Origin of the sequence: Amycolatopsis sp. NPDC051106, assembly GCF_040682775.1 — a bacterium.
GTDB lineage: Bacteria > Actinomycetota > Actinomycetes > Mycobacteriales > Pseudonocardiaceae > Amycolatopsis.
Genome location: NZ_JBFBBQ010000009.1, coordinates 111,433 through 169,103 on the forward strand (window position 1 = coordinate 111,433; position 57,671 = coordinate 169,103).

The 57,671-nt window shown below is 73.1% G+C and carries 26 protein-coding genes (2 of these 26 only partly in view); 8 read left to right on the forward strand and 18 right to left on the reverse strand.

Translation table 11 applies throughout. From position 1 onward, the window contains the following. A protein-coding gene (locus tag AB0M83_RS10345; protein WP_364515340.1) for a ScbA/BarX family gamma-butyrolactone biosynthesis protein crosses the window boundary here: on the reverse strand, positions 1 to 174 show its 5' portion. 735 nt of this gene lie to the left of the window's left edge; 174 of the gene's 909 nt are visible here — the first part of the coding sequence; its start codon is at positions 172 to 174; its stop codon lies off the left edge, out of view. 268 nt (positions 175 to 442) lie between these two features. Here AB0M83_RS10345 and AB0M83_RS10350 point away from each other — a divergent pair, with 268 nt between their 5' ends. Continuing rightward, positions 443 to 1,072, forward strand: a complete 630-nt coding sequence (locus tag AB0M83_RS10350; protein WP_364515343.1) for a ScbR family autoregulator-binding transcription factor — start codon at positions 443 to 445, stop codon at positions 1,070 to 1,072. 60 nt (positions 1,073 to 1,132) lie between these two features. Here AB0M83_RS10350 and AB0M83_RS10355 read toward each other — a convergent pair whose 3' ends face one another. Beyond that, the gene (locus AB0M83_RS10355; protein WP_364515346.1) at positions 1,133 to 1,750 is read right to left on the reverse strand and encodes a ScbR family autoregulator-binding transcription factor; all 618 of its coding nucleotides are present in this window, start codon (positions 1,748 to 1,750) and stop codon (positions 1,133 to 1,135) included. Positions 1,751 to 2,043: 293 nt separating this feature from the next. Between AB0M83_RS10355 and AB0M83_RS10360 the strand changes: the two genes are divergently transcribed. Further along, complete coding sequence (locus AB0M83_RS10360) at positions 2,044 to 2,808, forward strand: AfsR/SARP family transcriptional regulator (protein ID WP_364515349.1); 765 nt, start codon at positions 2,044 to 2,046, stop codon at positions 2,806 to 2,808. An 80-nt stretch (positions 2,809 to 2,888) separates the two neighbouring features. Here AB0M83_RS10360 and AB0M83_RS10365 read toward each other — a convergent pair whose 3' ends face one another. From AB0M83_RS10365 to AB0M83_RS10415, 11 genes are all read right to left on the reverse strand, one after another. Continuing rightward, complete coding sequence (locus tag AB0M83_RS10365; protein ID WP_364515352.1) at positions 2,889 to 3,467, reverse strand: hypothetical protein; 579 nt, start codon at positions 3,465 to 3,467, stop codon at positions 2,889 to 2,891. 128 nt (positions 3,468 to 3,595) lie between these two features. Next, entirely contained in the window at positions 3,596 to 4,423 is an 828-nt protein-coding gene (locus tag AB0M83_RS10370; protein ID WP_364515355.1) for an ABC transporter permease, read from the reverse strand. Next, on the reverse strand, positions 4,420 to 5,346 hold the full coding sequence (locus tag AB0M83_RS10375; RefSeq protein ID WP_364515358.1) for an ATP-binding cassette domain-containing protein: 927 nt from the start codon (positions 5,344 to 5,346) through the stop codon (positions 4,420 to 4,422). Before AB0M83_RS10375 ends, AB0M83_RS10370 begins: the two co-directional genes overlap by 4 nt. A 127-nt stretch (positions 5,347 to 5,473) precedes the next feature. Then, complete coding sequence (locus AB0M83_RS10380) at positions 5,474 to 15,739, reverse strand: type I polyketide synthase (protein ID WP_364515360.1); 10,266 nt, start codon at positions 15,737 to 15,739, stop codon at positions 5,474 to 5,476. Positions 15,740 to 15,753: 14 nt separating this feature from the next. Beyond that, on the reverse strand, positions 15,754 to 20,466 hold the full coding sequence (locus tag AB0M83_RS10385) for a type I polyketide synthase (RefSeq protein WP_364515362.1): 4,713 nt from the start codon (positions 20,464 to 20,466) through the stop codon (positions 15,754 to 15,756). After that, positions 20,463 to 25,598, reverse strand: coding sequence for an SDR family NAD(P)-dependent oxidoreductase (locus AB0M83_RS10390; protein WP_364515364.1), 5,136 nt, complete (start codon positions 25,596 to 25,598; stop codon positions 20,463 to 20,465). The genes AB0M83_RS10385 and AB0M83_RS10390 overlap by 4 nt, the downstream gene beginning before the upstream one ends. A gap of 136 nt (positions 25,599 to 25,734) precedes the next feature. Beyond that, positions 25,735 to 26,580: a nucleotide disphospho-sugar-binding domain-containing protein gene (locus AB0M83_RS10395; protein ID WP_364515367.1), complete on the reverse strand. Its 846-nt coding sequence runs from the start codon at positions 26,578 to 26,580 to the stop codon at positions 25,735 to 25,737. A gap of 111 nt (positions 26,581 to 26,691) precedes the next feature. After that, on the reverse strand, positions 26,692 to 29,247 hold the full coding sequence (locus AB0M83_RS10400; RefSeq protein WP_364515370.1) for an ABC transporter permease: 2,556 nt from the start codon (positions 29,245 to 29,247) through the stop codon (positions 26,692 to 26,694). Next, positions 29,244 to 30,002 (reverse strand): ABC transporter ATP-binding protein, encoded by a 759-nt coding sequence (locus AB0M83_RS10405; RefSeq protein WP_364515373.1) that lies wholly within the window; start codon positions 30,000 to 30,002, stop codon positions 29,244 to 29,246. Before AB0M83_RS10405 ends, AB0M83_RS10400 begins: the two co-directional genes overlap by 4 nt. 5 nt (positions 30,003 to 30,007) lie before the next feature. Continuing rightward, a complete protein-coding gene (locus AB0M83_RS10410; RefSeq protein ID WP_364515377.1) occupies positions 30,008 to 30,244 on the reverse strand; it encodes a hypothetical protein in 237 nt (78 codons plus the stop codon). An 85-nt stretch (positions 30,245 to 30,329) separates the two neighbouring features. Next, positions 30,330 to 30,788, reverse strand: a complete 459-nt coding sequence (locus AB0M83_RS10415; RefSeq protein ID WP_364515380.1) for a hypothetical protein — start codon at positions 30,786 to 30,788, stop codon at positions 30,330 to 30,332. A 76-nt stretch (positions 30,789 to 30,864) separates the two neighbouring features. Here AB0M83_RS10415 and AB0M83_RS10420 point away from each other — a divergent pair, with 76 nt between their 5' ends. After that, positions 30,865 to 31,590, forward strand: coding sequence for a TetR/AcrR family transcriptional regulator (locus tag AB0M83_RS10420; RefSeq protein WP_364515382.1), 726 nt, complete (start codon positions 30,865 to 30,867; stop codon positions 31,588 to 31,590). A gap of 6 nt (positions 31,591 to 31,596) precedes the next feature. On the opposite strand, the gene AB0M83_RS10425 is transcribed toward AB0M83_RS10420, so the two are convergent. Then, complete coding sequence (locus AB0M83_RS10425; protein WP_364515385.1) at positions 31,597 to 42,456, reverse strand: type I polyketide synthase; 10,860 nt, start codon at positions 42,454 to 42,456, stop codon at positions 31,597 to 31,599. Positions 42,457 to 42,747: 291 nt separating this feature from the next. On the opposite strand from AB0M83_RS10425, the gene AB0M83_RS10430 reads away from it, so the two are divergent. The 3 genes from AB0M83_RS10430 to AB0M83_RS10440 are packed head-to-tail and all read left to right on the forward strand — an operon-like array spanning position 42,748 to position 45,733. Then, the gene (locus tag AB0M83_RS10430; RefSeq protein ID WP_364515388.1) at positions 42,748 to 43,431 is read left to right on the forward strand and encodes a PIG-L family deacetylase; all 684 of its coding nucleotides are present in this window, start codon (positions 42,748 to 42,750) and stop codon (positions 43,429 to 43,431) included. A 33-nt stretch (positions 43,432 to 43,464) separates the two neighbouring features. Next, positions 43,465 to 44,757 carry a nucleotide sugar dehydrogenase gene (locus tag AB0M83_RS10435; protein ID WP_364515391.1) on the forward strand — a complete coding sequence of 431 codons (1,293 nt, stop codon included), beginning with the start codon at positions 43,465 to 43,467 and terminating at the stop codon, positions 44,755 to 44,757. 13 nt (positions 44,758 to 44,770) lie between these two features. After that, on the forward strand, positions 44,771 to 45,733 hold the full coding sequence (locus AB0M83_RS10440) for an NAD-dependent epimerase/dehydratase family protein (RefSeq protein WP_364515393.1): 963 nt from the start codon (positions 44,771 to 44,773) through the stop codon (positions 45,731 to 45,733). Between the two features lie 189 nt (positions 45,734 to 45,922). Here AB0M83_RS10440 and AB0M83_RS10445 read toward each other — a convergent pair whose 3' ends face one another. Further along, the gene (locus AB0M83_RS10445) at positions 45,923 to 46,084 is read right to left on the reverse strand and encodes a hypothetical protein (protein WP_364515396.1); all 162 of its coding nucleotides are present in this window, start codon (positions 46,082 to 46,084) and stop codon (positions 45,923 to 45,925) included. Beyond that, positions 46,081 to 48,666, reverse strand: a complete 2,586-nt coding sequence (locus tag AB0M83_RS10450) for a LuxR C-terminal-related transcriptional regulator (RefSeq protein WP_364515399.1) — start codon at positions 48,664 to 48,666, stop codon at positions 46,081 to 46,083. Before AB0M83_RS10450 ends, AB0M83_RS10445 begins: the two co-directional genes overlap by 4 nt. A 163-nt stretch (positions 48,667 to 48,829) precedes the next feature. Between AB0M83_RS10450 and AB0M83_RS10455 the strand changes: the two genes are divergently transcribed. Both AB0M83_RS10455 and AB0M83_RS10460 read left to right on the forward strand, forming a co-directional pair. Next, positions 48,830 to 49,597 (forward strand): alpha/beta fold hydrolase, encoded by a 768-nt coding sequence (locus AB0M83_RS10455; RefSeq protein WP_364515402.1) that lies wholly within the window; start codon positions 48,830 to 48,832, stop codon positions 49,595 to 49,597. 117 nt (positions 49,598 to 49,714) lie between these two features. After that, the gene (locus AB0M83_RS10460) at positions 49,715 to 49,981 is read left to right on the forward strand and encodes a hypothetical protein (protein ID WP_364515405.1); all 267 of its coding nucleotides are present in this window, start codon (positions 49,715 to 49,717) and stop codon (positions 49,979 to 49,981) included. Between the two features lie 273 nt (positions 49,982 to 50,254). On the opposite strand, the gene AB0M83_RS10465 is transcribed toward AB0M83_RS10460, so the two are convergent. Both AB0M83_RS10465 and AB0M83_RS10470 read right to left on the reverse strand, forming a co-directional pair. Next, complete coding sequence (locus AB0M83_RS10465) at positions 50,255 to 55,552, reverse strand: type I polyketide synthase (protein WP_364515407.1); 5,298 nt, start codon at positions 55,550 to 55,552, stop codon at positions 50,255 to 50,257. Continuing rightward, on the reverse strand, positions 55,549 to 57,671 hold the 3' portion of the coding sequence (locus AB0M83_RS10470) for a type I polyketide synthase (protein ID WP_364515409.1). Its footprint extends 13,672 nt past the window's final position; the window shows 2,123 of its 15,795 coding nt (coding positions 13,673-15,795); its start codon lies off the right edge, out of view; the stop codon is at positions 55,549 to 55,551. The genes AB0M83_RS10465 and AB0M83_RS10470 overlap by 4 nt, the downstream gene beginning before the upstream one ends.

Consider the following 57,671-nt stretch of genomic DNA (forward strand, 5'->3'; position numbering starts at 1 on the left):
CACCGGCGTCCGCGGCCCGAAAAAGCTGTGCCGGCGCGGCCACTGCGCGCCGACCTCGAACCGGCCTTCGCCGAGGATGTTCAGATCGGTGACGAAGACCTCCGAGACGGCCGCGCGGTGCACGAGGCTCCGCGGGATCGTCTGCTGGAAGTCCACCGCCCGCGGCGCGGACATGTCGATGATCTTGGTTTCCGGAATTTCGCGCGCAGATTCCTGAAGGATGGTGCCGACCATGACGGTCCTCCTAGAATGTTCTACCCCAGTACCCCAGTACTCCCCCGCTCTCATTTGTAGCCGAACCGGACACCTAAAACCATACCAACCGAGCGGTTTTTTTTAGTGGCTTTCCCGTGCAACGGGCCGTAGACTGGCGTACTGACGCACGAGGTACCGCCGAATGGTCTACTGTGGACCGACCGGCCACAAGGGAGAGGGGCTGGACGTGGCTCGCCAAGAACGTGCGGAGCAGACACGGAACGCGATCCTCGAGGCGGCGGCCTCCCGGTTCGACGCGGTCGGCTTCCTCGGCGCGAGCCTGTCGGACATCCTGACCGAAGCGGGTGTCACGAAGGGTGCGCTGTATTTCCACTTCAAGTCGAAGGAAGACCTCGCCGACGCGCTGATCGACGAGCAGTTCACGGTCTCGGACCCCCTCGCGGAGATCGAGAACCCGGGGCTGCAGACGGTCATCGACCTCACCCAGGGCATGGCGGCCAGCCTGCAGTCCGACGTCCGGGTCCGCGCCAGCATCCGGCTCGTCATCGAGCAGGGCTCGTTCATCGCGCCGGCGGCCAACGCCTACAAGCGGTGGATCGACACGATCCACGGCTGCCTGCTCGCCGCGAAGGCGGCGGGCGACCTGCGCAAGGAGATCAACCCGCACGACCTCGCGCAGTTCGTGCAGGCGTCGTTCACCGGCATCCAGCTGAGCTCCCAGGTGCTCACCGGGCGGACGGACCTGCTGGAGCGGATCACGTTCATGTGGAACACGATCCTGATCTCCGTGGTGCCACCGCGCCGGCTGCACCGGTTCGTCGCGGAGGGCACGATCCACCAGCCCGCTTCGGCCTGAGCACGCGGGAACGGGCGGTCGGGCAGCTGCCGGACCGCCTTTTTTCGGGCTTTCCCGAGGTCAGGCTCCCGCGCCCGCCGTCGGCCGCGGCGACCGCTCGGCCAGCTCGATGAGCCGCCACAGCTTCCCCAGCGTCACGGCGAGGTCGCTGTCCGGCACGACGATCCGGCTGGAAACCACGGATTCGAGGCCGACGCAGGTGACCACCACCAGCAGTTCCGCGGTTTCGAGCGGCACGTCGGCGCCGAGCTCGCCGCCGTCGATCGCGTCGGCGACGTACTCGTGGACCTGGGCCAGCCAGGTGCGGGAGAACACGACGAACCGCTCGTCCACGGAGCCCATCTCGCGGGCCATGCGGAAGCTCGCGCCGACCTTCGGGTCGGTGTCGAGCCAGTGCATGAGGGCGCGGCTGAGCTCGGCGAGGCGCCGCAAAGCGGGCCGCGGCACCGCGAGCTGGCGGGCCACGTGCGCGCGCAGCACGTCCGTCGCGGCGATCTGCACCTCGTCGCAGATCTCGTCCTTGGAGGAGAAGTGGAAGTACAGGCCACCCTTGGTGACGCCGGCCGCCTGCGCGATGCCCACCATGCTGGTGGCGGCGTAGCCGTCCTGGTGCAGCAGCTCGGCCGCGGCCTCCAGCAGCAGGCGCCGCGTCTGTTCCGAGCGTGCCTGCTTGGTCACCTTCGGTCCCCTCAGCTCGAGCCATCCGGCGCAGGGACCCTGCGCGTCCCGATCATGATTACATACCAACCGCCCGGTTTACAACTAGGGGAACCCCAAAAACCCCTGTCTGCCAAGGTACTTCGCGACCGCTCACAGAACAAACCGACCGACCTCCCGGTTTTGTCTTGAAAACCGACCCCCCGGTTTAGTACGCTGCGGATGTGGGACCGGGCACATGGGCGCTGGAGGACACACTGGGGGCGCCAGGCCGGGCAGATCCGATCGACACGCGGACTCCGGAGGCACTGGAAATGGACTACGAGATACTGGGGCAGCTGAAAGTCGGCGGGCGGCCCGGCGTCAGCGCCCCGCGGGCACGCAAGATCGAGACGCTGCTCGCCGTGCTGCTGGTCAAGCGCAACCAGGTGGCGACCACCGAGCACCTGATCGGCGAGCTCTGGGGAGAGCACCCGCCGGCCCGGGCGAGCGCCGCGCTGTACGTCTACGTGTCACAGCTGCGGAAGCTGTTGCGCGGCACGGGTGACGACGCGGACGACAGCCCGGTCGTGACCAGCCCGCGCGGCTATTCACTGCACGTCACCGACGGCGAGCTCGACGCCGACCGCTTCACCCGCCTCTACGAGCGCGGCCGGGCCCTGTACTGGGACCGCAACTACAAGGAAGCCGCGGCCGTTCTGCGTGAAGCGGCGAAGCTGTGGCGCGGCGAAGCTTTCGGCGGTTTCACCGACTCCCCCGACGTCCAGGCCTACGCCGCTCTGCTGGAGGAGACCCGGCTGGAGTGCCTGGAGCTGCTGATGGAGACGGAGCTGCTGATCGGCCGGCACCGCGAGGTCGTCGGGCAGCTTTCCGCGCTGGCGAAGGAGCACACGCTGCGCGAAACGTTCTACGAGTACCTGATGACGGCCCTGCTGCGGTCGAACCGCCGTGCCGAGGCGCTGGAGACGTTCGCCTCCGCCCGGCACCACCTTGTCCAGCAGCTGGGCATCGAACCCGGCAGCTCGCTGCGGAAGCTGCACCACAGCATCCTCGTCGGCGAGATGTCGGACGCGGTCTGATTCCCCTCCGCGTCCGGCCCAGCGGCCCGGTCTCCGCCACCAGCGGGGGACCGGGCCGTCGCTCTTTTCACAGCAGCGCGTCAGCTTCGGTAGAGGGAAACGACCGGCTCACCGCACGCGGCGGGCTCGCCGTACCAACCGCCCCAGCGACTGTCGAGCGCGAGGTCGGCCAGCTCGGCCATCAGGTCCAGCTCCGCGGGCCACACGTAGCGCAGCGGCACCCGGGCGTCGGCCAGGAACAGCATCTGGCGGGCGCAGTCGTGCCCGGTGACGAGCGGGTGCGCCGCCCAGCGGGCCGGGTCGGGGTGGAACCCCTGGACGACCAGGCCGCCGCCGGGGCGCAGCAGCGTCGCGAGCCGGCGGACCAGGCGCACCTGCTCCCGCTGCACGAGCAGCCGGGAGAGGACGTCCGAACCCGCGTAGACGACGTCGAAGCGCTGGCCGGGCAGGTTGCCGAAGCCGGTGTCGGTGACGGCGTACCCGTCGGCCGCGAGCGCGTCGGCCACCGGGCCACCGCCCGGGACGAGCACGCGCGGGCGCCGGGCGACCCGGTCGGCCACCTCGGCGAGGAACGCCGCCGCACCGGCCGGATCCGCGGCCAGCGGGGCGGACCAGGCGTCGAGGGTCACGGCCGGCTTCTCGGCGATGCGGGTCGGCATCGGGACCACCTCTTTTCACGGTCTGGTCGGATCTTCTCTACGCAGAGTGCCGGACCGACCTAAAGTCGACCTTGCGCACGCGAAAGCGGCCCGTGCTCGGAGCACGGGCCGCTCGGCGTCGCGGGAGGTCAGCCGCGGGCGCGCTGGTGAAACTTCCGGATCGCGAGGTACGCGGCGCCGGCGGTGATGACGACCCACCAGGCCAGCGCCAGCCAGCCGGTCGAGCCCAGCTCGGTGCCGTTCACCAGGCCGCGGATGGCGTCGATGAGCACGGTCACCGGCTGGTTGTCGACGACCACCCGCAGCACCGACGGCATCGACGCCGTGGGCACCAGCGCGCTGCTGGCGTAGGGGATGAAGACGAGGATCATGCCGAGGCCGCCCGCGCCTTCGACGGTCTTGGCGATCGACCCCAGGAGCGTGGCCAGCCAGAAGACGCCGGTCGCGAACAGCGTCAGCAGGCCGATCGCGCCGAGCCAGCCGAGCACGCCCCCGGCGGGGCGGAACCCGACGGCCAAGCCGACCGCGACCATGACCACGAACGAGAGCAGGCTGCGCAGCACGCCGGAGACGACGTGGCCGACGAGCACGGCCGGACCCGCCATGGGCATCGACCGGAACCGCTCCACGAGACCCTGGGTGAGGTCGGCGGCCACACCCACCACGGTGGACGTGGAGTTGAAGGCGATGCTGATGGCCAGCAAGCCGGGCAGCAGGTAGTCGATGTAGGCCATGCCCGGGACGTTGATCGCGCCACCGAACATGAAGCGGAACAGCAGCAGGAGCACGATCGGCAGCGAGACCGCCTGGATCAGCATCTCCGCGTTGCGCGCGATGTGCTTGACGTTGCGCCCGATCAGCACCCGGCAGTCGGACAGCGCGAGCGCGAAGGAGGATCGGCTCGGGGTTTCGGGGAGCTGCGTCCCCTCGACCTCCCTGGACAAGGTCTGGGTCATCGCTTCTCTCCCGCGGTTCCGGTAAGGGTGTGGAAAACGTCGTCCAGGGTCGGCTCGGAAAGCTCGAGCCCGGTGGTCTCGAGGCCCGCGTCGGCGACCTGGTTGAGCACCCGCCGGACCTGGCCGGGCTGGTCGATGGGGACGCTGACCGTGGCGTCGATCAGCACGCCGCCGGCGACGCCGTGCGCGCGCTCGGCCTCGGCGGCGGTGGCGAAGGTGAGCTTGAGGCGCTCGGTGCCGACCTTGCGCTTCAGCTCCGCGGCGGTGCCCTCGGCGACCACGCGGCCCTTGTCGATCACCGCGATGCGGTCGGCCAGCTGGTCGGCCTCCTCGAGGTACTGCGTGGTGAGCAGGATCGTGGTGCCGCCGTCGAGGAGCTCGCGGATCGCGTCCCACATCGCCGAGCGGCTGCGCGGGTCGAGGCCGGTGGTGGGCTCGTCGAGGAACAGCACCGGCGGCGAGGTGATCAGGCTGATCGCCAGGTCGAGCCGGCGGCGCATGCCGCCGGAGTAGGTCTTGACCTGGCGGTCGGCGGCGTCGGTCAGGTCGAACTGCGTGAGCAGCTCGGTGGCGCGGGTCTTCGCCTCGGCCGCCCCCAGGTGGAACAGGCGGGCCATCATCCGCAGGTTTTCGCGGCCGGTGAGCAGCTCGTCGACCGCGGTGTCCTGCCCGGTGAGGCCGATCTGCTCCCGCACCTTCCGCTTGGGCCCGCCGAGGTCGTGACCGTTGACCGTCACGGTGCCGCCGTCGGCGTCCAGCAGGGTGCTCAGGATCCGGACCGTCGTGGTCTTCCCGGCGCCGTTCGGGCCCAGCAGCGCGAACATCGTGCCGCGCCGGACACTGAGGTCGACGCCTTCCAGGACGTTGACGTCGCCATAGGACTTGCGCAGCCCCCGTGCTTCGATTGCGTAGCCGGTGACCATCGGTTACCTCTCCTCGTTCGGGTCAAGATCGTTGTGAAGCAGGGGAACTGTCCGTACCAGTGGGCCACGCGCCGCTCGGCGGCGGCAATAATGGCCGGGTCGGGCCGGGATAGGGGTGGCGCCGGGGCTAGTCGTCGTCCCCACCGCCGATCGCCATGCTGATCAGGGCGTCGGTGTCGAGGTCGTCGATCGTCGCCTCCTCGACGGCTTCGGCCTCTTCCGCCTCGGGCAGGCGCACGCCGGCCAGCTCCAGCAGGCCGTCCAGGAGCCCGGCGGCGCGCAGCTTCTCCAGCGGGATGCCCGCCAGCGCGTCGCGAACCCCTTGCTCGGTCACGGTTCCCGAAGAGACCACCGCCACCTCGGCCTCGGCCGGGGCCAGTTCGCCGGCCAGGTGCTCGGCGAGGATCCGCGGGGTCGGGTAGTCGAAGATCAGGCTCACCGGCAGTTTCATCCCGGTGACCAGGCTGAGCTTGTTGCGGAACCCGGTGGCGGACAACGAGTCGAAGCCGACCTCGTTGAACGAGCGGTCCGGTTCCACCGCCTCCGGCCCGGCGTGGCCGAGCAGCGCGGCGGCGTGCGTGCGCACCAGGGTCAGCACGGTCGGGACGCGCTTGGCCACCGGCAGGCCCGCCAGTTTGCGAGCCAGCGTCTCGGTGTCCTCGGCCGCGTCCTGCGCCGCGCGGCGACCGGGCGTGCCCGCCAGCCCGCGCAGCACCGCGGGCAGGTCGTCGTCTCCCGACGCGGCCAGCACGCGGGTGTCCAGCGCGATCGGCACCAGCAGCGCGTCGGCGGCGCCGGCCGTCGAGTCCAGCAGTCCCAGACCGTCCTCAGTGGACAGTGCGGTGATGCCGGTCTCGCCGATGCGGTGCGCGTCCGCGTCGTCCAGCGCCTCGCCCATGCCGCCGGCCCACAGGCCCCACGCGAGCGAGGTGCCGGCGAGCCCTTCGGCCCGGCGCCGGACGGCGAGGGCGTCGAGGAACGCGTTGGCCGCGGCGTAGCTGCCCTGCCCCGGCGCGCCGAGGACGCCGGCGGCCGAGGAGAACAGCACGAACGCGGTGAGGTCCAGCTCGCGGGTGAGCTCGTGCAGCACCAGGGCCGCGTCGGCCTTCGGCCGCAGCACGGTGTCGAGCCGGTCCGGGGTCAGTGACGTCAGGATGCCGTCGTCGAGGACGCCGGCGGCGTGCACCACGGCCCGCAGCGGCGCTTCCGCCGGGATTCCGGCGAGCAGAGCCGACACCGCGTCGCGGTCGGCCACGTCGCAGGCGGCGATGGTGACGTCGGCGTCGAGCGTGGCCAGTTCGGCCGCGCCGGGAGCGTCGGCTCCCCGCCGGCTGACCAGGAGCAGGTTCCGCACGCCGTGCTCGGTGACCAAGTGCCGTGCCACGGCCGAGCCGAGCGCGCCGGTGGCCCCGGTGACGAGCACCGTGCCTCCCGCGTCCCACACCGGGGCCGCCACCGCGTCGGCCGCCCGGGCCAGCCGCGGCACCAGCACCGCGCCCGCCCGCAGCGCCACCTGCGGCTCGTCGGAGGCCGCCACCGCGGCGAGCGTCCGGCCCGCCGGGGTGCCCGCGCCGAGGTCGACGAGGGTGATCCGGTCCGGGTGCTCGGCCTGCGCCGAGCGGACCAGGCCCGCCACCGCGGCACCGACCGGGTCGGGGTTCTCCCCCGCCTCGGCCGCCACCGCGCCGCGGGTCACGACGATCAGCGACTCCCCGGACCCGGCCAGCCACGACTGCAGCAGACCGAGCACGCGGTGCAGTTCGGCGTGGAGGTCGTCCCCGCCCGCGGCGAGCACGGCCAGGCCGGTCGCCTCCGCCGCCGAGACCGCCTTTGCGCCCAGAGCTTCGGTGAGGCCGAAGGGGTCGGAGCCCAGCACGGACCAGTCGGTGACCTCGGCGACCGCGTCGAGCTCGGCGGGTTCCCACGCGAGCCGGAACAGCGTGTCGCCGCCACCGGCCGGAGCGGCCTGGGGGACGGCGGACATCGGGCGCAGCAGCAGGGATTCCACCGACGCGACCGGGGCTCCGGCACCGTCGGCGACGTCCAGCGCGACCGCGCCGGAGCCGACCGGGCGGACGTGGACCCGCAGGGTTGTCGCCCCGACGGCGTGCAGCCGCACGCCTTCCCACGCGAACGGCAGGGCAGGCTCGTCGCCCGCCGCGCCGGAGACGCCGATGGTGTGCAGCGCGGCGTCGAGCACGGCCGGGTGGACGCCGTAGCGGTCCACATCGGACACCGAAGCCGGGAGCCGGATCTCGGCGAAGGCCTCGCCGTCGCGCTTCCAGGCCGCGACGAGCCCGCGGAACGCCGGACCGTACGCGAGCCCGTCGGCGGCCAGCTCCTCGTAGGTGCCGTCCAGGTCGACCTGCTCGGCGCCGGCGGGCGGCCAGGCCGTCAGGTCGAAGTCCGCCTTCTGCGCGGCCTTGGCGAGTTTGCCGGTGGCGTGCCGCGTCCACGCGCCGGTCGCGCCCTCGGGCCGCGAGTGGACGCTGAACCCGCGGGTGCCGTCGGCGCCGGGCGCCTCGAGGGCGAACTGGACGCGGACGCCGGTCCGCTCCGGCACGACCAGCGGGTACTCCAGGGTCAGCTCGTCGAGCCGCGGGCAGCCGGCCTCGTCCCCCGCGCGGATCGCCATCTCGACGAACCCGGTGCCGGGGAACAGGATCGCGCCGCCGACGACGTGGTCGGCCAGCCACGGGTGCGTGCCCACGGACAGCCGCCCGGTGAACAGCAGCCCGTCGGCGCCGGCCAGTTCGAGAGCCGACCCGAGCAGCGGGTGGTCGTCCTGGCTCACCGCCCCGGTGGTGCTCTCCAGCCAGAAGCGCTGCCGCTGGAACGGGTAGGTCGGCAGCGAGACCGGCCGGGCGCCGGTGGGTTCGTAGATCGCGGCCCAGTCGACGTCGACGCCGCTGACGTGCAGCTGCGCGACACCGGTCAGGGCGGCCACGGCTTCGTCGTTCTCCTTGTGCAGCATGGACGCCAGCACCTCCGGCCGTTCGTCGAAGCACGCGGCCGTCATCGCGGCGAGCGTGGTGTCCGGACCGAGCTCCAGGAACCGGTTGACGCCCTCGGCCGCGGCGCGGGTGACCGCGTCGGCGAACCGGACGCCTTCGCGCACCTGCTGGACCCAGTACTCCGGCGAGGTCAGGTCGGCGCCCTCGGCGACCGTCGAGATGACCGGGATCCGCGGCGACGCGTAGGTCAGCTTCGCGGCGATCGCGCGGAACTCCTCGAGCATCGGCTCCATCAGGCGGGAGTGGAAAGCGTGCGACACCTTCAGCTGCTTGGTGCGCTCGAACTTCGCCGCCACCGCGGCCACGGCGTCGGCCGCTCCCGAGATCACGACCGAGTTCGGCCCGTTGACCGCAGCGATGTCGACGCTGTCGTCGCGAACTTCCTCCGGCGTCGCTTCGATCGCCACCATCGCGCCGCCGGTCGGCAGCGCCTGCATCAGCGCACCCCGGGCGACCACCAGTTCGGCCGCGTCCGCCAGGGAGAACACGCCCGCGCAGTGAGCCGCGGCGATCTCGCCGATCGAGTGGCCGAGCAGGGCGTCCGGCTTGACGCCCCATGACCGCACCAAGCGGAACAGCGCGACTTCCAGCGCGAACAGCGCGGGCTGGGTGTACCGGGTCTCGTCCAGCTCGTCGGTGACCGAGCGGATCGGGCGGTCCAGGTGCCGGTCGAGTTCCGCGCAGACCTCGTCGTACGCGGCCGCGAAGGCCGGGAATTGCTCGGCGAGCCGGGTCCCCATGCCGACGCGCTGCGCGCCCTGGCCGGCGAACAGGAACGCCGTGCGCCCGCTCGCGGTCGCGATGCCGCTGACGACCCCGCGCGCCTCCTCTTCGTCGACCAGCGCCGCGAGACCGCGGACGAACTGCGGCGACCGCTGCCCGATCACCACCGCCCGCCGGTCGAACGCGCTGCGCGTAGTGGCCAGCGAAAACCCGATGTCGGCGAGGCTGCCGTCCGGCTCTTCGTCCACATAGGACATCAGCTGCTCGGCCTGGGCCCGCATCGCGGCGGCACCGCGGCCGGACACCGGCCAGGCGACCGGGCCTTCGTGGTCGTGGCCGCCGGTGACTTCCCGGCGATCGCCTTCTTCGAGGATCACGTGGGCGTTGGTGCCGCTGACCCCGAACGACGAGACGCCGGCCCGGCGGATGTGCCCGTTGGGTAGCCACTTCACCGGCTCCACCAGCGCCCGGACCGCGCCGGACGACCAGTCGATCTCGGTCGACGGGCGGCCGACGTGCAGCGTCGCGGGCAGCTCACCCTGACGCATCGCCAGCACCATCTTGATCACCCCGGCCGCGCCGGCCGCGGCCTGCGTGTGGCCGAGGTTCGACTTGACCGAGCCGATCCACAGCGGGCGGTCGGCCGAGGTCTCCTTGCCGTAGGTGGCCAGCAGCGCCTGGACCTCGATCGGGTCGCCCAGCTTCGTGCCGGTGCCGTGCGCCTCGACGGCGTCGACGTCGGCCGCGGTGATGCCGGCGTCGGCCAGCGCCGCCCGGATCACGCGCTGCTGCGCGGGACCGTTGGGCGCGGTGAGGCCGTTGGACGTGCCGTCCTGGTTGACCGCGCTGCCCTTGAGCACCGCGAGCACCGGGTGGCCGAGGCGGCGGGCCTCGGACAGCCGCTCCAGCACGACCACGCCGACACCCTCGGACCAGGTGGTGCCGTCGGCGTCGTCGGAGAAGACCTTGCAGTGGCCGTCGGCGGCCAGGCCCTTCTGGCGGCTGAACTCGACGAACGTCTCCGGCGTCGCCATCACGGTCACCCCGCCGGCCAGGGCCAGGGTGCAGTCGCCGCCGCGCAGGGCCTGGGCGGCCATGTGCATCGCGACCAGCGAAGACGAGCACGCCGTGTCGACGCTGACCGCCGGGCCCTCCAGGCCGAGGGTGTAGGACACCCGGCCGGTGACGATCGAGCCGGCGCTGGTGGCGCCCACGTAGTCGTGGTACTGGACGCCCGCGTAGACGCCGGTCGGGCTGCCCTTGAGCGAGGACGGGTCGATGCCCGCGCGCTCCAGGGCCTCCCAGCACGCCTCCAGCAGCAGCCGCTGCTGCGGGTCGATGGCCGGGGCTTCCTTCGGCGAGACACCGAAGAACGTGGCGTCGAAGTCGCCGGCGTCGTGGACGAACCCGCCGCGGGCGACGTAGGTGGTGCCGGGACGGCGGCCGGTCGGGTCGAGCAGGCCGTCGACGTCCCAGCCGCGGTCGGCGGGGAAGTCGCCGATCGCGTCGCGGCCGTTGGCGACCAGTTCCCACAGCTGCTCCGGCGAGGTGACCCCGCCGGGCAGCCGGCAGGCCATGCCGACGATCGCGATGGGCTCGTCGTGAGCCACCGAAGACCCCACAGCCGTGGCGACGACCTGGTCCGGCCCGCCGGTCAGCTCGGTGAGCAGGTGCGTGGCCAGGGCCGACGGCGTCGGGTGGTCGAAGATCAGGGTCGCGGGCAGCCGCTGCCCGGTCGCCGCGGTGAGGCCGTTGCGCAGTTCGATCGCGGTGAGCGAGTCGAAGCCGAGCGACTGGAACTGCGCGGCCGGCTCGATCTCGTGCGCGCCGCCGTAGCCGAGCACGGTCGCGGCGTGGCCGCGGACCAGCTCGAGCACGGCATCGGCCCGGTCCGCTTCCGGCAGCGCACGGACGCGGGCCGCGAAGGAGTCTTCCGGTGCGGTCGCCGTGGCCGCCACCCGCCGGGTGGGCCGGCCGGTCAGCTCCTCCAGGGTCTTCGGGATCCGGTCCAGCTTCCGCAGCGCGGGCAGGTCGAGCTTCACCGGCGCGACGGCGGCTTGCCGGGACGCCAGAGCGCGGTCGAAGAGATCTAGTGCGTCCGAAGTGGACAGAGGCACGATGCCGCTCGTGCCCAAGCGGGCAACCTCGGCGTCGGTCAGGGTGCCGCCCATGCCGCCGACCTCGCCCCACAGGCCCCAGGCCAGCGACTGCGCGGGGAGACCCTGGGCGACGCGGTGGCTCGCGAGCGCGTCGAGGAACGCGTTGGCGGCGGCGTACCCGCCCTGGCCCGGTGCGCCGAGCACGCCGGAAACCGAGGAGAACAACACGAACGCCGAGAGCGCGGTGTCGCGGGTCAGCTCGTGCAGGTTCAGCGCGCCGTCGACCTTCGGCCGCAGCACCGTGTCGAGGCGCTCGGGCGTCAATGCGGTGATGACGCCGTCATCGAGGACGCCGGCGGCGTGCACCACGGACGTGAGCGGGTGCTCGGCGGGGATCGCGGCCAGCACCCGGGCCAGCGCGGCGCGGTCGGCGACGTCGCACTGCGCGAGGTCGACGTGGGCGTCCAGCTCGGCGGCCAGGCTCTCCAGCTCGGGCGTGCTCCGGCGGCTGACCAGCAGAAAGCGCCGGACGTCGTAGTGTCCGGCCAGGTGCCGGACGAGCTCGCCCCCGATCGCGCCGGACGCGCCGGTGACCAGCACGGTGCCGCCCGGGTGGAAGTACGCCGGTTCGGCCGCCGCCGCGGTGCGGACGAGCCGCGGGACGAGGACCGTGCCGAAGCGGACGGCGGCCTGGGGTTCCCCGGTGGCGAGGACCTGCGGCAGGACCGCGTCGACCTCGGCCTCGGCGTCGAGGTCCAGCAGCACCAACGAGTCGGGGTTCTCCTCCTGCGCCGAGCGCACGAGACCCCAGGCCGCGGCCGCGGCAAGGTCGGTGACGCCGCCGGCCGCCGCGACGGCACCCCGGGTGACGACGACCAGGCGCGCGTCCTCCGGGTGCTCCGCGGCGAGCCAGTTCTGCAGCGCCTCGAGCGTGCGGTGGGTCAGCTCATGGATCTCGGGACCCGCGCAGTCGAAGATCTCGACGGTCGACACGTCCACAGTGGACTCCGCGGGGATCCGCTGCCACTCGAGGCGGTAGAGCGGTGCCTCCGCCGCGACCGGCGTGGTGAACGCGCGGAACACCGTCTCCGCGACGGTGGCGACGGGCGCCCCCGTGGTGTCGGCGAGGTCCAGGGCGAAGCCGTCCTCGGTGGTCGGGGTGAACCGCACCCGCAGCGCCGAGGCGCCGGTGGCGTGCAGTTCGACGCCGGTCCAGCAGAACGGGACGCGGCCGACTCCGCCATCTCCCCCGCCCGCGACGCGCAGGGCGTGCGTGCAGGCGTCGAGCGCGGCCGGGTGGAGGCCGAAGCGTTCGGCGTCGCTGTCTTCGGGCAGGGCGACCTCGGCGAAGACCTCGCGGCCACGCTTGAAGACCGCTTTCAACGAGCGGAACAGCGGACCGTAGGTGAGGCCGGTGTCGGCGAAGTCGTCGTAGATGCCGTCGATGGCGACCGGCTCGGCGCCCGAAGGCGGCCACTCGGTCAGTGCGGTGCCGCGGTGGGACTGCGGCGCGACCGTGCCGCCGGCGTGCAAGACCCACGCCTCGCCGGAGTCCTCCGGACGCGAGTGGATCTGGACGGCGCGGACGCCGTTCTCGTCCGCGGCCCCGACCGTCACCTGCACCTGGACGCCCGTGCGGTCCGGGACGACGAGGGGGCTGCCGAGCGTGAGCTCCTCGATGCGGCCGCAGCCGACCTGGTCGCCGGCGCGGATCGCCAGCTCCAGGAAAGCCGTGCCGGGCACGGTGGCGACGTCACCCAGGCGGTGCCCGTCGAGCCACGCGTGGGTCTCGAGGGACAGACGGCCGGTGAGCACGACGCCGTCGGTGTCGGCGAGCGCGATGGCCGCGCCGAGCAGCGGGTGCCCGGCGGAGGTGAGGCCCGCGGCGGTCACCTCGTCGCGGTTGGCGCGGGCGTCGAGCCAGTAGCGCTTGCGCTGGAAGGCGTACGGCGGCAGGTCGGCGCGCCGGGCGCCGCGGCCCTCGAACACCGCGGCCCAGTCCGGGGCCAGTCCGCTGACGTACAGCTCGGCCAGCGCGGTGAGCGCGGCCCGCGGCTCGGGACGGTCCTTGCGCAGGACCGGCACGACCACGGCGTCCAGGCTTTGGCGGGCGAGTGCGGACAGCACACCGTCCGGCCCGACCTCGACGAACCGCGAGACGCCCTGGGCGCCGAGCGCGGTGAGCCCGTCGTGGAACCGGACGGCCGCGCGGACGTGCGAGACCCAGTACTCCGGCGTGGCGACCTCTCCCCCGGCCAGTGCGCCGGAGACGTTGGAGACCAGCGGGATCGTGGGCTCGGAGTAGGTGAGCGTGCGAGCGACCTCGCCGAACTCGGCCAGCATCGGCTCCATCAGCGGCGAGTGGAAGGCGTGCGACACCTTGAGCTTCGACGACTTGCGGCCGTCGAACTCGGCGACCACGGCGGCGACGGCGTCTTCGGTACCGGACAGCACGACGGAGTCCGGCCCGTTGATCGCGGCGATGCTCACGTCCGCGGTCAGGTGCGGGGTGACCTCGTCCTCGGTCGCCTGCAGCGCGACCATCGCGCCTCCGGTGGGAAGCGCCTGCATGAGCTTGGCGCGGGCGGCGACCAGCGTGCAGGCGTCGGCCAGCGACAGCACCCCGGCGACGTGCGCGGCGGCCAGTTCGCCGACCGAGTGGCCGAGCAGGAAGTCGGGCTTGATCCCCCACGAGGACAGCAGCCGGAACAGCGCGACCTCGATGGCGAACAGCGCGGGCTGGGTGTAGCCGGTCTGGTTGATCAGGCGCGGCTTGTCGAAGACGACCGTCTTCAGTGGACGGTCGAGGTGCTGGTCCAGCTCCGCGCAGACCTCGTCCAGCGCGGCGGCGAACACCGGGAACGCGGCGGCCAGCTCGCGGCCCATGCCGGTGCGCTGGGCGCCCTGGCCGGAGAACAGGAACGCGGTCTGCCCTTCGACCAGCTCGCCGGCTTCCACGGCCGCAAGACCCGCCTTGCCGTCGAAAACCACCGCACGGTGGCTCAGCGGCGAGCGTGTCGTCGCCAATGAGAACCCGATGTCGAGTGCCGATGCGTCCACATCGGACAGCCGGGCTGCCTGAGCCTTCAGAGCGGCGGCACCGTGCCCGGACAGGGGCCACGGGATCGGCACTTCGGCGGGCCAGCTCGGCGTCGTCTCCTCGACCTCGACGGGCGGCGCCTCTTCGACGATCACGTGCGCGTTGGTGCCGCTGACGCCGAACGACGAGATCCCGGCGCGACGCGGCTTCTCGCCTGCGGGCCACGAACGTTCCTCGGTCAGCAGCTCAACGTTGCCGGACGTCCAGTCGACCTCGGTGGTCGGCTCGGTGACGTGCAGGGTCTTCGGCAGGAGACCGTTCTGGAGCGCCTGCACCATCTTGATCACGCCGCCGACCCCGGCCGCGCCCTGGGCGTGGCCGATGTTCGACTTGATCGACCCGAGCCACAGCGGGCGGTCGCGGTCCTGGCCGTAGGTGGCGAGCAGGGCCTGTGCCTCGATCGGGTCGCCGAGCGTGGTGCCCGTGCCGTGGCCTTCGACGGCGTCCACATCGGACGCCGACAGCTGCGCGTTCGCCAGGGCCTGCCGGATCACGCGCTGCTGCGAAGGACCGTTGGGCGCGGTGAGACCGTTGGACGCGCCGTCGGAGTTGACCGCGGAACCGCGGACGACGGCGAGGACCGGGTGGCCGTTGCGGCGCGCGTCGGACAGGCGTTCCAGCAGGAGCGTGCCCGCGCCCTCGGCCCAGCCGGTGCCGTCGGCGCTGTCGGAGAACGGCTTGCAGCGGCCGTCCGCGGCGAGCCCGCGCTGGCGGCTGAAGGCGACGAACGGGCCGGGCCGCGACATCACCATGACGCCGCCGGCCAGCGCCAATGCGCAGTCGCGCTGCCGCAGTGCCTGCACGGCCAGGTGCAGCGCGACCAGCGAAGACGAGCAGGCCGTGTCGATCGTGATGGCCGGGCCTTCCAGGCCCAGCGCGTAGGCGATCCGGCCGGAGATGACCGAGCCGGCGTTGCCGGTGCTCAGGTAGTCCTGCACCTCACCGGCGAGCACCGACGGCGGCAGCTCGTCGTAGTAGTCCTGGTCGCCGCTGCCGAGAAAGACGCCGACCTGCTGCTTCGCCAGCGAATGCGGGGCGATGCCGCCGCGTTCGAAGGTCTCCCACGCCAGCTCCAGCACGAGCCGCTGCTGCGGGTCCATGGCGAGCGCCTCGCGCGGCGAGACGCCGAAGAAGGGCGCGTCGAACTGGGCGACGTCGTGGATGAAGCCGCCCTCGCTCACGTAGCTCGTGCCGGGGCTGTCGGGGTCGGCGTCGAACATGGAGTCCAGGCCCCACCCGCGATCGGTGGGGAACGGGCCGATGGCGTCGCGGCCCTCGGCGACCAGGTCCCAGAGGTCGTCCGGGGACCGGACGTCGCCCGGGTACCGGCAGCCCATCGCGACGATGGCGATCGGCTCGGCGTCCGCGGCTTCGACCTCGCGCAGCCGCTCCCGCGTCTCCTGCAGGGTGGCGGTCACCCGCTTCAGGTAGTCGACCAGCTTGCTTTCGTCAGTCATCGTGGGGATACCTCTCAGGCGCCGAGCTCGTTGTCGATGAGGGCGAACAGCTCATCCGTGGTCGCGGTCTCCAGCACGTCGGTGGACTTGGTGCCGGACAGGGTCTTGTGCAGGGTGGTGACCATCGCCTGCAGCCGGGCGACGATCCGGGACCGGTCGATCTCGGCGGCGTCCAGTCCGGCCGCGACCGCTTCGAGGCGGTCCAGCTCCACTTCGAGGGGGACGGCTGCTTCGCCGCCACCGAGCTGCGTCCACAGGTGCTCGGCCAGCGCCTGCGGGTTGACGTGGTCGAAGGCGACGGTCGCCGGGAGCTTCAGCCCGGTGGCGGCGCCGAGCCGGTTGCGCAGGTCGACCGCGGTCACCGAGTCGAAACCGAGCTCTTTGAACGCGCGGGCCGGTTCGACCGCCGAGCCGCCGTCGTAGCCGGCGACCACGGCGACCTGGCCGCGGACCAGCTCCAGCAGCGTCCGCTGCTGTTCGGCGGGGGTGAGCGCGGCCAGTTTCGCTTTGAGCTCACCGGTGTTCCCGGCGGCTTCGGTCTTGTCCTCGGCGACTTCCGGCAGCGCGCGCAGCAGGGGCCGCGGGCGGGCGAGCTGGTAGACGGGGGCGAACGCCGCCCAGTCGATGTCCGCGACGACCAGCTGCGTCTCGTCGTGGTCCAGGGCCTGGCCCAGTGCTTCGACGGCGAGTTCCGGCGCCATCTCGGCGAGGCCCATGCGGCGCAGCAGGTCGCTCGCCTCGGCGTCGACCATGCCGCCGCCACCCCAGGAGCCCCAGGCGATCGCGGTCGCGGTGCGGCCCGCGGCCCGGCGGCGCCGGGCGAGGGCGTCGAGGTAGGCGTTGCCCGCGGCGTAGGCGGGCTGGCCCGAGGTGCCCCACACGGCGGCACCGGAGGACATCAGCACGAACGCGTCCAGCTCGGTGTCGCCGAGCAGCTCGTCGAGCAGCGCGGCGCCGGTGACTTTGGCGCGGGTGGCCGCGGCGAACTCCGCGGGGGTGACGTCGGCCAGCGGCGACTCCGCGGTGAGGACCCCGGCGGCGTGCACGACGGCGGTCGGCGGGTGCTCGGCCAGCAGCGCCTTCAGTTGCTCCTTGTCGGAGACGTCGCAGGCGGCGACGGTGACCCCCAGCTCGTCGACCAGCTCACGCGCGCCGTCGGCATCGAGCCCGCGGCGGCTGGTGAGCACGATCTTCTCGGCGCCGCGGCCGGCCAGCCACCGGGCGACGTGCGCGCCGACCGCGCCCGTGCCGCCGGTGACCAGGACCGTCCCGCGCGGCTTCCACTCGTCCGCGGTGCCGGTCAGCGGGGCGCGGACCATGCGCCGGGCAAATACCCCGGACGGCCGGATCGCGACCTGGTCCTCACTGTCCACCCCGGACACCACGGCGGCCAGGCGGGCGGCGTCGGCGGGGCCGTCGACGTCGACCAGGCCACCCCAGGTGGCGGGCAGGTCGAGCGCGGCGACCGTGCCGAGGCCCCACACCGCCGCGGCGGCCGGGTCGGCGTCGGAGAAGGCGTCCACCGCGACCGCGCCGCGGGTGACGACCCAGGTGGGAGCGTCGACGCCGGTGTCGCGCAGCGCCTGCAGCAGCGCGATGGTGGCGGCGACCGCGGTGCTGAGCGCGGGGTGTTCCGGGTGTTCGCGGGTGTCGAGGGCGAGCAGCGACAGGACGCCGTCGAACGGCCGCAGCGCCGTGGCTTCGGTGACCAGCTCGGCCAGGGCTTCGCGATCGGCCGTCGCGATGACGCGCACGACGTCGCCCTGCTCGGCGAGCGCGTCGGCCAGCTCGGCAGCCGCGGGGATGTCCGCGGGCACGACGACCAGCCAGGTGCCGGCCAGTCCGCCCGTGACACTCACCGGCGCCCACGAGACCTTGTAGCGCCAGGATTCCACTGTGGACAGCTCGGTGCGGCGGCCGTGCCACGCGGCCAGGGCCGGGACGATCTCACCCAGGGGCGCGGCTTCGACGCCGAGCCTTGAAGCCAGCGCGTCGACGTCCCCGCTCGTGACGTCCTGCCAGAAGTCCTGGTCGGCGACGGCTGCGGGCACGGCCTGGGCGGCGGTCTCCTCCTCGAGCCAGAAGCGCTTGTGCTGGAAGGGATAGGTCGGCAGGTCGGTGATCCGGCCGCCGGGCACCAGCGAGGCCCAGTCCGCCGCGCCGCCGCGAACCGAGTGCTCGGCCAGCGAGGTCGCGAACCGCGTCAGGCCGCCTTCGTCGCGGCGCAGGGTGCCGGTGACGGAACCGCTGTGCCCGCCTTCGTCGAGGGTCTCCTGGATGCTCATGGCGAGCACCGGGTGCGGGCTGACCTCGATGAACCGCGTGTAACCCGCCTCGGCGAGCTTCGCGACGACCGGGGCGAACCGGACCGTGGTGCGAAGATTCGTGAACCAGTACTTGGCGTCCACAGTGGACCCGAGCTCTTCGGTCACCGTGGACGTCATCGCGACGCTGCCGGCGCCGGGGGTGATCGGGCCGAGATCCTCCAGGAGGCGGTCGGCGAGGTGCTCGACGTGCGCGGAGTGCGACGCGTAGTCCACCGGGACGCGCTTGGCGCGGAAGCCTTCGGCGACGAGCTGGTCACGCAACTGGTCGAGGGCGTCGCCGTCCCCGGACAGCACGGCCGAGGTGGCGCCGTTGTCGGCGGCCAGGGAGATCCGGCCGTCCCAGGTGTCGAGCCGCTTCCGCAGTTCGGCGGCGGGGAGGCCGGCGGCCAGCATGCCGCCGCCGCGGCCGCCGAGGACGTCCCCGATCGCACTGCTGCGCAACGCGACCACGCGGGCGCCGTCCTGGAGGGACAGTGCGCCCGAGACGCTCGCGGCGGCGATCTCGCCCTGCGAGTGGCCGATCACCATGTCCGGTTCCACGCCGTGCGCACGCCACAGCGCGGCCAGCGAGACCATGACGGCCCACAGCATCGGCTGGACGACGTCGACGCGGTCGGCCGGCGGGGTGCCGGGCTCACCGCGCAGCACGGCGAGGACCGACCAGCCGGTGAACTCCCGCAGCGCCTCGTCGCATTCGGTCATCCGCGCGGCGAAGACCGGCGACTGCTCGATGAGGTCGATCGCCATGCCGGTCCACTGGGAACCCTGGCCGGGGAAGACGAACACGGTCTTGCCGCGGACGTCGGCGGTCCCGGTGACGATGTCGGGCCGCGAACCACCCGCGGCCAGCGTCTCCAGGGCCTGCTTGGCGTCGGTCGACAGCACGACCGCGCGGTGGTCGAGCCGCGCGCGACCGGTGGCGAGGGTGTGGGCGACGTCGACGAGGTCGTCGTCCACTTGGGACGCGAGCCGCGCGGCGGCTTCGGCGAGCGCGGCCGGAGTCTTGGCCGACAGGACCAGCGGGCAGACCGCGGGCTTCGGCGGCTCGACGACGTCTTCGGCCGGTGCCTGCTCCAGGATGACGTGCGCGTTGGTGCCGCTGACGCCGAACGACGACACGGCGGCCCGGCGCGGCCGGTTCACCTCCGGCCAGTCGCGCGGCTCGGTGAGCAGCTCGACCGCGCCGGCGGTCCAGTCGACGTGCGTCGACGGCGTGCCGACGTGCAGGGTGCGCGGCGCCTTGCCGTGCCGCAGCGCCTGCACCACCTTGATCACGCCCGCGACACCGGCCGCGGCCTGCGGGTGGCCCATGTTGGACTTGATCGAGCCGAGCAGCAGCGGTGCACCGGTGGTGCGCTGCCCGTAGGTCTCCATCAGCGACTGCGCTTCGATCGGGTCGCCGAGCGCGGTGCCGGTGCCGTGCGCCTCGACGAGGTCCACATCGGACCGTGACAGCCCGGCGTCGGCCAGCGCGGCCTCGATCACGCGGACCTGCGACGGGCCGTTGGGCGCGGAGAAGCCGTTGCTGGCGCCGTCCTGGTTGATCGCGGAGCCGCGCAGCAGCGCGAGGACGCGGTGGCCGTTGCGGCGCGCGTCGGACAGCCGTTCCAGCACGAGGACGCCGACACCCTCGGCCCACGACGTCCCGTCGGCGTCGTCCGAAAAGGACCGGCTGCGGCCGTCGGCGGAGAGCCCGCGCCGGCCGCTGAAGTCGACGAACATCTCCGGGGTGCCCATCACGGCGACGCCGCCGGCCAGCGCGAGGGTGCAGTCGCCGTCCCGCAGGCCCTGGGCGGCCATGTGCAGCGCGACCAGCGAAGACGAGCACGCGGTGTCCACCGACACGGACGGGCCTTCGAGGCCGAGGGTGTAGGAGACCTGGCCGGAGACGAGGCTGCCGTCGGGGCTGCCGCCGCTGTAGTCGTGGTACATGACGCCGGCGTACACACCGGTCGGGCTGCCCTTGAGCGCCTGCGGGTCTAGCCCGGCGCGTTCGAAGGCCTCCCACGAGGCCTCCAGGAGGATCCGCTGCTGCGGGTCGGCGCGGCGGGCGTCGCGCGGGCTGATGCCGAAGAACTCGGCGTCGAAGCCCGGAGCGTCGTAGAGGAACCCGCCGTGGCGCGTGTAGGTCTTGCCGGGCCGGTCGGGGGTGGGGTCGTAGATGCCCTCGAGGTCCCACCCGCGGTCGGCGGGGAACTCCCCGATGACGTCCCGGCCCTGGTCGACCAGGTCCCACAGGTCGTCCGGCGAGCGGACGTCCCCGGGGTAGCGGCAGCTCATGCCGATGATGGCGATGGGTTCGGCGTTCTTGGCTTCCAGCTCCTGCACCCGGCGCCGGGTCGCCTGCAGATCCGCCGTCGCGCGCTTCAGGTAGTCGCGGAGCTTGTCCTCGTTGCTCATGAAATACCCAATTCTGTGTCCAGCACGGCGAAGAGCTCGTCGTCGGTGGCTTCGTCCAGGTCGGCCGCCTCGGGGGCGCCCGTGTTCGCCTCGGTCCACTTGCGGGACAGCGCCTCGAGGCGGGCGGTGACCTTCGCCGTCGAGTCGTTGAGCGATCCCGCGCCGGCCAGGAGCGCTTCCAGGCGGTCGATCTCGGCCAGCAGCGAGTCCGCCGCGCCGCGGGCCGGGCCCAGCAGGGCGTGCAGCCGGGCGGCCAGGGCCGCCGGGGTCGGGTGGTCGAACACGATCGTCGCGGTCAGCTTCAGGCCGGTCAGGGCGCCGAGCTGGTTGCGCAGCTCCACCGACGTCAGGGAGTCGAACCCCATCTCCTGGAACGCTCGCCCCGGCTCGACGAACCCCAGCCCCAGCACGGCTTTGACCTGGCCGGACACGACTTCCAGCAGGTACGCCTCGCGCTCAGGCTCCGGCAGTGCCGCGAGCCGGGCCGTGACGGCGCCGTCGTTCTTAGCCGTCGTGCGGCGGGTGGCCGTGGGCCGGACCATGCCGCGCAGGACCGGCGGGAGCGAGTCCGCGCGCGACCGCAGGGCCGCGATGTCGAGCTTCACCGGCGCGAGGACGGCGTCCTCGGCGACGAGGCAGGCGTCGAACAGGGCGAGCGCGTCGGCGGTGGCCATCGGCGGGGTGCCGAGGCGGCGCAGGCGGCGGAAGTCGGCCTCGCCGAGTTCGCCGGCCATGCCGCCGTCTTCGGCCCACGCACCCCAATCGAGGGCCGTCGCCGGCAGGCCGTGGACGTGGCGGTGGCGGGCCAGTTCGTCGAGGAACGCGTTCGCCGCGGCGTACCCGGCCTGCCCGGCGGCCAGCACCGTGCTCGCGGCCGAGGAAAACAGGATGAACGCGTCGAGGTCCTTCGTGAGTTCATGGAGGTGCCAGGCGCCGTCGACCTTCGGGGCGAAGACGCGGTCGAGTTCGTCCGCGGTGAGGTTCTCGACGCGGCCCGCGGACGGAACTCCGGCCGCGTGCACCACCGCGGTCAGCTCGACGCCGTCGAGCAAGGCCGCGACGGACGCGCGGTCGGTGACGTCACAGCTCGCGATCGCGACCTCGGCACCCAGAGCCTTCAGCTCGTCACGCAAGTCCGCAGCGCCGGGCGCGTCCGCGCCGCGGCGGCTGGTGAGCAGGAGGTGCCGGACGCCGTGGTTCGTCACCAGGTGCTTCGCGACGACGGCACCGAGCCCGCCGGTGCCGCCGGTGATCAGGACCGTGCGGTCGAGGTTCCAGCCCAGGTCGCCCGACGGCGTCGCCGCGACGAACCGGGGGACGTACGCCTTTCCGTCGCGGACGGCCACCTCCGGCTCGCCGGACGCCAGCGCGGTTTCGACGTCTCCGTCCACGAGGACGAACCGGCCCGGGTTCTCGGCCTCGGCCGCCCGGACCAGGCCCCACACCGTCGCGAGGGCCGGGTCGACGTCCTCGCCGGCGACCGACACCGCGCCGCGCGTGACGACGGCCAAGCGATCCTCGGAGTCCCGGATGGCGTCGAGGACCTGCCGGGTGGCCGCGCGGGCCCGCTCGGGGATCGTACCGTCCGCTGTGGACACTTCGAGGACCCGCGCGGTGATCGCCGAGCCGTCGGAGACCGGTTCCCAGGCCGTGCGGAACAACGTGTTCGGGGTCAGCCGGTCGAGGGAGATCGGCCGGGCGGCCAGGGAATCCACCGTCAGGACCGGGAGTCCGCCGTCGTCGGCGATCCGCAGCGTGATGGTCTCCGGCCCGGTCGGCGACACGTGGACGCGCAGCGCGGAGGTACCCGCGGCGTGCCAGGTGGTGCCGCTGAAGGCGAACGGCAGCATCGGCTTCGTTTCGCCGTCCTCCGGGACCGGGCCGAGCAGCTGGGCGTGCAGGGCGGCGTCGAGCAGGGCCGGGTGCAGGCCGTAGTCGCGGGCGTCGGCCAGGGCGACCTCGGCGTAGACGTCGTCGCCGTGGCGCCACATCTTGCCCAGCCCCTGGAACGCGGGGCCGTAGTCGTAGCCAAGGTCCGCGAGCTGCGCGTAGGGGTCGTCCAGGGCGACCTCGGTGGCGCCCGCGGGCGGCCACTCGGTGAGGTCGAACGACGGCTCGGCCGCTTCGGCGGTCACGAAGCCTTCGGCGTGGAGCGTCCAGGCGTCCTCGCCATCGAGTCGCGAGTGGACGGTGACCCGACGGCGTCCGTCCTCCTCGGGGCCGAGGGACACCTGCAGCGCGGCGCCCTTGCTCAGGGCGAGCGGAGCCTGCAGCGTCAGCTCTTCGATGCCGGCGTAGCCGACCTCGTCGGCGGCGGCCCGCGCCAGCTCGACGAACGCCGTGCCCGGCAGCAGGATCGTGCCGAGCACCACGTGGTCGGCGATCCACGGCACGGTGTCCGCCGAGAGCCGCCCGGTCAGCACGACCGTGTCCGACTCGGGCACGCGGACGACGGCGCTGAGCATCGGGTGCGCGGCGGGCTGCTGGCCGTGGTCGGCGGCATCGCCGGTCGCGGTGGTGGCCGGCAGCCAGTAGCGGGTGCGGCGGAAGGCGTAGGTCGGCACCTCGACGCGGCGGGCGCCGGCGTAGAACGCTTGCCAGTCCACGGGAATCCCGCGGGCGTGCAGGGTGGCGACCGCGGTGACGACCGCGTGGGCTTCGTCGCGGTCCTTGCGCAGGGCCGGGACGAAGGCGAGCGATTCGTCGTCGAAGGCGGTGCTCGCGGCGGCGGTCAGCACCGGCGCCGGACCGATCTCGACGAACGTCCGGACGCCTTCGGCGGCGAGCGCGCGCAGGCCGTCGTCGAACCGGACGGTCGCGCGGACCTGCTCCACCCAGTACTCCGGCGAAGCCAGGTCGGCCCCGGCGGCCACCGTGGAGACGATCGGGATTTCGGGCTTCGCGTAGGTGAGCTTCTCCGCCACGACCGCGAACTCGTCGAGCATCGGTTCCATCAGCGGCGAGTGGAACGCGTGCGAAACGCGCAGTTCCTTGGGCCGCTCGAAGTGCGCGACGACGGCGGCGACCTCGTCTTCGGCGCCCGAGACCACCAGGGAGCGCGGGCCGTTGATCGCGGCGATGCTCACCCCGGCGGTCAGCAGCGGGGTCACGTCGGCCTCGGCGGCCGGGATCGTGACCATCGCCCCTCCGCCCGGCAGCGCCTGCATGAGCCGGGCGCGGGCCGCGACGAGCGTGCAGGCGTCGTCGAGCGAGAGGATCCCGGCGACGTGGGCCGCGGCCAGCTCGCCGACCGAGTGGCCCAGCAGGTAGTCGGGTTTCAAGCCCCACGACGACAGCAGCCGGTAGAGCGCGACCTCGAACGCGAACAGCGCGGGCTGGGTGAAACCGGTCTGTGCCAAGGATTCGGCGTCGTCGAAGACCGACCGGTCGAGGTCGAGCCGGGAGCAGCTGGCGTCAAGGGCTTCGGCGAACACCGGGTACTTCGCGGCGACAGCCTGGCCCATGCCGGCGCGCTGGGCGCCCTGGCCGGTGAACAGGAAGGCCGTCCGGCCGGTGCCCCGGCGGTCGCGGACCACGTTCGGCGCGTCCTCGCCCGCGGCGAGCGCCGTCAGCCCGGCGCGCAGCTCGGCGGCGTCGGCTCCGACGACGACGGCGCGGTGGTCCAGCGCCGAGCGGGTCGTGGCCAGCGAGTAGCCGACGTCCGCGAGGTCGCCGACGTGGTCCACGAGCTGCCGAGCCTGCGCGGCGACGGCGTCCGCGGAGTCCGCCGAAACCGGCCACGCGACGACCGGGACCTCGGCTCCCGAGGGTTTCTCGGCGACGGGTTCGGCCTGCTCGATGATCACGTGGGCGTTGGTGCCGCTGATGCCGAACGACGACACCGCGCCGCGGCGGGGCCGGTCGGCCTCGGGCCACTCGCGGGCCTCGGTGAGCAGCTCCACCGCGCCGGCGGACCAGTCGACGTGCGGTGACGGCTCGTCGACGTGCAGGGTCTTCGGGAGCACGCCGTGCCGGATGGCCTGGACGACCTTGATCACGCCGCCGACGCCGGCGGCCGCCTGGGTGTGGCCGATGTTGGACTTGAGGGAGCCGAGCCACAGCGGCCGGTCCGCGGGGCGGTCCTGGCCGTAGGTGGCCAGCAGGGCCTGCGCCTCGATCGGGTCGCCGAGCTTCGTGCCGGTGCCGTGGCCTTCGACGAGGTCGACGTCCGTTGTGGACAGTCCGGCGGTGGCGAGGGCTTGGCGGATCACGCGCTGCTGCGCCGGTCCATTGGGGACGGTCAGGCCACTGGACGCGCCGTCGGAGTTGACCGCGCTGCCGCGGACGACGGCGAGAATGTCGTGGCCCAGGCGCTGGGCGTCGGAAAGCCGCTCGACGACGAGCACGCCGACACCTTCGCCCCAGCCCGTGCCGTCGGCACCTGCGGCGAAGGCCTTGCAGCGGCCGTCGTCGGACAGGCCGCGCTGCTCGGTGAAGTAGACGAAGGTCTCGGGGGTCGCCATCACCGTGACGCCGCCGACGAGGGCCAGCGAGCAGTCGCCGCGGCGCAGCGCCTGCGTGGCCCAGTGCAGGGCGACCAGGGAGGACGAGCAGGCGGTGTCGACCGAGACGGCGGGGCCTTCCAGCCCGAGCGCGTAGGCGACCCGGCCGGAGACGACGCTGCCGGCGGCCGCGTGGCCGAGGTAGTCGTGGTACATCACGCCGGCGAAGACGCCGGTGCTGCTGCCGCGCAGGGATTCCGGGACGATGCCCGCGCGCTCCAGCGCGGTCCACGACGTCTCGAGCAGCAGCCGCTGCTGGGCGTCCATGGTGAGCGCTTCGCGAGGCGAGATCCCGAAGAATTCGGGGTCGAATTCCGCGGCGTCACGCAGGAAGCCGCCCTCGCGGGTGTTCGTGGTGCCGGGCCGCTCCCCCGCCGGGTCGTAGAGGCGGTCGAGGGGCCAGCCGCGGTCGGCCGGGAACGCGCCGATGGCGTCGGTCCCGGTGCCGACCAGCTCCCAGAGGTCGTCGGGGCTCGCGACTCCGCCGGGAAAGCGGCAGTCCATGCCGACGATCGCGATCGGCTCGCTGTCGCGCCGCCGGACCTCGTGCAAAGCACCCTTGGCCTCGCGCAGGTCGGCCGTCGCGCGCTTGAGGTAGTCGAGCAGTTTCCGCTCGTTCTCGGCGCTCACGCCATTACCCCCTGGAAAATGGCAGGAAGAACGGTATTCACGTAATCGACCACCTAACCGCGAATGGGGTGGAAGGTGCCACGCCGAAAACGCTACCGAGGGACTTTGTGCCGCCCCACCCCTAACAGCCCCACAATCAGCGGGTCAGGGCGGCGACCAGTTCGCGCGGCGCGGGCAGGGCGGCGATTTCGTCCCGCAGCGCGTTCGCCGCGCCACTCAGCGAAGCCAGCTCCGCTATGCCGTCGGCCGAGCCCACATACCCGGCTCCGGCCGTCGCGATGCGAGCGCCGATCACCGTCTCCGTCAGGGAAAGCTGCGGCACGCCGTGGGTCGCCGCCGCGAGGGCGAGGGACGCGTCACCGTCGTGGACGAGCGCACTGCAGGTCGGCAGGAGCGCCGCCGGGGGTGCCGTGTCGACCAGCCTCACGTTGGGCGGCATCGTGACGCCGGCCGGGATCCCCGCCGCATCGGTCGCCCAGAGCACTTCGGCGTCCACCGCGGCGACGGCGTCGAACACCGGTCCGGCCAGGGTCGCGTCGGTGAGCGACAGCAGTACCCGGCTGCGCCTTGGCTTGCGGCGCAACCATTCCGGTACCACGACCGGGCCGAAGTAGGGCACGTGCCGGACCGGACGGGCGGCCGAGGAGTCCCGCAGCGACGGCGGAACGGTGTCGAAGTCCGCCGGGCCGGACTCGTCGAGCGGGCCCAGCAGCCGGACCGTGCCGGCGTCGACCACCGGTGCCTGCGCGCCGGAGACCACGACGTCGGGCCGCCACAGGTCGGCGAACTCCGCCAGTGCCGCGGATTCGGTGTCTGCGGTGCCGAGGTCGACGGCGACGCAGCCGGTGCGCAGGATCTCGCCGACGAACGACGCCTGCCCGGCGATCTTCACGTCGTGACCGGCGGTCCGCAGCGCCCACGCCAGCGGCACCAGGTTGTGCAGCCGCGCGGGCGACGGCGGAGCGGCCAGGAGTACGCGCATGGGATCCACTCCAGAAAAGGAAACCGGGCCGGCCCGGTGCGGATGGTCGAATTCGACACTATCCGCACCGGGCCGGCCCGCTAACCCCTACAAATCCCTGGTGCCCCGGTCCTATTGCCCCGGCAACGTGACCGCTTCGATCGGGCTGCGCCGCATCGCGAGCCGCGCGGAAAGCGCCGTCACCGGCCAGACGATCAGGAACACCGCGGCGATGACCGCGAGGAACACCCACAGCGGGCCGACCGGCACGATGGTGCCGGACGAGAGCGCCATCGGGATCACCGTGAACAGCGAGATCCCGGTCCCGAGCACCAGGCCGAGCACGGCCAGGATGCCGCCCTCGATCATCAGCATCGACCGCACCTGCCCGCGCCGCGCTCCCGCGAGCCGCTGCACGCCGAACTCGCGACGCCGCGAAAGCACCGCCACGGCGAGCGTGTTCACCGCCGCGATCGCGGCGTACGCGATCGCGAGCACGGCCAGCAGGTAGTGGATCATCGCCTCGATGTCGGCACTGGCCGCGAAGCTCTCCGTGACCGCGTCGGAGTCCCCGACGGTGGCCCCGGCCCAGTTCGCGGTCGCCGAAGTGACCGCCGAGACGACCGCGGCCGCGTCCTGTCCGTCCGCCCCGCGGACGAGCAGCCGGTTCGCCACGCCCGACGTCGTGTGCGGGGCGAGCAGCGCGGCCGGCAGCACGATGCTGGGGTAGCCCGAGGGGCTGTCCAGCAGCGCGACGATCTTCACCTTGACCTGGGCGCCGTCACCGAGCCGCATGGTGATCCGGTCGCCGAGCTTCAGGTCCAGGTCGTCCGCGATGCCCTCGGGCAGCGCCACCGTTTCCCCGGTGAGCTCCCCCAGCGAGCCGGACGTCACCGGCGTCGCCAGCACTCCGTTCGCGTCGCGGACGTCGAGGCCGAGCAGCCGGCCCGGGTCGCTGCCGTTGCCGTCGTAGGGCTCTTCGATCCAGCCCTGGCTGGTCACCAGCGGCGACACCGACCCGACGCCCGGCGCCTGCCGGACGGCGTCGGCCAGCGCCGGCGAGACCGCACCCGTGCCGCTGGTCACCACCGCGTCGGCCCGCAGCTGGTCGGCGTAGGCGCCGATGATGGCGTGCTGCTGCGTGGTTTCGGCGTACACGTTGCCGAGTGCGACCGCGGTGGCCAGCGTGATCGGCGTCAGCACGGCGGCGAACGCCACCGCCCGCGTCCGCGAGTTGATCACCGCGAGCACCGCGTCGCGGCCGCCGACCCGCCGGATCAGCGGGCCGAAGCGGGTGGCGACGAACGCCATCAGCTCCGGGCCGATCAGCGCGACGGCGATCGAGCCGGTGAGCACGGCGGGACCGCACACGGCCGACGCGATGTCCACCGGCATGAACAGGGTCGCCACCGCCAGCAGCACGGTGACCCCGGCGAACACCTTCGCGCCGAAGCGGCGCACGTCGTTCACCTTCGCGGGCGGGATGGACGCCTCGGCGAGCGCCTGCAGCGGCCGGGCCCGCGCCGCCGGCAGCGCGGCGAACCACGCGGCGGCGAACGAGATGCCGAGCGAAAGCACGAGACCGCCGCCGAAGGCGATGATCCCCTGCTGGAACTCCAGCTGGGGCGGGAGCATCCCGTTGCCCGTGGTGAAACTGAAGATCTCCGCGCCGATGAAGCGGCCGCCGACGAGTCCGACGAGGGCGCCGAAAGCCGCCACCACCATCGTCTCGGCGAGCACCATCCGGTGCACCTGACGCGGGGTCGCGCCGGTCGCCCGCAGCAGCGCGAGCTCCTGCTGGCGCTGCCGCACCGTGAGGCTGATCGTCGCCGACACCACCAGCGCCATGACCACCAGGACCATCCCGCCGAACACGCCGGCGAGCAGGATCAGCGGCAGCTGGGCGCCGTCGATGCCGGGGAACTCGGCGGACCCGCGGTCCGCGCCGGTCAGCACGTTCAGCCCGGGCACCTGCTCGGCGATCCGGGCGGCGAGCTCACCGGCGTCGACGCCGTCCGCCGGGAAGATGCCGGCCAGGTCGACCGTGCCGGGGTGCACCGAGAACTGCTGGGCTTCCGCGGCCGAGAAGAACAGGGCGGGCCCGGTCGTGTCGGCGTGCGCGACGCCGGCGACGACGAAGTCCCGCGGCGGCGCGCCGTTCACGGCGATGCCGACCTGCCCCCCGGTGCGGACTCCCGCGGCCTGGGCCGAAGCTTCGTCGAGCACGACCTGGCCCGTGGTACGCGGCTGCGTACCGTCCACAAGGGAGTAAGGCGCGAGCGCGGCCGAGTCCCAGCCGTGCCCGGCGAGCGGGGCGTCGGCGCTCTGCGGTCCGGACGCGCCGACCACGACCGCGGCGAAGGTGGTGTCCGGCACGACCTGCCGCACACCCGGTACGGACGCGAGCTGGGCGAGCTGCCCCGCCGGGATGCCCGAGCGCTCCCCGTAGGGAACGACCTGCGACTCCTCGTCCGGCAGCTTGAACCCGGCCGATCCGGTCACCACGACCGGCGCGGCGGCCAGCCGCTGCGGCTGGGCGTCGAGCGACAGCGCGGTTTCGAACAGGCCACCGCACGCGATGAGCAGCGAGCAGCCGACCAGGACCGCGACGAACGTCGCCAGCGAGGCGGCCGCGCGGAACCGCAGGCTGGCCAGCGCCATCCGCAGGACCACCCGCCGCGGGCTCACTGCCGCCCCCTCGCCTGCTTGGCCTGGGCACCGAGACGCGCCAGCTCCGCCGCCACCATTTCGACGGCCGGGGCGGCCATCTTCGTCACGATCTGCCCGTCCACCAGGAAGAGCACCTCGTCGGCGAACGACGCGGCGACCGGGTCGTGGGTCACCATGACGATCGTCTGACCGGCGTCGGCGAGCTCGCGCAGCAGCCCGAGCACCTCGAGCGCGGTGGTCGTGTCGAGCGCACCGGTCGGCTCGTCGGCGAAGGTCACCGCCGAGCGGCCGGCGAGCGCGCGGGCGATCGCCACGCGCTGCTGCTGGCCACCGGACAGCTCGCCGGGCCGGTGCCCGACCCGCTGCGACAGGCCGACCCGCTCGACGACCTGGGCGATCCATGCCCGGTCCGGTTCCTTGCCCGCCAGCAGCATCGGGAGGGTGATGTTCTCCTCGACGTTGAGCGCGGGCATCAGGTTGAACGACTGGAACACGAACGCCACGTGCTCGCGGCGCAGTTCGGTCAGCTGGGTTTCGTTGCGGCCCTTGAGGTCGACGCCGACGAGCGTGACGCTGCCCTGGTCGGGCCGGTCGAGCCCGGCGGCGCAGTGCAGCAGGGTGCTCTTGCCGGACCCCGACGGCCCCATCACCGCGGTGAAGCTGCCGGCGGGGAACTCCACGCTGACCCCGGCGAGCGCGACCACACCGCTCTCGCCGCGCCCGTAGGTCTTCTTCACCGAGTCCAGCCGGACGGGCGACCCGGTGGTCGTCATGGTCGTCATCCCCGCGCGATCCGCTCACTCGGGCGGTTGCGCGTCGCGAAGTGCCACGGCACCACGATGAGCGCGCCGCCGATCAGCGGCCAGATGAAGAACGGCGAGTGCAGGCTGAGCGTCGCGAAGCACATGATCAGCCAGATCAGCAGGTGAATGCCGGTGGCGGCGAGCCACACGATCGTGACCACTTTCAGTGCCGTGCGCCCCCCGGCCGTGGAACCGTCTGTCGTCTCGGCCATGTCGGCCCCCGATCTCAGGTACGAACAAAACTGTGTATGGGTTGCACAGTTTAGCCCACCGGAGCTCCGAGGGGAACCCGGACCCCTACGACCGGGATCGGGTTCCGGCCTGACCGTCGCCGACGCGCATCCGGCGGTCCCGCTCCCGCGTGGACCACAGGCCGAGCACGAGCAGGCCGCCGCCGAGCACCGGCCACAGCACCCACGGCCCGTCCCACTGGCCGCTGGCCCACCCCAGGGTCAGGTAGACCGCGACGTTGACCAGGCTGACCACGACCCAGACCGCCAGCCCGACCCGCGGGGCGGCCTCCAGGATCGGCGGCACCGCGGATTCGGACCGCCCGGCGACGGCGCTGTCCAGCGCCGCGTGCGTGGTCGCCAGCCGGACGCGGGCCAGCCTGACCTCGGCGTCCGGGCACCGGCCCTCGGCCCGGTCGTGCTCGATCCGCGTGACGGCGAGCTTGCGATCCAGCTCGGTGACCCGCGTACGCTCCGGCCACAGGAGCCGGCCGACGGCCGTGGCCACCGGCCTGTTCTCGCTCACGTCGCTCGCCCTCCGCCCAAATCAGTGTAAGACTCTCACAGTTTACTGCCGGAGCACTCGCCAGGGAAGACGCACCATGCTGGACAGGGACACCACACCGGAGCTGCCCCCCGGGATGACACTGGCCTGGGGCGGCACGCCGCCGCCGCGCCGCGGGCCCAAGCCGTCGCACTCGGTGGCGCAGATCGTCGCGGCGGCCGTGGGCCTCGCCGACGCCGACGGCGTCGCCAACGCCTCGCTCCCGAACATCGCCCACGAGGTGGGCGTGACGACCAACGCGCTGTACCGCTACGTCAGCTCCAAGGAGGAGCTGACGGTCCTGCTCGCCGACGCGGGCTGGGGCCCGCCGCCCCCGGGGCTCGCGTCCTCGGGCGACTGGCGCGCCGACGTCCGCGCGTGGACGCGGGCGGTGCTCGACCGGCTGCTGAGCCGGCCCTGGCTGCTGGACCTGCCGATGCGCGGCGACCCGGTGACCCCGAACCGCCTGGCGTGGACGGAGCTCCTCCTGCGTGCGTGCGCGGCCGCGGGCGTCCGCGGTGAGCACCTGCTCGGCTGCGAAACGATGGTGACGGGGTTCGCGACCGCCGCGGCGGTCCGCCTGGCCACCCCGGCGACCCCGGCGGAGGCGTCGGCCGTGCGGGATCATCTCGCACCCAACCTGGCCCGGCACGACGCGGTGGAGCTGGCGGCCCTCGTGTCCGACGGCCGGTACCCGGTCACCGCGGAGGACCGGGAAGCGTTCCTGACCGCGGGGCTCGAGCCCGTGCTGGCCGGCGTGGCCGGGATGGCGAGCATCTACTGACCCCGGTCAGTCCAGGGCCGCGAGCCACTCGGCCACCGCGGCGGCCGTCGTGGGCGCGTCCGTGTCGATCAGCGTGAAGTGGTGCCCCCGCGCGATCTTCACGTCGTCGGCGTGCGACCACGTCGTCTGCCAGTTGCGGGCCTCCGCGTCGAACGGCTCGCCCGCCCGGACCAGGAGTGACGGGGTCGCGATACCGCCGATCGCGATGCTGGGCAGCAGGTCCATGTACCGGGCCATCGCCGTCAGCTTCGCCCGGTCGAACGAGCCGTACTGGGACTCGTTCGCCAGCATGCCCTTCGCGAGATCCGCCGCGCCGTCGCCGATCGCGTCGTCGCCGTTGATCACGTACGTGTCCAGGAGCACGATGCCCGCCGCCGGGGTTCCGGCATGCTCCAGGCACTCCGCCACCGCGTGCACCAGGATCCCCGCCGAGGAGTACCCCAGCAGCGCGAACGGCCGGTCGCCGGCGGACTTGCGCAGGCTCTCCGCCAGCACCTCGACGATCGCCTCCGGGGACGACGGCAGCGCCTCCCCCGGCAGGAACCCGGGCATCGGCACGGCGTGGAGCTCCCGGCCGTCGTCGAACCCGGCGGCCAGCTTCGCGTACTGGTAGACGCCGCCGGTCGCGACCGGCGTGCTGAAGCAGAACACCTGCGCTCCGGCGGTGCCCTCCTTGAGCCGCACCGGGGCCGGCAGGCCGTCGATGTCGGCGGAGGAGGTGAACGCCGGACGGAGGTTCGCCACCGCGGCCAGCATGCTCAGCCCGTCCTCGACCCGCCCGGCCCGCACCGCGTCGGCGAACACGTCCGCCAGCGCGTCCGGTTCCCGGGCCGGTTCGGGGACCGGCCCGGAACCGTCCAGTTCGGACAGCAGGTGCGCGGCCAGCCCCGCCGGGGTCTGGTGGTCGAAGACGACGGTCGGCGGCAGCCGCAGCCCGGTGTCCTCGTTGAGCCCGTTGCGCAGCTCGACGGCCGTCAGCGAGTCCAAACCGGACTCGAGGAAGTGCCGCTGCGGCTCGATCGCGCTGCCCCCGGAGTAGCCGAGCAGGCCCGCGGTCCGGTCCAGGACCAGGTCGAGCACGGCCCGCTCCCGCCGCAGCGGTTCGAGCCCGGCCAGGCGCTCCTTCAGCGTGGGACCGCCCTCGGCCCGCGACGCCGTCCGCCGCGTGGGCGGGACCAGCGCCCGGAACACCGGCGGCACGTCGCCGGAATCCGCGGCAGTGTCGACCTTCATCGGCACCAGCAGCGCCTCCGGCCGGGCCGACGCCGCATCGAACAGCGCCAGACCCTCCTCAGTGGATAGTGGCGACAAGCCGGTGCGCGCCATCCGCGCCCGGTCGGCCTCGGACAGCGACGCCGTGGCGTCCCACAGCCCCCACGCGAGGGACTGCGCGGGAACGCCCTGAGCGCGACGGTGCGCGGCCAGCCCGTCCAGGAAGCTGTTGGCGGCGGCGTAAGCGCCCTGGCCGGCGTTGCCCAGCAGACCGGCGACGGACGAGAAGAGCACGAAGGCACCGAGGTTCGACGTCAGCCGGTGGAGGTTGAGCGCGGCGTCGACCTTCGGCCGCAGCACCGCGGCCAGCCGGTCGGGGGTCAGCGACGGGATCGTCGCGTCGTCCACGACCGCGGCCAGGTGCACCACCGCGGTCAGCGGGTGCTCGGCCGGGATCGCGGCCAGCACGCCTGCCAGCGCGTCGGCATCGGCGGCGTCGCAGGCGGCGACCGTGACGGCGGCGCCCAGGTCGGTCAGGTCCTCGACCTGGCCGGGTGCCGCACCCCGGCGGCTGACGAGCAGCAGGTTCCGGACGCCGTGTTCGGTGACCAGGTGCCGCACCAGCTGAGCGCCGAGCGCGCCGGTGGCCCCGGTGACGAGGGTGGTGCCGTCGGCGTCGAACGTCGTCGCGGGCGTGTCGGCCGAGGGCGCGAGGCGCGTCAGCCGCCCGCCGTACGCGACGCCGCCGCGGACGACGAGCTGCGGTTCCCCGGCGGCCGCGAGCCGCGGCAGCAGGACCGCCGAACCGGCGTGGTCGTCGATGTCGGCGAGCACGAACCGGCCCGGGTTTTCCGACTGCGCGGAGCGGATCAGGCCCCACACCGCGGCGCCGGCCAGGTCGGTGACGTCCTCGCCGTCGAGCGCGACCGCGCCGCGGGTGACCACGACCATCGTGGCCCGCGACCCGGTCAGCCGGTCCCGCACCCGGTCGAGCACCCGGGCCAGGGTTTCCGCCACCGAGTCCGCAGGGGGCAGGTCCAGGATTTCGACGTCGGAAACCGGACCGGCAGGCACCGGGACCGGCTGCCACGCCCAGCCGTGGAGCGACTTGGGCGGCCGGACCACCGAGGCGCCCGTCGCTCCGGCCCGCAGCACGAGCGAGCCGACCGAAGCGACCGCCCGGCCCGTCTGGTCCGCCAGCTCGAGCGACACGGAGTCGGCGCCGAGCGGGACGACCCGCACCCGCAGCCGGGACGCCCCCGCCGCGTGCAGCTCGACCCCCGTCCACGCGAACGGCAGCCCGCCCGCGACCGTGACCGTGTCGCAGAGGCCGATCGCGTGCAGCGCGGCGTCGAGGACGGCCGGGTGCAGCCCGAACCCGGCGGTGCCGGTTTCGGTCGGGACGACCTCCGCGAACACCTCGCCGTCTCGGCTCCAAGCCGCGGTCAGGCCCTGGAACGCGGGCCCGTAGCCGAGCCCGGCGGCGGCGAATCCCTCGTACAGCCCGTCGAGGTTCAGCGGCTCGGCACCGGCGGGCGGCCACGCCGTGAGCTCGGCCGGCTCCGCACCAGTACCAGGTGCCAGCCGGCCCGCCGCGTGCCGGACCCAGGGTTCGTCGGTGTCGGTCTGCGAATACACGGAAACCGCGCGGTGGCCGGCCGCGTCCGGCTCGTCGACGACGACCTGCAGCCGCACCTTGCCCAGCTCCGGCAGCACCAGCGGTGCTTCCAGGGTCAGCTCGTCGAGCCGCGGGCAGCCGGCTTCGTCGCCGGCCCGCACGGCCAGCTCCACGAAACCCGCGCCCGGGAAGATGATCGTGCCGCCGACGGTGTGATCGGCCAGCCACGGGTGCGTGTGCACCGAGATCTGCCCGGTCAGCACCACCTGCGTCGAGCCCGCCACCGCGAGCGCCGCGGAGACCAGCGGGTGTTCGGTGGAGTCCAGCCCGGTCGCGGCGAGGTCGCCGGTGGCGTGCAGGGCTTCCATGTCGACGTCCGGCCAGTAACGGCTGCGGTTGAAGGCGTACGGCGGCAGCGCGACGCGCTCAGCGCCGCGGAACAGCTTCGCGCCGGCCAAGCCGATGCCGTGGGCGAAGAACCGGCCGGCGGCCAGCTGCGCGCCCCGGACCTCCGCCTGGGTCTTGGCCCGCAGCGGGATCACCACGGCGTCGCGCGGGTCCCCGGCCAGGCAGCCCTGGGTCATCGCCGCGAGGGTGCCGTCGGTGCCGAGTTCGACGTACCGGCTGACGCCGGCGGCTTCGAGGGCACGGACGCCGTCGAGGAACCGGACGGACTGCCGGCAGTTGGCCACCCAGTACTCCGGGTCGGCCCAGCGTTCCGGCTCCACCGCCGCGCCGTCCACTGTGGACACGACCGGGATCCGGGCGGGCTCGTAGGTCAGTTCTTCGGCGATCTCGCGCAGCTCGTCCAGGATCTCGTCGAGCAGCGGTGAGTGGATCGCCTGGCTGATCGCCAGCCGCTTGGTGCGCCGGCCGAGCGCCGTGAAGTGCTCGGCGATCGCGAGGACGTCGGTCTCCGCACCGGAGACGACCAGGGACGCGGGGCCGTTGATCGCCGCGATCCCGCAGGCGGCGGTGAGCAGCGGCGTCACCTCGTCCTCGACGGCTTCGACCGCGACGACGGCACCGCCGGAAAGCTCCTGCATGAGCTGGCCGCGGTGGGCGACGAGCTTCACCGCGTCCTTCAGCGAAAGCACCCCGGCCACGTGGGCCGCGGCGATCTCGCCGACGGAGTGCCCCATCAGCACGTCCGGACGCAGGCCCCACGACTCGACCAGGCGGTAGAGCGCGACCTGCATGGTGAAGAGCGCGGCCTGGGTGAACGCCGTCCGGTCGAGCAGCTGCGCGTCGGCCGAGCCCTCCTCGGCGAACATCACCTGCCGCAGCGACCGGCCGAGGTGGCCGTCGAAGAGCGTGCTCGTCTGCGTGAAAGCGTGCTCGAAGACGCCGAACGCGGCGCACAGCTCGCGGCCCATGCCGGGCCGCTGGGTGCCCTGGCCGGGGAACAGGAATGCCGTCTTGCCGCCGCGGGCGGTCGCCCGCACGACGGCCGGGGAGTCCTCCCCGCCGGCCAGCGCGGTGAGCCCGGCGATGAGCTCTTCACGGTCGTCCCCGGCCACCGCGGCGCGGTAGGGCAGCACCGGCTCGCGCACAGCGAGGGAGAAGCCCACGTCCAGGGGGTCCAGCTCGGGGTTCCCGGCAAGGTGGGTCAGCAGCGCGGCGGCCTGCAGCGGCAGGGCTTCCGGCGTGCGCGCGGTCAGCAGCCACGGCGGGAGCACGGCGGGACGCTCACCCGCGGCACGCACCGGCTCGGCCGCTTCGGACGGCGGCGCCTGCTCCAGGATCACGTGCGCGTTCGTGCCGCTGTAGCCGAAGGCCGACACGCCGGCGCGGCGCGGGTGTCCCCGGTCGGGCCACGGGATCGTCTCGGCGAGCAGCCGCACGGCGCCCGCGGACCAGTCGACGTGCGGCGACGGGTCGTCGCCGTGGCGGGTCATCGGCAGCTCGCCGTGGCGCATCGCGAGGATCATCTTGATCACCCCGGCGACGCCGGCCGCGGCCTGAGCGTGCCCGATGTTCGACTTGACCGAGCCCAGCCACAGCGGCTCGTCCGCGGACCGGTCGCGGCCGTAGGTGGCGAGCAGGGCGTTGGCCTCGATCGGGTCGCCCAGCGTGGTGCCGGTGCCGTGGCCCTCGACGGCGTCCACTTCGGACGTCGTCAGGCCCGCGAGCTTGAGCGCGCGCTTGATCACGCGCTCCTGCGACGGGCCGTTCGGGGCGGTGAGGCCGTTGGACGCGCCGTCGGAGTTCACCGCGCTGGAGCGGACCACGGCGAGGACCTCGTGCCCGTTGCGCCGGGCGTCCGACAGCCGCTCGACCACGAGCAGGCCGACGCCTTCGGCCCAGCCCACGCCGTCGGCCGCCGCCGAGTAGGCCTTCGTCCGGCCGTCGGTGGCGGTGCCGCTGTTGTCGAAGTGCACGAACGGTTCCGGCGAGACCAGCGCGGCGACGCCGCCGGCCAGGGCCAGGGAGCAGTCACCCTGCCGCAGCGCCTGGACCGCCAGGTGCAGCGCCACGAGCGACGACGAGCAGGCGGTGTCGATCGAGACCGCGGGGCCTTCCAGCCCGTAGGTGTAGGCGACCCGGCCGGACACGACGCTGCCGAGCGCGCCGGAGCCGCGGAAGAGGCCGTTGTGCTCGACCGTGCCGAGCGGGCCCGGGTCGTAGTCGGACTGCATCACACCGGCGAACACGCCGGTGTCGGTGCCCTTGAGCGACAACGGGTCGATGCCCGCGGACTCGCACGCTTCCCAGCACGCTTCGAGGAGCATCCGCTGCTGCGGGTCCATCATCACGGCTTCGTTCGGGCTGATGCCGAAGAAGCCGGCGTCGAAGTCGGTGGCGCCGGTGACGAACCCGCCGTTGGGCTCCTTGCCCGAGGCCGCCGCCATGCCGAGCCAGTAGCCGAGGTCCCACGAGCGGTCTTCCGGGAACCGCGAAGTGCCGTCGCGGCCGGCCACGACCAGGTCCCACAGTTCGTCCGGGGTCGTGACGCCGCCGGGGAACCGGCAGGCCATGCCGACGATCGCGATCGGCTCGTCGGTGCTCGCGACGACGGCGGTCTCCGGGGTCTCCCCCGCGTCGCCGAGCTCGCCCAGCAGCGATTCGTGCAGGTGCGCCGCGAGGTCGCCCGCGGTCGGGTAGTCGAAGACGAGCGTCGCGGTCAGGCTCAGGCCGGTGGCCTCGTTGAGCGCGTTGCGCAGCTCGACCGCGGTCAGCGAGTCGAACCCGAGGTCCTTGAACGCGCGGTCGGCGTCGACCAGGTCGGCCGAGCCGTGACCGAGCACCGCGGCCGAGTGCTGGACCACCAGCTCGAGCAGGTGGTCGAGGCGCTTCTCCGCGGGCAGCCGGATCAGCTTGCCCAGCAGCGAGTCCGCGCCCGCCTCACGGCCGGACACCGTCCGCCGGGACGCCGGGACGAGGCCGCGCAGCAGGTCCGGGACGCCGCCACCCGCGTCGCGCAAGGCGGGCAGGTCGAGCTTGATCGGGACGTACAGGTCGCCGGCCGCGCCGACCGCGGCGTCGAACAGCGCCAGGCCCTCTTCAACGCCGAAGGCGCCGAGGCCGCGCTTGCCGTGGGTCTCGCCGGCCATGCCGGCCGCCGACTCCCACATGCCCCACGCCAGCGAGTGCGCCGGCTTGCCTTCGGCCCGGCGGACCGCGGTGAGCGCGTCGAGGAAGGCGTTGGCGGCGGCGTAGTTGGCCTGGCCCGGCGCGCCGAGCACGCCGGCGGCCGAGGAGAACGTGACGAACGCGGTGAGGTCGCCGGCCAGCTCGTGCAGGTGCCAGGCGGCCAGGGCCTTCGGGTCGAAGACGCCGTCGACGCGCTCGGGCGTCATCGAGGCGAGGACGCCGTCGTCGAGCACGCCGGCCGCGTGGACGACCGAGTTCACCGGGTACTTCTTCAGCAGCGCGCGGACTTTCGCCCGGTGGGAGAGGTCGGCGGCCACGACGGTCGCCTCGGCACCCAGCTCCGCCAGTTCGGCGACGAGCTCAGCCGCGCCCTCGGCTTCCGGGCCGCGACGGCTGACGAGCACGAGGTCCTTGACGCCGTGCTGCCGCACGAGGTGCTTCGCGACGAGCTTGCCCAGCGCGCCGGTGCCACCGGTGACGAGAACCGTGCCCCAGTCCGGCGTCTCCCCGGCTTCGGGCGTCGCGCGGGTCAGCCGCGGCACGGTCACCTGGTCATCGGAGACGCGCACGGAAGTCTCGTCGGCGACGGCGATCGCGGCGAGCTGCTCCGCCGTCGCGGTGCCCTCGACCAGCACGATCCGGCCCGGGTTCTCGACCTGGGCCGAGCGGACGAGCCCGGCGACGGCGGCCCCGGCCAGATCGGCGGGGGTGACGACGACCAGCAGGCCGGACGACCACGCCTGGAGTTCGGCCAGTGCACTGTGGACGGCCTTCTTCGCCGCGGCGGCGGTCGTGCCGGGCTTGACCTCGTACACCGTGAAGTCTGCTTCGGCCGCCTCCGGCAGCGTCGCCGGAACCCAGTCGACGCGGTAGAGGGAGTCGGCGCCGCCGGGCTTCGCGCGGGCCGCGGCGAGCTGTTCCTCGCTGATCCGGCGCAGCCCTAGCTGCCCGACGCGGGCGACGGGTGCGCCGGCCGAGTCGGCCAGGCGCAGCTCGACCGTCTGCGGCCCGGTCGGGTGGACGTGCACCCGCAGCGAAGCGGCGCCCGCGGCCAGCAGCTCGACGTCGGACCAGGAGTACGGCAGTGTGGTGCCCTCCCCCGCGGCGCTGCTCAAGCCCACGGCGTGCAGCGACGCGTCGAAAACCGCGGGGTGCAGGCCGAACGCTTCGGCGCCGAGCCGGTCCTGCTCGGGCAGGGCGACTTCGGCGAAGATGTCGTCGCCGGACCGCCAAGCCGCGCGCAGGCCCCGGAAGACGGGGCCGTAGGCCATGCCGGCCTCGGCCAGCAGCTCGTACATGCCGTCGAGGTCGACGACCTCGGCGCCGGCGGGCGGCCACGCGCTCAGGTCGAACGCGGCGGCGGCCGTGGCGGGCGCGAGGGTGCCGTCGGCGTGCCGGGTCCAGCCGGCGGCCGCGGCGAGGTCGTCCGGTCGCGAGTGGACACTGATCGGGCGGGAGCCATCGGCGGCGGGCTTGCCGATCCGCACCTGGATCCGCGCGGCGCCCTTCGCGGGCAGCACCAGCGGCGCGTGCAGGGTCAGGTCGCGGACGCGGCCGCAGCCGGCTTCGTCGCCGGCGCGGACGGCCAGCTCGACGAAAGCCGTGCCGGGCAACAGGATCGCGCCGCCGACGACGTGGTCGTTGAGCCACGGGTGGGTGGCGGCGGAGATCCGGCCGGACAGCAGCACGCCGTCGGCGTCGGCCAGCAGCGTGGCCGCACCGAGCAGGGGGTGGTCGACCGGGTCGAGGCCGATCGAGGAGACGTCGCCGGATTCGTTCGACACCTCCAGCCAGTACCGCTGGTGCTGGAAGGCGTAGGTCGGCAGGTCCGCGCGGCCCGCGCCGCGGGAGGCGAAGTGCGCGGCCCAGCCGGGCACGACGCCACGGACGTGCAGCGTCGCGAGCGCGGTGGCCAGCGCGACGTCCTCCGGGACCTCCCGGCGCTGCGCCGCGACGGCGACCGCGGTGTCGGCCGACTGCGGGACGGCGGCGGTCAGCGGCGCGTCCGGGCCCAGCTCCAGGAACCGGTTGACGCCCTCGGCCGTCAGCGCGCGCACGGCGTCGGCGAACCGGACCGGCTGCCGGACGTTGGTGACCCAGTACTCGGGGTCGGTCAGCTCGGCGGAGACCTCGCCGCCGGTGACGCTCGAGACGACCGTCAGCTCGGGCTGCGCGTAGGTGAGACTCTTGGCCACAGCGCGGAATTCGGCGAGCATCGGCTCCATCAGCCGCGAGTGGAACGCGTGCGAAACCTTCAGCCGCGTCGTCCGGCGTCCCGCGTCGACGAACCGGTCACCGATCGCGATCACCGCGTCTTCGGCGCCGGAGATGACGACGGATCGCGGGCCGTTGACGGCGGCGATGTCGACGGTCCCTTGGGGATCGTAGGCGGCGACCTCCTCGGCCGTGCCCTCGACGGCGACCATCGCGCCCCCGGTCGGCAGCGCCTGCATCAGCCGGCCGCGGGCGGCGACGAGCTTCGCCGCGTCGGCGAGGGAAAGCACGCCGGCGCAGTGCGCGGCGGCCAGCTCGCCGATGGAGTGGCCGCACACCGCGTCCGGGACCAGGCCCCACGACGCGACGAGCCGGAACAGCGCGACTTCGAAGGCGAACAGGGCGGCTTGGGTGTTCCCCGTCTGCGACAAGGCTTCCGCGTCGGTGTCGATCACTTCGCGAATCGGGTGGTCCAGGTGCTTGTCCAGTTCGGCGCAGGTTTCGGCGTACGCCTGGGCGAACGCCGGGTACTTCGCGCCGAGTACCGCGCCCATGCCGGGGCGCTGGGAACCCTGGCCGGAGAACAAGAAGGCGGTGTTCGTCTCGCCGCGGGCGACGCCGGTCAGCGCGCCGGGCTCGCCGTCGGCGAACCCGCGCAGCGCGGCGATCAGCTCGTCGCGGTCGCGGGCCACGACGGCGGCGCGGTGGTCGAGGTGCGTGCGCCCGGCGGCCAGCGTCGCGGCGACGTCGAGCGGCCCGGCGGGGTTCCCCTCGAGGTCCGCGAGCAGCCGCACCGCCTGCGCCCGCAGCGCCTGCGGCGTCCGTCCGGACAGCACGAACGGGATCGCGGCGTCGTCGCGCGGCGTCTCCTCGACGGCGTCGTCGGGGTCCGGGGCTTCTTCGAGGATGACGTGGGCGTTGGTACCGCTCAGGCCGAAGCAGGAGACGGCACCGCGGCGCGGGTGGCCGTTGCGCTCCCACGGCCGTCGTTCGGTGAGCAGCTCGACCTGCCCGGCGCTCCAGTCGACCTGCCGGGTCGGCTGGTCGACGTGCAGGGTCTGCGGCAGCACCTCGTTGTTCAACGCGAGCACGATCTTCAGCACGCCGGCGACGCCGGACGCGGCCTGAGTGTGGCCGAGGTTGGACTTCACCGAACCCAGCCACAGCGGCGAAGTGCGCTCCTGGCCGTAGGTGGCGAGCAGCGCGCCGGCCTCGATCGGGTCGCCGAGCTTGGTGGCGGTGCCGTGCGCCTCGACGACGTCGACCTCGTCCGCGCTGACGCGGGCGTTGGCGAGTGCCTGGCGGATGACGCGTTGCTGGGCGGGACCGTTGGGCGCGGTCATGCCGTTGGACGCGCCGTCCTGGTTGATCGCGGTGCCGCGCACGATCGCGAGCACCGGGTGGCCGTTGCGGCGGGCGTCGGACAGCTTTTCCACCAGCAGCATCCCGCAGCCCTCGGACCAGCCGGTGCCGTCGGCGGAGTCGGCGAAGGCGCGGCAGCGGGCACTGCGGGCGAGCGTGCCGTCGAGGCTGAACTCGACGAAGGTGCGCGGCGTCGACATCACCGAAACGCCGCCCGCTAACGCGAGTGAGCATTCGCCGGAACGCAGGGCCTGCACGGCCATGTGCAACGCGACGAGCGACGACGAGCACGCCGTGTCGATGGTGACCGCGGGCCCTTCCAGGCCGAAGGTGTAGGCGAGCCGGCCGGAGATGACGCCGGAAGAGCCGTAGCTGCCCTGGTAGTTGTGGTACATCGTGCCGGCGAAGACACCGGTGGCGCTGCCCTTCACCGAGTGCGGCGCGATACCCGCGCGTTCGAAGGCCTCCCACGAGGTTTCCAGCAGGAGCCGTTGCTGCGGGTCCATGAGCAGGGCCTCGCGCGGGCTGATGCCGAAGAGGTCGGCGTCGAAGTCCAGGGCGTCGTGGAGGAAACCGCCTTCGCGGACGTAGCTGGAGCCCGGGCGCTCCCCGGACGGGTCGTAGAGCCGGTCCAGGTCCCAGCCGCGGTTCGCGGGGAACTCGCCGATCGCGTCGACGCCGCCGTCCAGCAGCCGCCAGAGCTCTTCCGGGGTCGTGGCGCCACCCGGGAACCGGCAGGCCATGCCGATGATCGCGATCGGTTCCCGCGCGGCTTCGGTCAGCCGCCGGTTCTTCTCGCGCAGCCGTTCGCTCTCCTTGAGGGAGGCACGGAGCGCACCGACCAGCTTGTCTTCGGAGTTGCCCACGAGTCCTCTTTCCTTCCACGTCGCCTGCGCTGGAAAGGGGGATCGCGCGCCCCCACAGCAATACGGCTGACGATACGAGCGCGCCGCGGGCACCCCCACCCCTAATGGCCCCGGATGACGCGGGAACCGCGCCCCTAGCCGCCGTCCCGCGGCCCCGCCAAGGTCCGCTTTAGACGGTCTTTAGGGGTTGTCGGTCGCGACCGGCGGATGTCAGATTTCCGGAAGACACTTCCGTTGCTCGTGACGGCCGTACGAAGGCACTTCCATCAGCACGAAGACTGGGGATCCGGTATGCACAGGAAAATTGGCAAGCTGCTGGTCGTGGGAGCGCACGGCGACGACGAGACGCTCGGCGCGGGCGGCACCATCGCCCGGCTCGCCGACGAGGGTGTGACGATCTCGCTCTGCATCCTCACCAACGACGACGGCTCGCGCTCGTCCACCGGTGCCGGGGTCGTCAACCGCACCGCCGCGATCGAGCTGGCCGCGAAGACGCTGGGCATCGAACGCGTGCGCATCCACGAGTTCGGGGACAACCGCCTCGACACCGTCAGCCACCTCGAGCTCAACCGCACGGTGGAGAACGAGGTCCGGGACTTCGAGCCCGACACCATCCTCACCACGAGCATGTGCGACCTGAGCACCGACCACGCGCTGGTCAGCCGCGCCGCCCGGGTCGCGGGCCGGCCGGGCAAGGGCAGCGTGCAGGAGGTGCGGACCTTCGAAATCCGCTCCGCCACCGACGTCGGCGAGGCGTCGGGGCTGCCGGTCACCTTCCGCCCCAACTGCTGGCAGCGCCTCGAGGAGACGCACGTCGAGCGCAAGATCGAAGCGCTGCGCGCGTACGGCAAGGAACTCGAGCCCTGGCCCCACCCGCGCAGCGAGCGGGGCGTCCGCGCCCTGGCCGAATACCGCGGCTCGCAGATCTCCACCGAACTCGCCGAAGCCTTCGAAATCGTCCGGGTCGTGCACTGACCCTTCCACCGTGCAAGAGACGGGTGAACCGCAATGACGAGTACTGTCGCCGAATACGAAATCCTGGCCGAGCTGAACGAACTGACCTCCGTCGCCGTCATCGGGATGGGGTACGTCGGCCTGCCGACCGCCCTGGGCCTGCACGAGAGCGGGGTCGGCATCATCGGCATCGACCTCTCGCAGAACCGCCTCGACGCGATCCGCTCCGGCGAGGTCGACCTGATCGAGGCCGACCACCGCCGGCTGGAGAAAGCCGTGCACCAGGAGGACTTCCAGCTCACCGCCGACCTGGCGCGGATGGCCGAGGCCGACGCGGTCCTGGTGTGCGTGCCGACCGGGCTGGACGAGTACCTGATGCCCGACCTCGGCCCGCTGGAAAGCGCTTGCACCGCGCTGATCGCCCACGCCCGGGCCGGCCAGACCCTGATCCTCACCTCCACTAGCTACGTCGGCACCGCCGGGCGGCTGCTGGTGAAGCCGTTGGCCGCCAAGGGGTTCAAGGTCGGCCGCGACATCTTCGTCGCGTCCAGCCCCGAGCGCATCGACCCCGGCAACGTCACGCACACGCAGCAGGAGACCCCGCGCGTCCTGGGCGGCGTGACGCCGGCGTGCACCGCGATGGCACAGCGCGTGATCAACCTGCTGACCCCGGCGGTGCACTGCGTCAGCTCCGCGGAGGTCGCCGAGCTGACCAAGCTGTACGAGAACACGTTCCGCGCGGTGAACATCGCGCTGGCCAACGAGTTCGCGGAGATCAGCGACGGCTTCTCGATCGACCCGATCGAGGTGATCGACGCGGCGGCGAGCAAGCCCTACGGCTTCATGGCCTTCCACCCCGGCCCGGGTGTCGGCGGGCACTGCATCCCGTGCGACCCGCACTACCTGCTCTGGCAGCTGCGCGCGACGCAGCAGAACGCGCCGCTCGTCACGCAGGCCATGCACGCCATCGCCGAACGCCCGAAGCAGGTCGTCGACCGCGTCGTGAGTACCCTGTCCCGCAACGGAAAGGGGCTCGCGGGCGCGCGGGTGCTGGTGGTCGGCGTGACGTACAAGCCCGGCGTCCAGGACGTCCGGTCGTCGTCGGCGCTGGACATCATCGACCTGCTGGCGGCGAAGGGCGCGAAGGTCGGCTACCACGACCCGCTGGTGCCGACCATCCGCGTCACCGGCGGCCAGCTGGACAGCGTCGCCGCGCCGGAGGGCGACGGCTGGGACGTCGCGCTGATCCACACCGTCCAGCCCGGCCACGGGTACGACTGGCTCGGGCAGTGCCCGGTCGTCATCGACGCCACTTACCGCTTCGACCCTTCGCTGTTCGCGAACTGAGAGGACACCCGACGTGCGTTACCTCATCACCGGCGGCGCCGGCTTCATCGGCTCCCACCTGACCGAGCACCTCCTGGAGCACGGCCACGAGGTCGTCGCGCTCGACAACCTCAGCACCGGCACGCTCGACAACCTCGCCGGCGTCCGGGACAACCCGGCGTTCCGCTTCGTGCGCGGCTCGGTGACCGACCCCTCGGCGGTCGAGGCGTGCATGGCCGGCATCGACGCGATCTTCCACCTCGCGGCCGCGGTCGGCGTCTTCACCATCCTCGACAAGACGATGGAGAGCCTGCGCACCAACCTGCACGGCACGGAGACCATGCTGGACGCGGCGCTCCAGCACGACGTGCCGATCCTGGTCGCGTCCACGAGCGAGATCTACGGCAAGAACACGGCCGACGGCCTCACCGAGGACGCCGACCGGATCATCGGCTCGCCGCTGAAGAACCGCTGGTCGTACGCGGAGGCGAAGGCGCTGGACGAGACGTTCGCCTACCTGTACGCGGTCGAGCACGGCCTGCGCACGGTGATCGTCCGCCCGTTCAACACCGTGGGCCCCCGCCAGACCGGGCGCTACGGCATGGTGATCCCCCGGTTCGTGAAGCAGGCCCTGGCGGGCGAACCGATCACGGTCTTCGGCGACGGCCAGCAGACGCGCTGTTTCTGCCACGTCCACGACGTCGTACCGGCGCTGGTGGCGTTACTGGCCGACGAGTCCGCGTACAGCAAGGTGTTCAACCTCGGCAGCACCGAGCAGACGACGATCGCCCAGCTCGCCGAGCGCGTGATCTCGGCGACGGGTTCTTCGAGCACGATTGCGAAGGTGCCTTACGAGGAGGCCTACGGCGACGGGTACGAGGACATGCAGCGCCGCATCCCGGACTGCACGAAGGCGTTGGGGCAGATCGGCTTCTCGCCGACTCGGACCCTGGACGACATCATCGCGGCGGTGGTCGCGGATCAGCGCGGTTCTTGAGCTTTGTTCTGGAGGCCACCCCGGGTTTGCCCGGGGTGGCCTTCGCCGCGGTCGGGTTTCGGTGGTGGCCGGCCCCGATGCCTTGAATGAGTCATTCACCTCATCCAACGCCAGGAATGAGTCATTCAAGACGTTCGAGCCGCGCGTTCCCGCCCGCTCGCACGCCGCGGAACGCCGTGAACGACCCTTTCATGCGCCTCCGGCCCGGCCCAGCTTCCGGTACACCGTCTCCAAAAGCCCCGCCGCTTCCGCCGGCCGCACTCCCAGCACCGCCGCGATCGCGTCGATCGCCGTCGCGTCCGCGGCCAGCTCGGCGACCCGCAGCTCGGTCTCGGTGAGCAGCACCTTCACTGCCCGCCCTCGGCGTCGGCGAACTCGCCCGCCAGCGCGGCCCGGCCGCCGACGCCCAGTTTGCGGTACACGCGGGTCAGGTGCTGCTCGACCGTGCTCACCGTGATGTACAGCGTCTCCGCGATCTGCCGGTTCGTCCGGCCCTCCACGGCCAGCTCGGCCACCCTCAGCTCCGCCTCGCTCAGCACGGACGCCGACGGCGACGCCGGCTCCGGGCGCGGCACCGGCCGGGGCACCGGCGGCCGGGAGCGGCCCTGGCGCGGTACGTGGACCGCTTTCACCAGGCTGCCCGCCCGCTCCGCGCGCTGACTGAGGTGGTTGATCGTGCGCATCGTCTTCGCCAGCTCCAGCCGGTCGCCGGACGCCTTGAACGCCTCCGCCGCCCGGTTCAGCAGGCCCGGGCGGGCCGCCGCGTCGCCGGCCAGGGCCAGCACCCGCAGGGCCGACCCGCGCGAGTACGCGTCGGCCGGGCCGGCCAGCGACTGCCTGGCCAGCTCGACCGCGATGGCCGTGTTGCCCAGGCCGAGGTTCGCCTCCGCGAGGTCGGCCTGCCACGGCAGGACCGCCGGCAGCTCGAGGTCCTGCTCGTGCAGGATCCGCCGGCACTGCTGCAGATCGCTCACCGCCGCGAGGCCGCGGTTGGTCGTCAGGTGGAAGTGCCCGCGGGCGCGCAGGTACCGGACGCCGCCCAGGGTCGTCCACGCCGCGTCCGGGAGCGGGTGCCGCAGCACCGCCGCCGCGTCCTTGAACGTCCCGGCCGCGGTGTGCGCGATCAGCAGCGTGGCCAGCGGGTAGCTGATCGCGACGCCCCAGTTCGGCGCGTCCAGCATGCCCAGCGCCCGGGTGCCGAGGTCCACGGCACCGGGGACGTCGCCCCGGCGCAGCCGCAGGCTCGCGCCGATCGCGTCGAGCATCGCCTTCCACGTGATCGCGCCGCGGTATTCGGCTTCCTCGCTGAGGGACGTGCACCAGCCTTCCGCGCGGTCGGCCTTGTCGTCGTGGGCCAGCGCGAGGATCGCCGTGGCCAGCGCTTCGAGCGAGGTGTCCGAAAGCCGGCAGTTCTGCAGGATCCGCTCCGCGCACGCCGACGTCGCCTCGGTGCCGCCCGTGCGCCACATCGAAGCCAGCGTGTTCGCCGTGTGCAGCCAGGGATCGCCCGGGTCGGCCGTCGTCGTCGAGACGCCGTAGTGCCAGTAGCCGGCGAGGATGAGCTCCGCCGACGTGCGCGGGTCGAGCGGTTCGACGTCGTTCTCGAGCGCGGCGAACGAGCGCTCGAAGGTGTCCCGGTCGCCCAGCCACAGCGACTGCCGTGCGAGCCCGAGCCGGTCGGAGGAGTCCAGGGAACCCGCCTCGCGCAGGGATCTCAGGTGCGGCGCGGCGGCGGCCGGGTTGACGCGCCAGGTGATCTTGGCGAGCAGCTGGGAGATCGTCTGCTGCTCCCACCGCGCCTTCGCGACCGACGCGGCGAGCACCAGGCAGCGGGTGGCGAAGTCGATGTCGTCGGCGAGCATCACCTGTTCCGCCGCCGCGACCAGCACCGGCAGCGCCCAGTCGGCCTCCGCCTCGCCTGAGGCGACGAGGTGCCGGGCGACTTCGGCGGGACTGAGCCCGCGGGCGTGCTTGACCTCGGCGGCCCGGGCGTGCAGCCGGACCTTCTCCGGCCCGCGCAGCCCACCCACCACCGCGGCGGCGGCCGGCGGCCGGAACCGGACGCCCGCGACCAGTCCCGCGTCGGCGAGCCGCCCGGTGGACGCCTCGGCCTCCAAGGGGTCGACCCCGGCGACGATGGCGACGGCCTCGGTGGTGACGTCGCTGTCCAGCACGGCGATCGCGGTCGCGACCTCGCGCAGCGGCGAGCCGTAGCGGTGCAGCAGCCGCTGCACGGCCTCGGAGTACGCCGAGCCGGTGTCCGCGCTGCCGCGGTGGGCGTCGACCAGCGCCCGGACCAGCAGCGGGTTCCCGGCGCTCAGCTCGTGGATCCGCTCGGGCAGCCCGTCGCCCTGCACCAGCTCCGCGATGGCCTGGACCGACAGCGGCGTCAGCTCGACGTGCCGGTGCGGCAACGACGTGAACGGCGAATCCGCGTACGACCCGTCGGCGTGGTTGAGGACCAGCAGCAGCGCGGCGGACGGCGCCCGCCGTTGCAGGCGCAGCAGCAGCCGCGCCGAGGTCTCGTCCACGTGGTGCAGGTCGTCGACCGCCACCAGCACCGCGCGTTCGCGGGCCAGCCGGTGGATCGCGTTGCACAGCGCGGCAATCCGTTCGTCGACATCCCTGCCGTCGCCGCCGGCCGGGCCGCCGGTCAGCGCCGGCGGCAGCAGCGGACTCGCGAGCAGCTGGTCGATGACCCCGCCGTCCACGGCACGCTCGTCGGCGGCACCGGACGCGGTCAGCGTGACGATGCCCAGTTCCTTGGCCCGCACCACCACCTGGTGCTGCAGGTGTGTCTTCCCGCTGGCCGGTCCCCCACCGACCAGCACCGTCTCTCCCACGCCGGCGTCGCATTCGATCAACAGGTCCTCGAGAAAAGCCAAGGCCCCCTGCGGATTTTCGCGGCGGTTCTGCCCCCAGATCGCGCCCATCGCAAGCTCCTCGAAGCAGGCGGTTGTCTTCCTGCCCCTACGACGTTCGCAGCAGGCGCCTAAGCAGGGCCAACCGCAATCTAAAGTCACCCAACGGAGTGAATCCGACACAATTCCGGTAGGGGTTGCCAGGCCGGGGAATGCCCCGAACACTTCGGAAACTGTGACTGCCCTGAACGAAAGAACGAGCCGGTGGATCCGGCGCTTCCACGTGGCCGACGACGCCGCCGTGCGGCTCGTCTGCCTGCCGCACGCGGGCGGGTCCGCGACGGCGTACTTCCCGTTCTCGCGCGCGGCCATCGCCGCCGGGCTGGACGCCGACGTCGTCGCCGTCCAGTACCCCGGCCGCCAGGACCGGCTCGGCGAACGGTGTTACGACGACGTCGGCGCCATGGCCGACGCGATCGCCGACGACCTCGGCCCGTGGTTCGACCGGCCGGTGGCGCTGTTCGGCCACAGCATGGGCGCCACGCTCGGCTACGAGGTCGCCCGCCGGCTCGAAGCGCGGGGAGCGCGGCCGCTGGGGCTGTTCGCGTCCGCGTGCCGGGCGCCGTCGGCCCAGCGCATCGAGTACGTCCACCAGCGCGACGACGACGGCCTGATCGCGGCGCTCAAGGAGCTCAGCGGCACCGACAGCGCGGTGCTGGGCGACGACGAGCTGCTGCGCATGGTGCTGCCCGCGGTCCGCGGCGACTACACCGCCGTCGAGACGTACCGCCACCGCGCGGGACGCGAGCTGGCGTGCCCGATCCACGTGCTGGTGGGCGACGACGACCCGGTGACGGAGATCGCCGAGGCGGACGCCTGGCGCGCCCACACGACCGGCGGCTGCGTCGTGGAGGTGTTCCCCGGTGGGCACTTCTACCTGAACGCGCAGCTCGAGGGCGTTCTGGCCAGTGTCAAGGCCCGGCTGGGTGACTGGAGCCCCTAGGGGGCAGGGTGGGGAAACCCCAGGCGGAGTTCAGGTGCGGACCCCATGGTCCGGCGGGCCCCGGTCCGCGAAACTGAGTACATCGAGAAAACGACCCGCCCCTCGGAGGTAGTCATGATGGCGATCCAGACCGTTCCCGGTGTCACCCAGCGGATGCTCCCCAACGGTCACCTCCAGCTGAGCTGCCGCGCCACGAGCCGCCAGATCGACTGCGAGCCGGTGGCCGCGGCGATGTGGATCGCGCTGAAGCAGCACAACGGCGACGTGGACCGGGCCAGCGCGGTGCTGGCGGCGCTCTGGGAGACCGACGTCGAGGACACCCGCTACGACATGGTGCTGCTGGCGGGTTCGCTGTGCTCCCTGGGGCTGCTCGCCGAGGTGTGACGATCCCGCGGCGGACGCCTGGGGGCGTTCGTCCGGGAGTGTTTCGGCTCGCGTCGAGCGCCCCCTGCTTGTGCGGCGATCCGCGAGCCCGCTGTCCCCGTTGGCCGTGCACTCGCGCGGCACCGTTCTCCCTCGCGTCGAACGCCCACCCGCGCGGCGATCCGCGAGCCTCTTCCCCGCCCTGCCGCCCACCGGCCCACGCAAAAGGGACCGCTTCCGGCGCCGTTGGCGGAAGCGGTCCCTGGACCCGGCCGGGGGAGGTGGCCGGGAGCCTTAGCCCTGTGACTCCAGTTCCTCGTCCAGCATCGCGAACAGCTCGTCCGCGCCCGCTTCCTCGAGCTCGCGGTCGGCCGGGGAGAACGTCGCCACCAGCTCGCGCAGCCGGCCCACGACCGACGCCCGCGCCGAGGAGTCCAGAGCACGCAGCTCGGTCTCCAGGTCCGCCAGCCGGACCTCCACCGCGGACGGCGGGTCGGCCAGTCCCGCACCGAGGAACCCGGCCAGCGACGAAGCCGACGGGTGGTCGAAGATCAGCGTCGCCGGGAGCCGTTGCCCCGTCAGGGATTCCAGGCGGTTGCGCAGCTCGATCGCCGTCAGGGAGTCGAAGCCCAGCTCGATGAAGCCCTTGCGCGGGTCGATCGCGTCGCGGCGTTCGTGGCCGAGGACCACCGCCGCCGTGGCGCAGACCACGTCCAGCAGCGCACGGTCCCGCTCCGCCGCCGGCAACGCCACCACCCGGGCCCACGAGTCGTCCACGGCCTCCGCGCGACGCCGGGTGCCGCCGCGGACCAGGCCCCGGAGCATCGCCGGGACGCTGTGCGCGTCGGCTCGCACCCCGGACATGTCCAGCCGGACCGGCACCAGCGACGGCTCCGAAGTGCCGAACGTCGCGTCGAACAGCGAAAGCCCGTCCGCGAACGACAAGCCCAGCACCCCCGAGCGCGCCATCCGGATCAGGTCGGTGTCCGCCAGCTCGTTCGACATGCCGCCCTCGGACCACAGCCCCCACGCCAGCGACACCGCGTGCCGCCCGGACGCCGCCCGGTGGTGGGCCAGCGCGTCGAGGAAGACGTTCGCCGCCGAGTAGTTCGCCTGCCCCGCCGCGCCGAGCGTGCCGCCCGCCGACGAGTACAACACGAAAGGAATATCCAGCGAAGCGGTCAGCGAGTGCAGGTTCCACGCCGCGTCCACCTTGGGCCGCAGCACCGCGTCCATCCGCTCCGGCGTCAACGCCAGCAGGACGCCGTCGTCGACGACACCCGCCGTGTGCACGACCGCCGCCGGCTCGACCCCCGCGAGCAGCTCGGCCGCCGCGTCCCGGTCGGCGAGATCGCACGCCTCCAAGGCAACGGACGCACCCAGCGCGGTCAGCGACGAAACCAGCTCCGCGGCGCCCGGCGCCGAAGCACCACGACGGCTCGTGAGCAGCAGGTTCTTGACGCCGTGCTCGGTCACCAGGTGCCGTGCGATCAGCTGCCCCAGCACCCCGGTACCGCCGGTGACCAGCACCGTTCCGGTGGGGTCCAAGCCCGTGACGAGCGGCGTGGGCACGAACTTCGCCAGCCGGTGCACCAGCACCGCGCCGTCCCGCACCGCGACCCCGGGCTCGTCGGCGTACATCGCCCCGAGCACCTCATCGAGGGGCAGCTCACCACCATCGACATCGACGATCATGAACCGGTCGGGGTACTCCAGCTGAGCGGTCCGGATCACGCCCCAGAGCGCGGCGTGCGTCAGGTCGTCGACGCCCTCGTCGGGATGCGTCCCGATCGCGTGCGAAGCGACCACGACCAGCCGGGAAGACGCCAAAGTCTCCTCGGCGACCCAGGCCTGGGCCAGGGCCAGCAGCCGGTGCGTCGCCTCACGGGCCGCCACCGGCGAAGCCGAGTCCGGCGCCACGAACGGCGCGAACACCACATCTGGAGCCACCCCGGCGGAGACCAGGGCCGGAAGGTCCACATAGGACTCACCGGGAAGCCCGAATCCCGCACCGAGCACCGCGGACGAGACTCCCGAAACGGCGTCGCCGGTGAACGGCTGCCATTCGACGCGGAAGAGCGAGTCGTCGACCGCCGAACGCGTGGCGCGGAACGCGTCAGCCGCGATCGGCCGCAACGACAGGGATTCGACGCTGAGCACTGGCGCACCGGTGGCGTCCGTCGCGCTCAGCGAGACGGTGTTCTCGACGTCCGAAGAGATCAGCACCCGCAGCTCGGAAGCGCCGGCCGCGTGCAGTGACACGCCCGCCCACGCGAACGGCAGCACCGGCTTGTCCTCGGTCGGCCCGGCCAGGCCGATCGTGTGCAGTGCGGCGTCGAGCAACGCCGGGTGCAGGCCGAACGCCGACGCGTCCGCGTCCTCCGGCAGGGCCACCTCGGCGGCCAGCCGGTCGCCGTCCTGCCACACGCGGCGCAGCCCGGCGAACACCGGCCCGTAGTCGAAGCCCTGGGCGGCGAGGTCGTCGTAGCGCGAGGTCACGTCGATCTCGACCGCCCCCGCGGGCGGCCACCCCGGCGAGGCCGCCGGACTCGAGACGAAGGAAGACAGCCGGCCAGAGCCGTGCTGCACCCACTCGGGGGCGTCCTCGGCCTGGGAATAAATCGACAGAGAGCGCTGCTCCGATTCGAGAGCACCGACGACCACCTGCAGCCGGACCGCCCCTTCCGGAGGCACGATCAGCGGCGCGGCCAGGGTCAGCTCGTCGAGCCGTCCGCAGCCGACCTCGTCACCGGCGCGCACTGCCAGCTCGACGAACGCCGTGCCGGGGAACACCAGGGAGCCCTGGACGACGTGGTCGGCGAGCCACGGCTGCATCCGCGCCGAAAGCCGGCCGGTCAGCACGGCACCACCGGAGTCGGCCGCGACGACGACGGCACCCAGCAGCGGGTGCCCGGCGTCGCGCTGCCCCACCTCGGCGACGCCGCGGACGCGGGCGCCGGTCGGGTTCTCCAGCCAGTAACGCTTGCGCTGGAACGCATAAGTCGGCAGTTCCACCACCGTGCCCCCGGCGTAGAACGCCGAGAAATCCACAGTGGACCCGCTGACGAACAGCGCCGCCACCGCGGCCGCCGCCGACTCGGCCTCGGGCCGGTCCTTGCGCAGCACCGGGACGAACGTGGCGTGGTCGTCCGCGTCCAGGCACGTCTGGCCCATCGCGGTGAGCACCGCCGACGGGCCGACCTCGACGAACGTCGTGACGCCCGCGTCGAGCAGCGTGCGGATCCCGTCGGCGAACCGGACGGCGTCTCGCACCTGGCTCACCCAGTACTCCGGTGAGGTCAGATCGGCGTCCGGCGAAACCGTCGAGACGATCGGGATCTCCGGCGCGCGGTAGGTCAGGTTCCGGGCGATGAACGCGAAGTCCGCCAGCATCGGCTCCATCAGCGCCGAGTGGAACGCGTGCGAAACCTTCAGCCGCGAGGTCTTTCCGAACTTCGACGCCACGGCGAGCACCGCGTCCTCGTCCCCGGAGAGCACCACGGACGTGGGCCCGTTGACGGCGGCGATCGACACGCCGTCGGTCAGCAGCGGCAGGACGTCCGCTTCGGCCGCCGCCACGGCGACCATCGCTCCCCCGGTGGGCAACGCCTGCATCAGCCGCGCCCGGGCCGTAACGAGCGTGCACGCGTCTTCGAGCGACAGCACCCCGGCGACGTGCGCCGCGGCCAGTTCGCCGATCGAATGCCCGAGCAAGTAGTCCGGCTGGACGCCCCACGACTCGAGCAGGCGGAACACCGCGACCTCGAGCGCGAACAGCGCCGGCTGCGTGTACCCGGTCTCCTCGGAGCCGAGCACGGTCTTCAGGGGAACGTCCAGGTGCTTGTCCAGCTCGGCGGCCACGACGTCGAAGACTTCGGAGAACGCGGGGAACGCCGCCGCCAGCTCCAGGCCCATCCCGGCGCGCTGGGCGCCCTGGCCGGTGAACAGGAACGCCGTTCGGCCGGTTCCCGCCACCCCCTCGACGACACCCGCCGGCCGGCCCGCCGCGTACTCGGTGAGCGCGCGGATCACGCCCGCCCGGTCGGCGGCCACGACCCCGGCGCGGTGCTCGGCGAGAGTACGGGTGGTCACCAGCGAGTACCCGACGTCCACAGTGGACTCATCGCCCACGGACGCGGCGAGCTTACCCGCCTGCGCCCGCAGGGCCTCCGGGTCGTTGGCGGACAGCAGCCAGGTCACCGGGCTTTCTTCCGGAGAAGAAGAGACCGGCACCGGGTCGCCCTGCTCGACGATGACGTGCGCGTTGGTCCCGCTGATGCCGAACGACGACACCCCGGCGCGGCGCGGCCGTCCGGTCTCCGGCCACGGCCGTTCGGCGGTGAGCAGCGAGACCGTGTCCGTCCACTCGACGTGCGGCGACGGCTCTTCGGCGTGCAACGTGCGCGGGAGGACGCCGCGCCGCAGCGCCTCCACCATCTTGATCACGCCGCCGACGCCGGCGGCCGCCTGCGTGTGGCCGACGTTCGACTTGAACGACCCGACGTGCAGCGGCCGCTCCGGCGTCGCCGCCTTGCCGTAGGTCGAGATCAGTGCCTGCGCCTCGATCGGGTCGCCCAGCTTGGTGCCGGTGCCGTGCGCCTCGACGGCGTCCACATCGGACAGCTCCAGCCCGCCGTCGGCCAGCGCCGCGCGGATCACCCGCTGCTGCGCGGGCCCGTTCGGCACGGTGATGCCGCTGGACGCGCCGTCGGAGTTCACCGCGCTGCCGCGCAGCACGGCCAGCACGTGGTGGCCGTTGCGCCGCGCGTCGGAAAGCTTCTCCAGCAGCAGCATCCCGGCGCCCTCGGAGCAGCCGACGCCGTCGGCGCCGCTGCCGAACGCCTTGCACCGGCCGTCCGGGGACAGCCCCTGCTGCTCGCTGAAGTAGACGAACATGTCCGGCGTCACCATCACGGTCACGCCGCCGGCCAGCGCCAGCGAACACTCGCCGCGGCGCAGCGCCTGCGCCGCCCAGTGCAGGGCGACCAGCGACGACGAGCACGCCGTGTCCACCGACACGGACGGGCCCTCGAGCCCGAGGGTGTAGGAGATGCGGCCCGAAATGAGACTGCCGTCGCTGCTCCCGGCGCCGTAGTCGTGGTACATCACGCCGGCGAAGACGCCGGTCTTGCTGCCCCGCAACGTCGAGGGCACGATGCCGGCGCGTTCGACGGCCTCCCACGCCGTTTCCAGCACGATCCGCTGCTGCGGGTCGAGCGTGCGGGCCTCGCGCGGCGAGATCCCGAAGAACTCCGGCTCGAAGTCGGCGGCGTCGTAGAGGAAGCCGCCCTCCTTCGAGTACGTCGTCCCGGGCCGGCCGGCGGGGTCGAAGAGCGAGGCGGTGTCCCAGCCGCGGTCCTCCGGGAACTCGCCGACGGCGTCGGTGCCGCTCGCGACGAGGTCCCAGAGCTGCGCGGGCGTGGTGACCCCGCCGGGGTAGCGGCAGCCCATCCCGATGATCGCGATCGGCTCGCTCATCGCCGCGGTGAGCTTCTGGTTGTCCGCCTTCAGCCGCTCGTTGTCCATCATGGACTGGCGCAGCGCGGCGACGATCTGCTCGGTGGACGGCGCGCTCTTCGATGGGCCGGTCACTGGGAGTCCCCTCGTTCGTCGGTGTCGGTGCCGGCCATCGCGGACTTGACCAGGTCGGCCAGGTCCATCCCGGCGATCGCCGCCACCTCGTCGGTTCCGTTGGCCTCGGCCACTTCTTCGACCGGCTCGCCGAGCTCGGGCAGCAGCTCCCCGAGCAGGAACCGGGTCAGCGGCAGCGGGCTCGGGTAGTCGAAGATCAGCGTCGCCGGCAGGCGCAGCCCGCAGGCGGCCCCGAGCCGGTTGCGCAGTTCGAGCGCGGCCAGGGAGTCGATGCCTAGGTCGGTGAAGCCCTTCTCGACCCCGACGGCCGAAGCGTCGTCGTAGCCGAGGACGGCCGCCGCGTGCTCGCAGACCAGCTGCAGCAGCGCGGTTTCCCGCTCGTCGGCCGACATCCCGGTCAGCTTCTCGGCGAACCCGGCTTCGGGTGCCGCCGTCGCCGGACCGGCCGCCGCGGCGGCCCGCCGCGGGGTGGCCGTGACCAGACCGCGCAGGAGCGGCGCGAGCCGGTCGGCGTCCCGCAGGTCGGCGAGTTTCACCGGCACCAGCGCCGGTTCGCCGGCCGCGAGCGCGGCGTCGAACAGCGCGAGCCCGTCGGCGACGGCCAGTTCCGCGACCCCGTACCGGGCGACGTGGGTCAGGTCGACGGCGTCGCCGCTGCCTTCCCACGGACCCCAGGCCAGCGACGTCGCCGGGAGACCCAGCGCCGTGCGGTGCTCGGCCAGCGCGTCCAGGAAGACGTTGCCGGCGGCGTAGTTCGCCTGCCCGGCGGCGAGCAGCAGGCCGCCCGCCGACGAGTAGAGGACGAACGCCTCGAGATCCAGCGACGCGGTCAGCTCGTGCAGGTACCAGGCCGCGTCCACCTTGGGCCGCAGGACGTTCCCGACCTGCTCCGGGGTGAGCGCGCTCAGCACCGCGCTGTCCATCTGGCCGGCGGCGTGCACCACGGCGGTGAGATCGGGCAGCGACCCGATCAGGGCCGCCAGCTCGTCCCGGTCGGTGACGTCGCAGGCCGCGACGGTCACCGACGCGTCCAGCGACTCGACCAGTTCACGCGCGCCCGGGGCGTCCAGACCCCGACGGCTGGTGAGGACCAGGTTCCGGGCGCCGCGGGCGACCAGGTGCCGGGCCAGGTGGCCGCCGAGGAGGCCGGCGCCGCCGGTGATGAGCACCGTGCCGCCGGTGTCCCACTCGACCGGGTCACCGACCGCGGTGACCTTGGCCAGCCGGGGCACACGGACCTCGCCGACCCGGACGATCGCTTCCGGCTCGCCGGAGGCCACCACCGCGGGCAGCGCCCGCATCGACTGGGGCAGGTCGTCGACGTCGACCACCTGGATCCGGCCGGGGTTCTCCGCCTGCGCGGCCCGCACGAGGCCCCAGACCGGCGCCTGGGCGAGGTCCGGGCGGTCCGCCACGGCGTTGCGCGTGACGACCAGGAGCTTGCCGTCGTGCGAACCGCCGAGCCAGCTCTGCAGCTGCCCCAGGGTTTCCTGGACGGTCGCGTGGACCCGGGCCGGAACATCGCCTTCGGCCGAGTCGACCGGCAGCACCAGGACGTCGGCCGCCACCAGCTGCTCGTGCGTCGGAACGCCCAAGCCGAGGTCGTCGGTGCCGAGCACGGCCCAGCCCTCGAGGGACTTGACCAGGCGGACACCGGCCGCGGGCTGCCAGTCGATCCGGTAGAGCGAGTCGGGCACCTTCGCACCCAGCTGGCCTTCCGACACCGGCCGCGTCACCAGCGACTCGATCCAGGCGACCGGCGAACCGGTCGCGTCGGCCAGCGCGAGCGAGGCGTCCTTTCCTTCCTTGCGGACCCGCACCCGCAGGGCGGTGGCCCCGGAGGCGTGCAGCGAGACCTGGTTCCAGGCGAACGGGATCGTCGTCTCGGTCAGCGCCTTCGGGCCACCGGGGACGAGGAAGTCCGTCGCGCCCAGCGCCGAGTCGAGCAGGCCCGGGTGGAGCCCGAACTCACTCGCCGCGGTGCCCTCGGGCAGCGCCACCTCGGCGAAGACCTCCCCGTCACGCAGCCAGACCGCGCGCAGGTTCCGGAACACCGGGCCGTAGCCGAAGCCGAGCCCCGCCAGGTCGTCGTAGAGCCCGGTGAGGTCGGCGGCTTCGG

Bases quoted from the DNA above. Each gene is read 5' to 3' on its own strand.
- AB0M83_RS10385 (WP_364515362.1), bottom strand. From the start codon at position 20,466: ATGAGCAACGAGGACAAGCTCCGCGACTACCTGAAGCGCGCGACGGCG.
- AB0M83_RS10395 (WP_364515367.1), bottom strand. From the start codon at position 26,580: ATGCGCGTACTCCTGGCCGCTCCGCCGTCGCCCGCGCGGCTGCACAAC.
- AB0M83_RS10370 (WP_364515355.1), bottom strand. From the start codon at position 4,423: ATGACCCAGACCTTGTCCAGGGAGGTCGAGGGGACGCAGCTCCCCGAA.
- AB0M83_RS10450 (WP_364515399.1), bottom strand. From the start codon at position 48,666: ATGGGCGCGATCTGGGGGCAGAACCGCCGCGAAAATCCGCAGGGGGCC.
- AB0M83_RS10365 (WP_364515352.1), bottom strand. From the start codon at position 3,467: ATGCCGACCCGCATCGCCGAGAAGCCGGCCGTGACCCTCGACGCCTGG.
- AB0M83_RS10405 (WP_364515373.1), bottom strand. From the start codon at position 30,002: ATGACGACCACCGGGTCGCCCGTCCGGCTGGACTCGGTGAAGAAGACC.
- AB0M83_RS10360 (WP_364515349.1), top strand. From the start codon at position 2,044: ATGGACTACGAGATACTGGGGCAGCTGAAAGTCGGCGGGCGGCCCGGC.
- AB0M83_RS10380 (WP_364515360.1), bottom strand. From the start codon at position 15,739: ATGACTGACGAAAGCAAGCTGGTCGACTACCTGAAGCGGGTGACCGCC.
- AB0M83_RS10460 (WP_364515405.1), top strand. From the start codon at position 49,715: ATGGCGATCCAGACCGTTCCCGGTGTCACCCAGCGGATGCTCCCCAAC.
- AB0M83_RS10375 (WP_364515358.1), bottom strand. From the start codon at position 5,346: ATGGTCACCGGCTACGCAATCGAAGCACGGGGGCTGCGCAAGTCCTAT.
- AB0M83_RS10435 (WP_364515391.1), top strand. From the start codon at position 43,465: ATGACGAGTACTGTCGCCGAATACGAAATCCTGGCCGAGCTGAACGAA.
- AB0M83_RS10430 (WP_364515388.1), top strand. From the start codon at position 42,748: ATGCACAGGAAAATTGGCAAGCTGCTGGTCGTGGGAGCGCACGGCGAC.
- AB0M83_RS10410 (WP_364515377.1), bottom strand. From the start codon at position 30,244: ATGGCCGAGACGACAGACGGTTCCACGGCCGGGGGGCGCACGGCACTG.
- AB0M83_RS10420 (WP_364515382.1), top strand. From the start codon at position 30,865: ATGCTGGACAGGGACACCACACCGGAGCTGCCCCCCGGGATGACACTG.